Consider the following 41412-nt stretch of genomic DNA (forward strand, 5'->3'; position numbering starts at 1 on the left):
GCCTGGCCGGTGGCGAGCGCCTGGCTCTGGGCCGCGGCGTCGGTCTGCAGGGCCTGGAGGGAGCCGAGCTGGTCGGAGAGCATCGAGCCGAAGCCGCCGCCGGAGGCGCCGTCCGCGCCCGCGACGCCGTCGACCGGCGTCGTGCCGTCGGTCTGCAGCGAGGGGCCGACGACGTCGGTGCCGGGCTGCGCGATGGACCAGTCGGGGCCGCCGATGCCGGCGGCGGAGATCGCTTCGATCGGCATCAGCGGAGGATGTCGAGGGTCTTGGAGAACATGGACTTCGCCGTCTGGATGGCGGTGACGTTCGCCTCGTAGCCGCGCGAGGCGGAGATGAGGTCGACCATCTCGGTCACCGAGTTGACGTTCGGCATCTCGACGTAGCCCTCGGCGTTGGCGTCCGGGTGGCTGGGGTCGTAGACGAGCTTGTTGGGCGCGTCGTCCTGGACGACGCCGGCGACGGAGACGCCCTTGGCCTGCGAGGTGCGGCCGCCCATCGCGGAGGTGAGCATGTTGCCGAAGGTCTGGCCGTTCTCCTGGAGGACGACCTCCTTGCGGCGGTACGGGTTGCCGTCGGCGCCGCGCGTGGTCTGGGCGTTCGCCAGGTTCTCGGCGGTGACGTCCATGCGCAGGCGCTCGGCCGTGAGGCCCGAGCCGGAAGCGTTGATCGCGTCGAACAGTCCCATGGCTAACGGCCGCCGATCGCGGTGCGGAGGATGGACGAGCGGCTCTTGGTGACCGTCGCGAGCGCCTCGTACGTGAGCGAGTTCTCGGCGAGGCTCGTGGCCTCCCGGTCGACGTCGACCGTGCCGCCGTCGGCGCGGACGCTGCCCTCGCCGGTGGTCTGGATCGAGAAGGTCGTGCGCTCGAGGGCGGGCTTGCCGCCGGCCATGGCGCGCTGGAGCGCGCCCTGGAAGTCGACGTCCTTGCGCTGGTAGCCGGGGACGTTCGCGTTGGCGAGGTTGTCGCTCAGCGCGCGCTGGCGCATCGCCGCGCCCGAGAGGGCGCGTTCGAGGGCGACGGACGTGATGTCGAACAGGGGCAAGGGAAGGATGTGTGGTTGAGGGGCGGACGTCCGTGTCCGGTCCTTCGCCACCCTTCCGTGGGCGACGATCCGGTCATCGGTCGGACCGGTCGCGACTTGAGGAAGTCGCGCTACGCGACGCGGGCGTAGGCCCGCATCGCGTCGCCACGCTGCGGCGTGGCGTTCATCTTGCGGCGCGTGACGACCATCGCCGCCTGCAGGGCGGCCGTGGTCGCCATCTGGAGGCTCGCCGCGCGCTCGAGGTGCGGACGGGCCGACGCCGGCGGGGTCGCCGGCAGGGAGGCGACGAGCTCGCGACGCTCGGCGGCGAGGGCCGCCAGCTCGTCGTAGCGCTCGTCCGCGACCATCGCCTGCTCGCGCTCGGCGAACGTCACCAGCGCGGCGTAGGGATCGCCGCCGGGCGTCATGCCGCCTCGCGGCCCGCGATCTGGGCCCAGGAGTCGCGCAGCTCGCTCATCATCTCGACGACGGTGTCGATCTTGTCCGCGTCCTTCTCGATGCGGGCCTCGCGCAGATGCGTCTGGAAGAAGAGGTAGAGGTCGCGCAGGGAGGTCGCGATCTCGCCGCCCTTGTCGTAGTCGAGCGTCGCCAGGAGCTGCGCGATGATCGCCTCGCCGCGCTGCATGGCGGTGTTGGTGCGGGAGATGTCGCCCGCGCGCATCGCGGCGCTGGCCTGACGGAAGAACCGGCCGGCGCCGTCGTACAGGAGGACGACGAGACGGCCCGGGGAGGCGGTCAGGATGTCGTTCGAGGCGTAGGACTGCTGGGGAGCGGCGTAGGCGGCCACGGTTACTCCGTCGTCGGGGGACTGGGGTGACGTTCAGGTGATCGGCCCAGACCGGCTCGGATTGAGCCGGTCTGGACACCTGATCGGCGCGGTTGCGCCGGGAGGAGGAGCCCTAGCTCCAGGAGGGCAGCGAGTTGACCTGGCCCGAGAGCCAGGACTGCTGCGACTGCGAGTTGCTCAGCGCCATCTCCATGGCGGTGAACTGCGCGCGGTAGCGCTCCTCGATCTTCTCGAGGCGGCGGTCGAAGTCCTCGATCCGCGTGGTGATGCGCTTGATCTCGCTGTCCGACCCGTCCTTCGAGCGGGCGATGTAGCCCGTCGCGGACTTGTTGACCGGGTCGACGACCTTGTCGATGGCCTGCGAGAGGCCGTCGATGCCGCTGCCGCCGAGCGCGTTGCGGACGGCGTTCGGGTCCGCGGTCAGCGCCGCGGTGAGCTTGGTCGCGTCGAGCGAGATCTTGCCGAGCTTGCCGTCCGCGGTCGTCGTGCCGGACTCGGTCGCCTTGGCGACGCCGATGCCCAGCTCGGTGAACGAGTCGAGCGTGCCCGGCGTGCTGTCGAGCTTGGTGACGGTCGAGCGGAGGTTCGACAGGAGCGACTGCAGCTGCGAGTCGCCGCGGAGGATGCCCTTCGCCATGTCCGTCTGCGACTTGGCGTCCTTGACCTTCTCCTCGGTCAGCTTGGTGTTGATCGTGTCGATCGCCGCGTTGTACGCGGTGACGAACGCCTCCACCTTGCCCTTGACCTTGTCGGCGTCCGCGCCCGGGGGCGTGATCGACAGGGTCGAGGAGCCGACCGCCTTGAGCGTCAGCTGCACGCCCGGGAGGCCGCCGGCCTCGACGACCGACTTGTTCGTGTCGGTCTGCCGGACGCCGTTGACCTCGTACTGGGTCATCTGGCCGGTGACGAGCTTGCTCGTGTCCTCGGTCAGGCCGGAGGCCGAGATCGTGTTGCCGAGCTCGCGGCTCGTCATGACGATCTGGCCGTTGACGAGGCCGGCGTAGACGCCCACGCCCTCGGTCTCGTTGATCTTCTTGACGGCCTCGGCCGCGTCGGCGGTGCCGGTCAGGTCGACCGCCTTGCCGTTGATCGTCACGTTGCTCGCGCTGTACGCGAACGTGCGCTGCTCGGCCCGGGCCAGCTGGAGGACGTTCACCGTCACGTTGCCGGCGGGGGCGCCGGTGCCGGTGACCGAGGCGGCGACCTTCGTCTCGTCGGACGAGCTGACCTTCTGCACGTTGCCCCACGTGAGGGTGGAGCGCAGGTCCGTGACCGCCGTCGACAGCGCGCGGAGCTGCCGCGCGACGTCCTCGAAGGCGCTCTTGCGCGCCTCCTCCTTCGTCTGCTGCTTCTGCAGCAGCGTCTTCGGCTGGGCCTCGAGCGCCATGAGCTGCGTGATCATGGTCTCGGTGTCCAGCCCGGAGGCCAGACCGCCCAGGCTTATGCCAGCCATGGTTGCTCCCTTCCAGCGGCGAGCGCCAGGGCTTCGGTCGGCGGGATCTGCCGGAGCAGCTTCCCATCGCCGTCGAAGACCTCGATGCGCATGCCGGTCTCGGTCATTTCGAAATGCAGGACACGGTCGGCGGCCCGCAGCTCCTCGTACGCCCGCGCGGCGGCCTGGACGGCCTCCAGCGCGGCCTCACCCGGCGTCTTGGGCTCCTCGATCTCGGTGATCGCGGGCGCCTGCGGGCCGGTGAGGCCCGGGTACGCGGTGACCTCGGCCGCGGGCACGGGGCCCGTGGTCTCGGGCACGGTCAAGGTGGTGGGTGCGGGAAGCCTGGGGATCGACATGTCCGGTGCCTCTGACATCGGCTGAGCCGCTCCGTTCTGAATCCGACGTTCGTCCGCCGCGTCCGCTAAGCGGCAGACGGCAGAAGCGCCAGGATGTGGGACGCCTGGGCCTGGTTCGGCTCCAGCTCCAGGGCCGCCTCGGCGAACTCGCGAGCGTCGGCGGCGTTGCCGCCGTGCGCGGCGACCTGGGCCAGGCCGGCCAGCGCGGCGGCGTCCGGACCGGCGATCCGGCACGCGGCGGCCCACTCCTCGGCGGCGGAGTCCAGGAAGCCCCGGCGCAGGTACATCTGCGCCAGGTGCTCGTGGCGGTCGCGCGCCGGGAGGCCGACGATCCGCTCGGCGAGCGGCGCGAGCGCGCCGAAGGCGTCGAACTGCTCGACGCGCAGCAGCGCCTCGAGCGAGGTGAGCAGGAGCGGGAACGCGCCGGCCGTGATGGCGGGCGCGGCCGCGTCGGTCAGGCCGGCGTTGCGCGCCCACGCGGTGAGCAGCGCCAGGTCGGGCGCGTCGACGCCCGCGGCGGAGGCGCGGTCGAGCGCGGCGGCGGCCTGCGCGGCGTCGCCCTCGACGATCGCGGCGAAGGCCTGCGACGTGACGGCGGCGGGCGCCCACGGCGAGCCGGTCGCGACGGCGGCGGCGGTCGCGGCGGCCTCGGCGAACTGCGACTGCGCCAGCAGCGCGTCGGCCAGGCCCACGCGGGCGGCGTCGTTGGCGGCGTCGACGGCGAGCAGGTCGCGCAGCTCGGCCTCGGCCGCGGCCGGGTGGCCGGCGGCCTGGAAGGCGGACGCGAGCGCGAAGCGGACGTCGGTGCTCGGCGCCGGCAGCACCGCGGTGACGGCGGCGGCGACGGCGTCCGGCGTCTGGCCGTTCGCCAGCATGACGGTCGCGAGCGGGTCGACGGTGGCGAGCACCTCGGGGTGGTCGGCCAGCGTCTGCTGCAGCAGCGACTCGGCGGTGGCCAGGTCGCCCTGCGCGGCGAGCACGCCGGCGAGGTCGATCGCGGCCAGGAACGTGCCCGAGCCGACCTGGCGGACGTAGCTCGTCGGCGCGTCGCCGAGCTCCAGGCACTGGATCAGCAGCGCCTTGGCACCGTCGAGGTCGCCCTCGGCGCGCGCGGCGGCGGCCTGCACGTAGACGAGGTCGGTGAAGCCGGGGAACATCTGCAGGCCGCGCTGGGCGATCGCGACCGCCTCGGCCGGCCGGCCGGCCTGGTTGAGCGCGTCGGCGTACCGGGCGGCGAGCGACGGCGCGAACGGCTGCTCCTCCGGGATCGGGTCGGCGAGCAGCAGCGCCCACGCGCGCTCGAACTGCTCGACCGCGTCCGCGGTGCGGCCGAGGCCGGCGTACTCCGAGCCGAGGTTGTAGTGGACGAAGTGCGTCGGCTCCTCGCGGACCTGCTGCTCGAGCAGCTCGAGGTTGCGCGCCTGCTTGGCCTTCTCGGCCTGCGTGGTGGCGAGGTAGCCGTCGTGCTCGATGCGCACGGCGCCGCCGGCCTCCAGGCGATCGCCCGGGACGGCGTGGAAGACGTTCTCGTGCACGCGCCCGCGGAAGCGGTGCTGCGGGCGGTTGCGGAACAGGCGGAGCGCCTCGTGGACGACGACGTGCGCCTGCTTCTCGCTGCCGACGCGGTTGTGGATCGGCAGGCGGTAGCCCTCGCGCCACGGCTTGCGCGTCAGCTCCGTGAGCTGCGCGGCGGCGTCCGGCTCGAACCACTCGTCGGCGTCGAGGAAGAGGATCCAGTCGGAGGTCGCCGCGTCGAGCCCGACGTTGCGCGCGGCGGCGAAGTCGTCGGTCCAGACGTGGTCGAGGACCGTGGCGCCGTGCGCGCGGGCGATCTCGACGGTGCGGTCGGTGGAGCCGGTGTCGACGACGATCAGCTCGTCGACGACGCCCGCGACGGAGCTGAGGCAGCGGTCGAGGACCTTCTCCTCGTCCTTGACGATCATGCAGAGCGCGATCGTCTGCGGCGCGGTCGGCCGCGCGCGCGGCGCGAGCTGCTCGGCGCGCTTGGAGAGCTCTGGCACGTCGCGCGCGAGCTGCGGCGCGAGCGCGATCTTCACGCCGGCCTTGCGGGCGCGCTTGAGCGCGCGGAGGTTCGTGTCGACGTGCGGCAGCGCCGGGTCGAGGTCGCGCGCGGCGCGGAACAGCGCCTCGGCGCCGCGGTAGCCGCCGAGCTCGTACAGGGCGACGGCGGTGAGGTTGAGGACCACGGGCTCGGCGGGCGTCTGCGCGAGCACCTCGAGGCCGAGCGTCGCGGCGGCGAGCATCGCGGTCGCGGCGGCCTGGCCGGTGCGCTCCATGCCGGCGTGCAGCGCCTCCTCGACCAGCGCCTTGCGCGCGCCGTGGCGGCGATGGGCGTCGGCGATCTCGGCGGTGCGCGCGACGAGGGCGCGGAGCGTCTCGGCGTCGCCCGCGGCGATCGCGGGGCCGGCCTGCGCGACGAGGTCCGGGCCGGTGACGGCGGTGAGGGCGGGAGCGGGGGCGGGGGCCGGCGCCGGGGCGGCGGCGGTGCCCGTGGGGGACGTGTCGAGCAGTCGGAGAGCCACGTCCCGGTGGTCGGACGAACCGCCCGCCGCTTGAGGACGGATGTTCTACGCGGCGAGGGCCGCCAGCACGCGCTGCGCGGCGGCGTCGGACGCGTCGAGCTCGACGGCGGCCTCGGCGAAGTCGCGGGCGTCGGCGGCGTTGCCGGCGGCGGCCGCGACGCGGGCCAGGCCGGTGAGGGCGCGGGCGTCGGGTCCGCTCTCCTGGCAGGCGGTCGACCACTCGTCGGCGGCCGACTCCAGCGCGCCGCGGCGCAGGTACATCTGGGCCAGCTGCTCGCGCAGCTCGCGCACGTCGATGCCCGACAGCGTGCCGGCGAGCGGCAGCAGCGCGGCGAACGCGTCGAACTGCTCGACGCGCAGCAGCGCCTCGAGGTACGTGAGGAGCGGCGGGAGCGAGGCGGCGGTCAGCGGCGGCTGCCCCGCGCCGGCCCACGCGACGAGGAGGTCGCGCTCGTGGCGCGCGACGGAGGTGGTGTCGAGGCGCGCGACGGCGGCCGCGATCGCGGGCTCGTCGCCGGCGACGATCGCGGCGAAGGCCTGCGTCGTCGCGGCGAACGGCGCGAGGAGGTCCCCGTCGGCGATCGCGGCGGCGGCCTCGGCGGCCTCGGCGAAGCGCGACTGCGCGAGCAGCGCCTCGGCCAGGCCCAGGCGCGCCGGGGTGGCGGCCGGGTCGGCGGCGACGATGGCACGGAGGTGCGCCTCGGCGGCGTCGGCGACGCCGCGCTCCTGGAACGCGGCGGCGAGCGCGAAGCGCACGTCGGTCGTCAGCTCGCCCACGCGCTCGGTCACGACGCGCACGACGTCGTCGGCGGACGCGCCGGTCGCGAGCAGCGCGGCGGTGAGCGGGCCCACGGCCTCCAGGTGGAACGGTGCGTCGGCGAGCGTGTCCTGCAGCAGCGTCGCGGCGGCCTCGGCGTCGCCGAGCGCGACGAGCACCTCGCCCAGCTCGGTGGCGGCCAGGAACGAGCCGGCGCCCACCACGCGCAGGTACTGCGCGGGCGCGTCGCCGAGCTCCAGGCAGCGGCCGAGCAGCGTCGCGGCGTCGGCGAGCCGGCCGTCGCCGCGGGCGACGAGCGCCTGCTGGCGGACGAGGTCGGTGAAGCCCGGGTACAGCTTCAGACCCTGCTCGGCGATCGCGGCCGCGTCGGCGTAGCGCTCGGCGTGGCGGAGCGTGTCCGCGTAGCGGACGGCGAGCGACGGGCCGAACGGCTGCTGCTGCGAGCGGCTGTCGCCCAGCAGCAGCTCCCACCCGCGGGCGAAGTGCCCGATCGCGGTGTCGAACCGGCCGGCGACGGCGTACTCGGAGCCGAGGTTGTAGAGCAGGAAGGCGGTCGGCGTCTCCTCGCGCAGCTGGCGCTCGAGCAGCTCCAGGTTGCGGCGCGACTTGTCCTTCTCGTCGCGCGTCTTGGCGAGGTAGCCGTCGTGGTCGATCCGCAGGTGCGACGCCTCCAGGCGCTCGGGCGCGTCGGCGGGCATCGAGCGGCCGACGTTCTCGTGCACGCGCCCGGCGAACCGGTGCGTGGGGCGGTTGCGGAAGAAGCGGAGCGCCTCGTTGACCACGACGCGCGTGTCGCCCGGCGTGCCGACGAGGTTGTGGATCTCGAGCGTGAAGCCCTCGCGCCAGCCGCGGCGCGTCAGCTCCTGCAGCCGCTCGCGGTCGTCCGCGGCGAGCTCCTCGTCGGCGTCGAGGAAGAGGATCCAGTCGGAGGTCGCGGCCTCCAGGCCGACGTTGCGGGCGGCGGCGAAGTCGTCGTTCCACACGTGCGTGAGGACCGTCGCGTCGTGCGCGCGGGCGATCTCCACGGTGCGGTCGGTCGAGCCGGTGTCGACCACGATCAGCTCGTCGACGACGCCGTCGACGGACGCCAGGCAGCGCTCCAGCACCGTCTCCTCGTCCTTGACGATCATGCACAGCGCGATCGTCTGGCGCTCGCCCGGCTTGGCGCGGCGCGCGAGGTCCAGCGCGCGGCGCTCGACGTCGCCCAGGCGGGCGGCGACGGCGGACGGGACGTCGACCTTCAGCTTGCGCTTGCGGCGGCGCTCCAGCTCGGCGAGGTTCGCGGCGACGTGGTCGAGCGTGGGATCGAGCGCGACGGCGGCCTCCAGCAGCGCCTCCGCGCCGCGGACGGCGCCGATCTGCGCCAGCGCGAAGCCGGCCATGCCGAGGAGCGTGGGCTCGGTCGGCGCGGCGGTGAGCACGTCGAGCGCGACCTGCACGGCGGCGAGCATCGCGGTGGCGGCGCCGGCCGGGGTCGTCTCGCGGCCTGAGGCCTCGACGCCCAGCTCGATCAGCGTGCGGCGCGCGACGTAGCGGCGGTGCGCGTCCTCGATCTCCGCGGCCTGCTGGACGCACGCGCGGTACGTGTCCACGTCGCGGTCGGCGAGCGCGCGGGCCGCGCGGGCGACGACCTCGCGATCGTCGAAGTTCGGGGTGGCGGCGGCGGGCGCCGGCGCGGGGGAGGCGGAGTCGAGCAGGCGGAGGGCCACGTCCGGATGGTCGGTCGAGCGCGCGGGCGCTTGAGTCGACGGATGTCGGACGGTGTCAGCTCCCTACCTCAAGACGCGGCGGGTTCGTGCCGATGCGCACCGCGTCGTATGGCGTCCGCGTCCCCGTACCCCACCCTCCCCGCCGCCTCGCCGGCCGTCCTGTGGCGCGAGTACCGCCGCACGGGCGACGTGCGCCTGCGCGACCGGCTGGTCTTCACGCTCGCGCCGCTCGTCCGCCACGCCGGCCCTCCTGCGCCCGCGCCGGACGCCGCGGAGCGGGGCCTGGTCGCGCTGCTGCAGGCGGTCGACGCGTACCGCCCCGAGGCGCACGGCACGCTCGAGCACTTCGCCTGGACCCGCGTCGAAGCCGCGCTGGCGCCCGCGGCCTAACGGCCGGGCAGCGAGCCGCGCGCGCGCCGGTCGAGCGCGTACGCCCACGCGAGCGTCTCGGCGACGGCGACCCACAACTCCTCCGGCACCTGGTGCCCGAGCTCCAGCCCGCCGAGCGCCTCGGCCAGCGCCGCGTCCTCGCGCACCGGCACGCCGGCCGACCGCGCCTCGGCGATGATCCGCTCGGCCACCAGCCCGCGCCCGGTCGCGGTGACCGTCGGCGCGCTCGCCTTCGTCGCGTCGAAGCGCAGCGCGGTCGCACGCTGCCCGGGGTTGCGCGGCCGCTCAGACACGGACGTCCACCCGATCCCGCCGCGTGGCGACGTGCACCTCGACGGGCACGCCCATCGCCCGCGAGAGCGCGGCGCGCAGCTCCTCCGCGTGGGTCTCGGCCAGCTCCACGGAGGTACCGGGCGGCGCCTGCACGCCGGCCACCAGGCCCTTGCCGGTGAGCACGAGCCGCAGGTCGAGCCGGCCCAGCACGGGCGAGTCGTACTGCAGCGTCACGGCCTTCGCGCCCGCCGGCTTGCCGTCCGGGCCGGTCGGTTCGTCCCCCTCCACGCGCACGCGCGCGTCGAGCTGCCCGGGCAGCGGCACCGGCACCAGCGGCGTCGTCAGCGGCGGGCCGACGGCCGGGTGCCCGGGCGGGCCCGGCTGCGGCTGCGGCCCGGACGGCGCGCCGGCCTGCGCCTGCGCCTGCGAAGACTGGATCTGCGTGTGCGCGTGGACGCCCGCGGCGTCGGTCGGCGGCTCGACGACGCGCATGACGACCGCCTGCGCGTTGACCTCCGACACGGCCAGCCGCAGCCGCTGGCCGGCCGCGACCTCGTTCGGGAGCTGCGCGACGAGGATCGCCCCGCCGAGGTTGAGCAGGCCGTGCGCGCCGTGGCGCTCGACGACGCGGCCCATCATCGTCGTCCCCGGCGTCAGCCGCAGGTCGGGGAGCATCCCGCGCAGGAGCGTGGCGCTGACCTGGATCGGCTGCATGGCCAGAAGGATGCCGATCCGGCGCCCGAAGCCTCAAGCACCCGGACGAGAAGCCGACCATCGGTGGGACATGGACCGTGGCCTCTACATCGCTGCCTCGGGGATGATCGCCGAGCAGGTCCGCCAGGATCTGCTCGCCCAGGATCTCGCCAACGCCTCCACGCCCGGCTACAAGGGCGACCGCGCAACGCAGAGGACGTTCGACGAGGTCCTGCTCAGCAACACGCGGACCGGCCAGCAGGTCGGCTCGCTGGGGCAGGGCGTCGCGATCGATCGCCAGGCGACCGACTTCACGCCGATGACGACCAAGCAGACCGACGAGCCGCTCGACTTCGCCATCCGCGGCGACGGCTTCTTCGCGGTGCAGGGTCAGGACGGCGTCCGCTACACCCGCAACGGACGCTTCACCGCCGACGCGAACGGCGTGCTGCGCACCCAGACCGGCGAGGCCGTGCTCGGCCGCAACGGCGGCCAGGTGAACGTGGCCGCCGACGGCCGCGTCAACCCCGCGCAGCTGCGCGTCGTCACCGTCGACGACCCGACGAAGGCGGGCGAGGGCCTGTACGCCGGCCAGGAGGGCGCTGCGGTCAACCCGCAGATCGTCGTCAGCGGCCAGCTCGAGCAGTCCGGCGCCGACCCGGCCAAGTCGATGGTCGACATGATGGCCTCGATGCGCGCCTTCGAGGCGAACCAGCGTGTGATCCGCACGATCGACGAGACGCTGGACAAGGCCGTCAACCAGGTCGGTACCACGCGCTAGCGACCCCATCCGTCCATCGGGCGTCCAGCCGGTATCAAGACCGGCGCCCGGCGTCCGATGGTCCTGGACGAGACGAGGAACCCGAACGGCTGGACCGCACTGCGGAAGCCGGGTTCCGACCCCAAAACCCGATCCCCCACTCCCGGAACGTGCTTCAAGGCCTCTACTCCGCTGCCGCCGGCATGGCGACGCAGCAGCAGCGCATCGACGCGGTGTCCAACGACGTCGCGAACGTCTCGACCGCCGGCTACAAGGGCACGAAGCTCGCGTTCCGCGACCTCGCGTACCGCGAGGCGGACACGGGCAACGGCGTCCGCGCCGGCGCCGGCTCGGCGGCCATCGACATGGGCCGCACCTCCGCGGCCGGAGCCATCGAGATCACCGAGCGCCCGCTCGACGTCGCCATCCAGGGCAACGGCTACCTGCCGGTGCAGCGCCCGGACGGCACGCAGGCGCTGACGCGCAACGGCGCGCTGCAGATCAACGCGCAGCGCCAGCTCGTCACCAACACCGGCGACCGCATCGTCCCGAACATCACCGTCCCGACCGACGTCGACGAGAGCAAGCTCTCGATCGGCAAGGACGGCACGGTCGTCGCCGGCGACCGGACGCTCGGCCGCATCCAGCTCCGCACGGTGCCCGCGCCGAGCAACCTGCAGTCGGTCGGCAACTCGCTCTACGTCGCGACGCCCGCCAGCGGCGCGGTGCAGAACGCGCCCGCCGACGCGACGCTCCAGCAGGGCGCGCTCGAGGGCTCGAACGTCGACATGGCCGGCGCCATGGTCGACCTGATGGAGGCCCAGCGCGCCTACTCGATGGCGTCCAAGGCCGTCCAGACCCAGGACCAGCTGATGGAGATCGCGAACGGGGTCCGCCGATGACCACGCCGATCTCCGCCGCCGGCGCCGTCCAGGCGCCGCTCACCGCGACCACCGACGCGGCTGCCACGCAGCAGGGCGAGGGCGCGGCGAAGAAGACCGAGACGTCGAAGCATGGCGAGGCGTTCGAGCGGATGCTCGTCGGCCAGCTCACCAAGACGCTCATCGACAGCGCGCTGCCGGAGGACTCGACGTCCGCCGCGACCGCTGCCTACAAGGACATGCTGCCCGACGCGCTCACCGAGGCGCTCATGTCGGGCGGCGGCATCGGCCTGGCCAAGACGCTCGAGGAGGGGATGAAGTGAACGCCGTGATGGGCCGCGCCGTGCTGGCGCACCTCGACGCGCAGATCCAGTCCGCACGTCACCTGCTCGACCTGATCCTGCAGCAGGGCCGCGCGATCAAGGCGCGCGACGTCGAGAGCGTGCTGACGCTCCTCGCCGGCATCCAGGCCGAGGTCGAGCGCCGCACGCACCTCGAGGCCGCCCGCACCGACCTGCTGACCAAGGCCGGCCAGGCGCTGGGCATCCCCGCCTCCAACGTGACGATGTCGCAGCTCGTGACGCTGATGCCGCCCGCCGAGGCGCAGGCCGCCCAGGCCCGCTCGACCGAGCTCACCGGCCTCCTCAACGAGGTCGCCCGCGAGCACGGCGTCAACCGCGCGCTGATGCGGCAGGAGCTGACGTTCCTCTCGCACCTGACCCGCCTCGTCGGCGCGGGCGAGCCCGAGACCGGCTACCGCCCGCCGGCCCAGCCGAGCGCGATCTCCACGACCGTCCCGCGCGCCGCCGGCGCGACCCGCCTCCTCGACCTCAAGGCCTAGGGCTCAATGAACGTCTCCACCTTCTTCGGGCTCCAGACGTCGCTGCGCGGCCTGCTCGCGCACCAGCGGTCGCTGGACGTCACCGGCCACAACGTCGCGAACTCGTCGACGGTCGGCTACTCCCGCCAGGAGGCGGTGCTCAGCACGACCGACGCGCTCCACCTGACCGCCGGCCAGCTGCCGGACGGCTCGGGCGCGTTCCTCGGCTCGGGCGTGCAGGTCGAGCAGTACCGCCGCATCCGCGACGGCTTCCTCGACGTCCAGTACCGCGCGCAGAGCACGGTGCTCGGCGACGCCGAGACGAAGGCGCGCGCCATGGAGGGCGTCGAGCTCGCCATCGCCGAGCCGGGCGACAACTCCGTCTCCAAGGCGCTCAGCGAGATGTGGTCCGCCTGGACCACGGTGAGCAACGACGCGCCGAACGACCCGGCGCGCCAGGTGCTGATCGACAAGGCCAAGGGCGTCGCGCTGGCGTTCCAGGAGGTCGACACCCAGCTCAAGTCGCTGCAGTCGCAGGCGCAGGCCGAGTTCGACGCGCTCACGAAGTTCAACCCGGCCACCGGCGAGTACGGCGAGGTCGGCCAGATCGCGAACGAGCTCGCCGCCATCGGCGAGACGATCCGCAAGGCGTACCAGATGGGCGAGACGCCCAACGACCTGCTGGATCAGCGCGACCTGCTGCTCGACAAGCTCTCGGCCCTCGGCCAGGTCCAGACCGCGGAGCTGCCCGACGGCGGCATGCGCGTCATGTTCGGCGGCGCGGGCACCCCGCTCGTCGACGACAGCCTGATCGACAACCCGGCCACGCCGGGCGACGACCGCGTCTCGTTCGACCCGACGGCGCTGCTGTCGCCGGGCGGCAAGCTCGGCGCGCTGAAGTCGCTGGCCGAGCCGGGCGGCGCGATCGACAGCTACCGCACGGAGCTGGCGGCCGCGGCCAAGTCGCTCGCCGACACGGTCAACGCGATCCACTCGCAGGGCCCGTCGGGCGAGGACTTCTTCGGCTTCGACCCGGCGCAGGGCGCCTCCGGCCTGACGGTCCTCCAGACGAAGGCCACCGTCCAGGTCAACCGCGACGGCACCGCGAGCGGCGCCGACATCGCCCGCGAGATCGCGGCGTTGCGCGGCGGCGCGTCCGACAAGGCGTACCAGGTGTTCGTGTCCCGCGTGGGCTCGGAGTCCAAGCAGGCCCAGCGCACGCAGGCGAACGCCGAGACCCTCCTCACCGCCGTCGACGACCGCCGCCTCTCCGTGAGCGGCGTGTCGCTCGACGAGGAGATGACCAACCTCATCCGCTTCCAGCGCGGCTACCAGGCCTCGGCCCGGACGATGTCGACGCTGGACGAGATGCTCGAGACCCTCATCAACCGCACGGGCCGCGTCGGCCTCTAGCTCCGAACCGCCATGGCTACTCGCGTCAACTCGCTCATCACCTCCCGCCGCGTCCTCAACGACGTGCAGCTGGCGTCCATGAAGCTGACCAAGACCCAGCAGCAGCTGTCGTCGGGCAAGCTCCTCACGCGCGTCTCGGACAACCCGTACGCGACCGGCCGCGCCATCCAGCTGCGCGACACGATGGAGCACACGCAGCAGCTGCAGCGCAACGTCGTGGACGGCCAGGGCTGGGCGGACACCACCGACGACGCGCTCGAGTCGATCAACGCGGCCGTGCAGCGCGCGCGCGAGCTCGTCATCCAGGGCGCGACGGACACCGCCGGCGGCAGCCCGCGCGAGCGCATCGCGACCGAGATCACCGGCCTGATCGACTCGATCAAGACCGCCGCGAACGTCAAGTACGCGGGCCGCTACATCTTCTCCGGCACCGACACCGACACCGAGCCGTTCACGGTCGGCGGCGCGGACACGTTCAACGCGGCCAACACCGATCCGATCCTGCGCGAGATCGGCCCCGGCGTCAACGTGCAGATCAACGTCAGCGGCGAGGACGTCCTCGGCGACGGCACCACCGGCCTGCTGGCCACGCTGCGCGGCATCGTCGCCGACCTGAACGCGGACAACGGCCCGGCGCTCCGCGCGCGCGTGGCCGAGCTCGACGACGGCCTGGACAACCTGAACGCCGTGCGTGCGCAGGTCGGCTCGACGACGAACCGCCTGGAGAGCGCCGAGACGCGCCTGCAGGAGTTCGAGGGCACGACGCTCGGGATCCTGACCGAGACCGAGGACGTCGACTACGGCAAGGCCATGATCGACTTCTCGATCCAGCAGTCCGCGCTCCAGGCGGGTCTGCAGGCCGGCTCGAAGATCGTGCAGAACTCCCTGCTCGACTTCCTCCGCTAGGCCGCTCCTCTATCGTGAGGGCGGCCCATGGCCGCCTTCACCTTCACCTCCAGCCGCTTCGGCACGGTCGAGGTCGAGCCGGACGCCGTCATCACGTTCCCGCGCGGCCTCATCGGCCTCGGCGGGTCGCGCTTCGCCGTCATCGGCGGCGAGGCCGACGCGATCGTGTGGCTGCACTCCGTCGACGATCCCGACCTCGCGGTCCCTGTCGCCAGCCCGTGGTCCTTCTTCCCCGACTACGCGGTCGACCTGTCCGACGACGAGGCCGAGCGCCTGGGGATCTCCTCCCCGGACGACGCGCGCGTGCTCGTCGTGGTGCGCGTCGGCGAGACGGCGCAGGAGTGCTTCGCGAACCTGAAGGCGCCGATCCTCGTCGCCGGCGGCCAGGGGCACCAGGTCCTCAACGAGGCGGACGCGCCGCTGCGCGCGCCGCTGATCCCGGAGGGGTAGCGCCCGTGCTCCAGCTGACCAGGAAGCCGGGCGAGACGATCGTCATCGGCGAGAACATCCGCGTCTCGGTCATCCAGATCGCCGGCGGCGCCGTGCGCATCGGCATCGACGCGCCGCGCGACGTCTCGATCTACCGCGAGGAGATCTGGGACGCGGTGAAGGACGAGAATGCCGCCGCCGCGTCGGCCGCGCCTGCCAAGCTCCCCGAGGGGCTCAGCGGCGCGCAGCCCGGGCCAGCCGCCGGTTGACCGGGCCGGTGGCGTGCGCGCCACCGGCGATGCCCGGCGCCGTGCCGTTGCGCTGCACCTGCGCGATCGCGCTGACCGCCGCCGGCGCGATCGGCGCCCACGGGGTCGCGGGACGGCCGAGCAGGAAGCCCTGGCCGAGCTTGACGCCCAGGGCCGCGAGCGTGCTCAGCTCTCCCGCCGTCTCGATGCCCTCGCAGCAGACGTCGGCGTTGATGCGGCGCGCGAAGACGACGAAGAACTCGATCAGCGCGGCCTTCGCGCTGTCGCTGTCCACCGACGACACGAGCGAGCGGTCGAGCTTGATGATGTCGGGCTGCACGCGCATGATCTGCTGGAGCCCGGCGTAGCCGGCGCCCGCGTCGTCGATCGCGATCCGCGCGCCGCGCGCGCGCAGCTCGGCCAGGCCGGCCTCGAGCGCGCCGTCCTCCGGCGCCAGCTCGTGCTCGGTGATCTCGACGACGACGTCGGAGAGGTCCTGCGGCAGCGAGGCGCGGACGACCGACGACGAGATCGCGGTCGGCGTGCAGTTGAGCGACAGGTACGTGTTCGGTGGGCGGTTGGGCGCGCGCAGGGCCGCGGCGATCGCGACGGCCTCGAGCTGCGGGCCCAGGCCGCAGCGGGCCGCCTGGTTGAAGAACGCGTCGGGCGTGCGCGGCGCGGATGCCGTGTCCTGCGGGAAGCGCGCGAGCGCCTCGTAGCCCATCAGCCGGCCGCTGCGGATCTCGACGATCGGCTGGAAGACCGGGACGACGGGCTCGGTGGACTGCAGCAGCGACTCGATCTCCATCCGCTCGGCGCGGGCGGTCGGCAGCGCGGAGGCCTGCTCGGGGTCGTACTTCTGCGTCCGCGCGCCGCCGCTCTTCTTCGCGACGCGGAGCGCGACCTTGGCCAGCTCGACGAGGTCGGACTCCGGGCCGGCCTGGGACGGGAAGCAGACGTAGCCGGCGCTGCAGGTGAGCTGCAGCTCGCGCGGGACGGCGCGGCCGATCGCGTCGCGGGCGCGGTCGCACAGGTGGCGGACGTGCGCGCCGTCCACGTCGCGCAGCAGCATCAGGAACTCGTCGCCGCCGGTGCGCGCGACCAGGTCGACGTCGCGGACGGCGCCCTTGAGCGCAGTGCCGACGGCCTTGAGGATCTCGTCGCCGCGCGAGCGCCCGCGCTCCTCGTTGATCTGCTTGAAGCCGTCGACGTCGAACGCGACGACCCCGAGGCTGCCGCCCTTGGTGGCCACGCGCTCCATGTCCGAGCGCAGCTGCTCGTGGAGCGAGCGGTCGTTGGCCAGGCCGGTCAGCGGGTCGGTCGCGGCGAGCTCCTTCAGGCGCTCGCGCTGGTGGCCGAGGAAGGCGACCGAGCGGTTGAACGAGTGGGCGAGGTCGCGGAACTCCCGCGCGCCCTCCGGTGTGACGCGCGTGTCGAAGTCGCCCTCCTCCAGGCCGCGCAGCGCGGTGCGGAGGCGGTCGATCGGCGACAGCGCGGTGTCGCGCAGGATCCAGGCGACCCAGAACCCCAGGCCGGCGGTGAGCAGGACCGCGATCGGGACGCCGAGGTACTGCAGCGGACCCGAGGCCCGGTCGACCGTCGCGAGGACGAGGCCGAGGGCGGCGACCAGGACGAGGAGGCCGAGGGCGACGGGGATCGCGACCTCGACGAGGAGGGGGCGACCGCGGTCGCCGGCTGATGTGGAGCTAGGACGGGGCATACGCGCTCGATGTCACGATCGGGCGCGCAGCCGCTGGCCTGAACTTGGGGATGGCGCGCCCGGACGTCTGTCTGACCGGCCCTTCCGGTGCCTGACGCGACGGGACGACGCCTACCGGCCTGGCGGCCTACCCGGCGATGTCCCGCCGCGCCAGGCATCCGGAATGGCTCGGTCAGTAGGTGGCTGGGGTGAGAACGACGACGGGCCGCCGCCCCCGCGAGGGGACGACGGCCCGGTGCCGGACGCTGCGGTGCGGCCGCGCGCCTACGCGATGGTGAAGCGGCCGACGAGCTCCTCGAGCTCGGCGGCGGTGGTGGCGAGCTGCTGCGCCGAGGAGGCGATCTCCTGGGCGCTGGCGCTCGTCTCCTGCGTGGAGGCCGAGACCTGCTCGGACGAGGCGCTGGACTCCTCGGCCACCGCGGCGACCTCGGTCATGTCGCTCTGGACCTTCGCCGCGGACGCGGCGATCTGCTGGACGGCGGCGGCGATCGCGTCGACGCGGCCGGTCATGTCGTCGACGGAGGCGCCGATGCGGCCGAAGGCCTCACGGGCCTGCTCGACGGTCGCGGCGCCCTCCTCGGTGCGGGCGTTGGTCTCCTCGACGACGGCGACGGCCTGCGTCGTCTCGCCCTGGATCTCCTCGACCAGCGTCGCGATCGTCGCGGCGGCCTCCTGCGACTCCTCGGCGAGCTTGCGGACCTCCTCGGCCACGACCGCGAAGCCGCGCCCCTGCTCGCCGGCGCGGGCGGCCTCGATGGCCGCGTTCAGCGCCAGGAGGTTGGTCTGGCCGGCGATGCCCGTGATCGTCTCGACGATGCCGCCGATCTGCTCGCTCTTCGCGGACAGCTGCTGCATCGCGGACGTCACGGCTCCCGACGACTCGCGCACCTGGCGCATCGCCTGGGTGGCCTGCGAGACGGCCTGCTCGCCCTCCTCGGCGACGCGGCGCGCCTCGGCGGCCGCGGCGGCGGTCTCCTGCGCGGAGGCGGCGGACGCCTCGGTCGCGTGCGAGACCTCCTCGGTGGCCAGCTTGGCCTCCTCGACGGAGCGGACCTGACGCTCGGCGCCCTGGGCGACGTCGCCCACGGCCTGCGCGATCTCGCTGACGGCGCGGCCGGCCTCGTCGGACGTGGCGGCCATCTGCTGCGAGGCCGACGAGAGGGTCGCGGCGGAGGCCGAGACGCCGGTGATGATGCCGCGGATGCCCTCCCGCGAGCCGTTGTAGGCCTGGACGGAGTGCACGACCTTGTCGCGGATCGCGTCGACGGCCTGCGAGACGCGGCCGAGCTCGTCGCTCGCGGTGTCGTCGATGCGCGCGGTCGTCGGCGTCACCTCGGCGGTGAGGTCGCCGGCGGCCATCGCGTCGAGGCCGTTCGCGAGGTCCGTGACGCAGTTGTCGCGCAGGTGGCCCAGCCGCTCGAGGACGACCTTGACCGGGCGCGTGACGGTGCGGGTGATGACGATCGCGAGCGCGATGCCGGCGACGATGGCCAGCAGCGTCACGATCAGCAGGAGCCGGTTGGCGCCCTTGGCGCTGTCGTGGGCCTCCTTGGCGGTCTGCGCCATGAAGGCGTCGACGCCCGCGTTGAGCTTGACGAGCGTGCCGTCGAGCTTCTCCTTGGCCGGCAGCACGGTGTCGCGGTAGAAGTCGCGCGAGCTGTCGCGCTCCTCGACGTTGTCGACCGTCTCCTGGCGCGAGCGCTCGATCGCGTCGGCGACCGCGGCGGTGTACTCCGCGCGCGCGGCCTTGGCCGCGTCGAGCTCCGGGCTGCCGCCCAGGCCGGCGTAGACCTTCTCGAGGCCGGCCATCGCGCTGTCGGACGCCTTGGCCGTGGTCGCGAAGTCGGCGACGAGGGCGTCCTGGGCCTTCAGGTCGCCGTCGAAGACGTAGAGGTGCTGGGTGACCATCGCGATGCGGTCGGCGGTGGCCGACTTGACGACGGCGACCTGCTTCTGCACCGCCGAGGCGCCGCTGAGGCTGTCGGTGTCGGCGTCGAGGCTGTTGAGCCCGGACCGGCCGGCGAGGGCGATCGCGATGCAGGCCACGCAGAGGAGGCCGAACGCGACGGCGAGCCGCGTTCCGATCGAGAGGTGTCTTATCCGTGACATGGGTGCTCCGGGTGGGTGGTAGGGGCGGGGCAGCGTCTGGCACGGGTGAGTCGGCGGGCTTGGACGATCGTTTATGTGCGAACGCGCCACGACGGCCGAAAAGGGCCATCGTGGCGCGAGTTCACACCGTTCTCCTACCGGGAACGCCCGTTCCGGGGCAGGGGTGCTCAGGTACTGAGCGTGAAGCGGCCGACGAGGCGTTCGAGCTCCTCGGCGGTCGCGGCGAGCTGCTCGGCGGACGAGGCGATCTCCTGGGCGCTCGCGCTCGTCTCCTGCGTGGACGCTGAGACCTGCTCCGTGGAGGCCGACGACTCCTCCGCGACGGCGGCCACGTCGGCCATGTCGGACTGGACCTTCTGCGCCGACGCGGCGATCTCCTGGACGGCGGCGGCGATCGCGTCGACGCGCCCCGTCATGTCGTCGACCGAGGCGCCGATCCGCGCGAACGCGTCGCGGGCCTGCTCGACGGTGGCGGCGCCCTCCTCGGAGCGGGCGGCGCCCTCTTCCACGACCGTCACCGCGCTGGCGGTCTCGGTCTGGATCTCCCCGACGAGCGTGGCGATCGACGCCGCGGCCGTCTGGGACTCCTCGGCCAGCTTGCGGACCTCCTCGGCGACGACGGCGAAGCCGCGGCCCTGCTCGCCCGCGCGCGCGGCCTCGATGGCGGCGTTGAGCGCGAGGAGGTTGGTCTGCTCGGAGATGGCGGTGATCGTGTCGACGATGCCCCCGATCTGCTCGCTCTTGGCGCCGAGCTGGTGCATGGCGCCGCTGACCTGGGCGGACGAGTCGCGCACGTGGCGCATGGCCTCGGTCGCGCGGGCGACGGCCTGCTCGCCCTCGACGGCGACGCGGCGGGCCTCGGCGGCGGCGGTCGCGGTCTCCTGCGCGGAGGCGGCGGACGCCTCGGTCGCGTGCGAGACCTCCTCGGTGGCCGACTTGGCCTCCTCGACGGCGCGCACCTGGCGCTCGGCGCCCTGGGCGACGTCGCCGACGGCGTGCGCGATCTCGGCGACGGCGCGGCCGGCCTCCTCGGAGGTCGACGCCATCTGCTGCGAGGCGCCCGAGAGCGTGCTCGCGTTCTGCTGCACGGCGCCGACGAGGTCGACGAGCCCGCCCCGCATGTCGCGGATCGCGGTGCCCAGCGTGTCCTTGTCCGAGCGCGGCGCGACCTCGGCGGCGAGGTCGCCGCCGGCGATCCGGTGCGCGTGGCCGGCCATCTCGCGGACGTACGCGGTCAGCTCGCCGAACGCGTCGGCCATCTCGCCGACCTCGTCCTTGCTGGTGACCTGGACGTCCTGCTCGAGGTCGCCGCGGGCGATGCCCTTGGCGGCCACGAGCACCTGGCGGATGCCGCCGGTGATGCGGCGGGCGAGGAGCGTGGCGATCGCGGCGCCGGCGACGGCGCCGAGGACGAGCAGCGCGATGAGGAACGAGCGGCTGCTCTCGTAGCCGCTGTGGGCCTCGGCGGCGGTGTCCTTGCCCAGCTTGCGCAGGGCGGTGAAGAGCTTCGTGTACGCGGCGCCCATGTCCTCGGCCAGCGCGATGCCCTGGGCGGCCATCAGCGCGTTCGCCTCGTCGACGCGGTCGCGGCGCGAGAGCGCGGCGACGGACTTGCGCATGTCCGTGTAGGTGGCGGTCTTCTCGCGCAGCTCGGCGAGCGTGGCCTTGTCGGCGTCGGTGATCAGCGCCGGCTCGACCTTGGCGAGCAGCGCGGCGACCTTCTCGTCGTTGGCGGCCATCCGCTCGTCGAGCTTGGTCTTGACGTCGGTGCCGTTGAGCAGGTGGCTGGCGAGCAGCGTGCGCGTCTCGTTGATCGTCGCGCGCGCGTCGCCCAGGTCCGCGAGCGGCGCGGCAGCCGTCACGTAGAGGTCGTTGGAGTCGTCCGCGACGTCGGCCAGCGACCGCACCCCGATCACGCCGACGGCGATCATCAGGAGCACGACGAGGCCGACCACGGCGAGGAGCTTGGTCTGGATGCGGAGCTTCATGGCCGCCCGGTGATCGGACGTCACCGACGGTCGTGGATCAACCGATCGGTTGGTCCGGTGGTGCCGTCAGCCGTCGGTGCCCGCTTACGCGAGCACGAAGCGGTCCACCATCGCCTCGAGCTCGGACGCGGTGGACGCCAGCTGCTGGGCGCTGGACGCGATCTGCTGCGCCGACGCGGAGGTCTGCTGGGTGGACGCGGAGACCTGCTCGGACGACGCGGAGGACTGCTCGGCGACCGCCGCGACCTCGCCCATGTCGTGCTGGACCTTCTCCGCCGTGGCGGCGATCTGCTGCACGGCGGCGGCGATCGCGTCCACGCGGCCGGTCATGTCCTCGACCGACAGGCCGATGCGGTCGAACGCCTCGCGCGCCTGCTCGACGGTCGCCGCGCCCTGGACGGTGCGCTCGGTCGTGTGGTCCACGACGGCGACCGCGTCGGCGGTCTCGGCCTGGATCTCCTGCACGAGCGTCGCGATGGTGCCCGCGGCGGCCTGCGACTCCTCGGCCAGCTTGCGGACCTCCTCGGCGACCACGGCGAAGCCGCGGCCCTGCTCGCCGGCGCGCGCGGCCTCGATGGCGGCGTTGAGCGCGAGCAGGTTCGTCTGCTCGGAGATGCCGGTGATCGTCGCGACGATGCCGCCGATCCGCTCGGACTTCTCGCTCAGCTGGCGCATCGCGGTGGTGACGCGCGCGGAGGACTCCTGCACCTCGCCCATCGCCGCGGTCGCCTGCGTGACCGCCGACGCGCCCTCGTCGGCGATGCGGCGCGCGTCGGCGGCGGCCTGCGCGGTGCGGACGGCGGACTCGGCAGACGCCCGCGTCGCCTCGCCCACCTCCTGCGTGGCCTGCTGCGCGGCCTCGACGGAGCGGACCTGCCGCTCGGCGCCGAGCGCGACCTCGGAGACCGCCTGCGCGATCTCGGCAACGGCACGGCCGGCCTCGTCGGAGGTCGCGGCCATCTGCTGCGACGCGGAGGTCAGGACGTGCGCGGTGTCGGACAGGCGCCCGACGAGCTCGCGCAGGCTGCCGGTCATCGCCGCGAAGCTCGTGCCGAGGACGTCGTCGGCCGACTTCGGCTCGACGGGCGAGGAGAGGTCGCCGCGCGCGACGCGGTCGGCGGCGGTCGCCATCTCCTCGACGTACGTGGTCAGGCCGCGCAGGGCGTCGGCCAGCTCGCCCACCTCGTCCTGCTGGTCGACGCTCACCCGCGTGCGGATGTCGCCCACGGCGAACGCGCGGGCGGTGCGGATCAGCGAGCCGATCGTCGCGGTGACGTTGCGCGACACCAGCCAGCCGACGAAGCCGCAGACGAGCACGGCGATCACGAGCAGCGCGATCGTCTCGCGCAGCGCCCCGGCGTAGGCGTCCTCGACGGCGTCGCCGTCGGCGCGCGCCTCGCGGACGTTCAGCGCGGAGAGGTCCTTCATCGCCGTGTCGGTGGCGAGGTAGAGGTCGTCGGCTCCGGCGAAGTACGCGCGCGTGGCGGCCCGGACGTCACCCGCGAGCGCCGCGTCGAGGACCTTGGCGTACTGCCGCCGGTAGACGGGCCAGTCGCGCTCGAACCGCGCGAGCGCCCGCTTCTCCGCCGCGCCGTCGACGTCGCGCCGCTCGGCGGCGAGCAGCTCGTCGATGCCCTGCGCGTCGTCCGCGACGATGCCCGCGTAGTCGGTGCGGCCGTTGTTCCACCTGTCGGTGATGGCCCGCTGGATCTGGCTGTCGATGTCGCCGAGCAGCCCGCGGACCTGGCCGATGCGGTCGAGCGGCACCACCGCGCCCGTGTACGTCTCGGCGCCCCGGTCGCGCACGTCGCCCAGCCGGCCGATGGCCAGCACGGACACGGCGATCATGAAGACCAGCACGAGGGCGCAGCTTCCCAGGAGCTTGGTCCGTAGACGGAGGTCGCGCAGACGGGGCATGCCCCCTCCGTCGACTGCGGACGTGCCAACTTGAGGCAACGGCCTCAAGCTTGCGGCCGCCGTGCCATGTCAGCGGCTCGTGACGGCTTACACTTGCGCGGCATGGGACAGGGGAACCCGCTGCTCTCCGCCGTGCTCGAGCCGCGCCGGCGCACGATCCTGCAGATGCTCGCCGAGGACGGCGACCAGGTCGCCGTGGGGGAGCTCGCGAAGCGCTTCTCGGTCACACGGCCGGCGATCTCCCAGCACCTGGCCGTCCTGAAGGACGCCGGGCTGGTCGAGCCCGACACGACGCCGGGCAAGCGGGGCTACCGCCTCCGGCCAGAGGGCGTGGCGGCCGCGCGGGCGGCGCTGGAGGAGCTGGGCGACGAGCTGCCCGTCAGCGGCGTCGCGGGGACGCGGGCGCCGGTGGCGCTGGAGCTCGACGCCGAGGCGCCGCGCCAGGAGCTGTTCGCGCTGCTGACGACGCGGGTGGGGATCGAGCGGTGGCTCGGCCCGCGCGCGGAGATCGACGCGACCCCGGGCGGGATCTTCCGGGTCGACCTCGGCGTCGGCGACGTCGTGGCAGGGGCGTACCTGCACGTCGACGAGCCGGCGCACGTGGTGTTCACGTGGGGGGTGGAAGGCGGCGAAGGGCCGCTCGCCCCCGGAGGGACGCGGGTGGACGTGACGCTGACCGAGGGGCCGGGCGGCACGTGCCGCGTGCGGCTGGAGCACCGCGGGCTGCCCGCGGAGTTCCAGGGACCTCACCTCGCGGCGTGGGCTCGCCACCTCGCACAGCTGGCGGAGGTGGCGAGCGGCCGTGCGTGAGGCCGGTGGCGAGCCTTAGCCGAGCGCCTTCGCGGCGGCGTCGAGGATCCGCTCCGGCTGGAACGGCTTGACCACGAAGTCCTTGGCGCCGGACTTGACGGCCTCGAGGACCTTGGACTCCTGCCCGAGGGCGGAGCACATGATGACCTTGGCGTTCGGGTCCAGGGCGACGATCTCGCGGAGCGCCTCCAAGCCGTCCTTCTCGGGCATCGTGATGTCGAGCGTGGTGAGGTCCGGGCTCAGCTCCTGGTAGCGCTGAACGGCCTCGGCGCCGTTGGCGCCCTCGCCGACCACCTCGTGGCCGCCCTTGGTGAGCGCATCGCTCACCATCTTGCGCATGAACGCAGCGTCGTCCACGACGAGCACTCGTGCCATGTGAATCAGCTCCTCTCGATCGAGGTTGACGTTGTCATCGGAAGATCGGTCGCGTCACCGAGGACCTCCTCGATGCGGACAGCCCACTCGTCCTCCACGAGGACGAGCCGGCCGGTGGCGAAGCGCCGCCCGTTGACCATCAGGTCGACGGGCTCGTCCGCTCCCCGATCGAGCTCGATGACCGCCCCGGCAGGGCGGCTCACCGCATCGCTCATCGGCATCGTGGCGCGGCCGATCTCCGCGCACACACGCAGCTGGACGCTGCGAAGGATCTCATCCGGGCTGCCCTCGCCGGTGAAGACGGGGGTCCCGTCGCCGCCGTGCCCGAGCTCGACGGCGTTCATGTCGTCGAGCGCCCGCGTCATCTTCAGGACGAAGGCCTTGGGGACGAGCTGGACCAGGCGGCACGGCTCGCCGGCGAGCGAGAACGTCACGCCGGTGGCGTGCGGCGCGCCCTCGCCGAGCAGCAGCGCGTCCTCGACGGTGACGACGTCGCGGACCTCCGGGGTGGAGATCTCCACCTCGTCGCCGAGCACCTTGCTCGTCGCGCCGGCCGCGGCGGCCATCATCTGGTTCATCGCCTCGGCGACGGCGGACAGCTCGAGCTCGTCGAGCGGGTGGCTGCCCGGGTCGGGCTCCATGCCCATCATCGCCGCGGCGAGCTTGCGCACGCCGGCGATCGTCGTGACGAAGAGGTTGCCGCCGCTGGCGCCGTCGGTGTAGGACACCTCGGCGGCCACCGCGGGCACCGCGACGCCGTCGAGCGGCGGCGTGCCCTGCGGGACGATCGAGGCCTCGCCGACCTCGACGCCGTCGGGGAGGAACATGCGCAGGACGCCCGCGACCGCCTCGGCCGTCGAGTTCGCCAGCTCCATCAGGGCGGTCTCGGTGCTGCTCACGAGAAGGCCTCCGGCTCGAGGCGCTCGACGACCTGGACGGCACGGCGGTTGCCGTGGCGGCCGGGCTTGGCGCGGTAGACAGGGGTCTCGTCGGCGAACACGGTCACGCCCTGGTCGGCGTTCTGGCCGAAGCGGAGCACGTCGCCGGGCTTGAGGCCGAGCACGTCCTGGGCGGAGATCGGCATGTGGGCGACCTCGGCGCGCAGCTGGACGTCGACGTTGCCCATGACCTGGTTCATCCGGTCGGCGACGTCGGGGTCGTCCTGGTTGTCCTCGTACGCGTCGACGCCGAGGCGGTCGGCGACCGGCTCGATCGCGCGGTACGGGAGCAGGACGGTCATCGTCGACGAGTCGCGGTCCATCCGCGCCTCCATCGACAGGCAGAGGGTCGGCTCGGAGAGCGGCGCGAGCTGCACCGACTCCGGCTGCATCTCCAGGTCGACGAGCTTCAGGCGCGACTCGGCGAGGTCGCCCCAGGTCACCGACAGCTGGTCGAGCAGCTGCTCGAAGACGTGGCCGGCGAGCGCGCGGTCGATGTCCGACAGCTTGCGCGACGGGATGCGGCGGCCGACGGGGCCGCCGAGCACGCGCTCGATGAAGGCGAGGACGAGCGGCATCTCCAGCGTCATGAGGAACCGCGTGCGGTGCGGCTCCAGCTCGACGATCGCGGAGATCGACGGGTCCGGCACCTCGGCCAGCGCGTTGGACCAGGTGAGCTGGCCGACGTCGATGACCTCGAGGCGCATCGGCACGCGCAGCTCCGCGGAGAGGCGCGACGACGCGGTCTGGCAGAACGTCTCGTGCGCGAGCTCGAGCCGTCGCTGCTGGTCCTTGGTGAACTTCGTCGGACGGGTGAAGTCGACGGTTCGGACACGGCGAGAACGCCGCTGCCGCTGCTCGGAGCGCTCGGGGAGCGTTCCCTCTTGGGCCGCGGCGACGAGCGCGGCGACCTGATCGTTGGAAAGGACTTCGCCGGACATGGGGATGAGCGGGGGACCTAGCCCCCGTACAGGGTTGTCGGCTTCCCGCCCGCAGCCTTGACCGTCACGATGCCCTCCGTCGGATGAACGCGGATCGTGCGGCCCGTCGAACCGCTCGTCTCCGCGGCCACGATGGGGATCCGGGCGGTCTTGAGCGCCTCCCGGGCGGCGGCCTCGTTGCGGGCCCCGATGTCCATCGAGGAGCCGATCGAGAACATCCGCGCGCCCCCGACCAGCACGGCCTCCAGGCCGGTCCGGCGGGAGCCCTTGCGGGCCATCATGTCCAGCAGCGCGGGGACGGCGTGGTCCCCGAACTTGCCCGGCGTGCCGCCCGGCCCCTCCGCGGGAGCGGTGGGCAGCATCACGTGCGCGAGTCCGAAGACGCCGCGCGACCGGTCGAGCAGCGCCAGCCCGATGCATGAACCGAGTCCGATCGAGACGAGCGCCGCACCTCCCTTCGCGGAGATCGCGTGCTCGCCCATGCGGACCATGATCTCCGCGGACTGCACTAGGAGATCCCGAGCCGTCCGAGGAGGTCGTTGACGCTCTTCGTGCTCGGCACGAGGATGAACGAGACCTGCGCGTCGGTGCCCTCGATGATGAGGTTCGAGTCGAGGAGGAGGGCGATGTCGGCCGTCTCCGCGGAGGCGGCGAGGATCGACGAGACGAGCGCGCCGAGCATGTCGGACGCCGCCTGCGGCGGGCCCGGCTCGATGTTGACGCCGGTCGTGGAGCCGAGCGCGCCGAGGTACGACGCGCCGACGATGTTGCCGATCTCGCTCAGGGCCGAGAAGCCCATCTCGGTGCCGGCCTCGACGCCGAGGATCGAGCACAGCGTGTCGGCGCTCGTGTCGGCGAAGAGCATCAGGACGATGCCCTCGAGGTCGCCGATCACCGGCAGGGCGACGGCCGTCACCGGCGTCTCGGCCGGGCCGGCGGCGTCGACCGCGTCGGCGAGCGGGAGCGCCATCGCGTTCGGCACGCTGACGTCGACGGGCTGGCCGATCATGCCCGACAGCGCCGTTGCGGCGGTGCCGGAGCCGATGTTGGCCAGCTCGCCGAGGGCGTCCAGCTGCATCGCGGTGTACTTGCTGCTCACGGTTCTGACTCCTCAGGGATCAGGCGGCAGCGCGCGCGGGGCCTCGCGCGGGGCCGAAGATGGCATCGCAGTCGACGATGAGGGCGATGTTGCCGTCCGACAGCACGGCGCCGCCCGACACCGCCGCGCGCTCGCCGACGTCCGGCGGGAGCGGGCGGGTGACGAGCTCGCGCTGGCCGACGAGCTTCTCGACGGCCAGGGCGACGCGGCCCTGCGTGCCGTGGACGATCACGGCGTAGTCGTGGTGCTCGACCGGCTCGTAGCCGAGCGCGCTCGCGGCGTCCAGCAGCGGGATCGCGCTGTCGCGGAGCACCAGCATGCGGCGGCCGGCGACGGAGCGGATCGAGCTGTCCTGGAGCTGCAGCGTGCGCTCGACGCGGTCGAGCGGGATCGCGAACGGGAGCCCGCGCGTCTCCACCTGCAGCGCGGCCATGATGGCCAGCGTCAGCGGGAGGCGGATCTGCGTGTTCGAGCCCTGGCCGGGCTCGGAGGTCATCTCGACCTCGCCGCCCAGCTCGCGGATGATGGTGCGGACCGCGTCCATGCCGACGCCACGGCCGGAGATGTCCGACATGACCTCGGCCGTGGAGAAGCCCGGGGTGAAGAGCAGCTCGACGGCGGCGGCCGCGTCGACCGTGTGCTCCATGCCCGCGGGCAGGAGCCCGCGCTCGACGGCCTTCTTGGCGATGGCGCCCGGGTTGATCCCGCGGCCGTCGTCCTTGACCGTGATGACCACGTTGCCGCCGGCGTGGCGGGCCGAGATCTCGAGCGTGCCGGTGGCCGGCTTGCCGGCGGCGACGCGCTGCTCGGGGCTCTCGAGGCCGTGGTCGAGCGAGTTGCGGACGAGGTGGACGATCGGGTCGCCGAGCGCCTCGATGACCGTGCGGTCGAGCTCGGTCTCCTTGCCGTTCAGCACCAGCTCGACCTGCTTGCCGAGCTTCGCCGAGAGGTCGCGGACCAGGCGCGGGAAGCGCATGAAGACGCTCTCGACCGGGATCATCCGGACCTGCATGACCATCGCCTGCAGCGCCTGCGACGTGCGGGTGAGGTCCTGCATCGCCTGCGCGAGACCCGGCACGTCGGCCTGGACCGCGAGCGACTCGAGGTGCGTGCGGTGCACGACGAGCTCGCCCATGAAGTGCATGAGCTGGTCGAGCCGGTCGGCGTCGATGCGGACCGTCTGGCCCGTCTTCTTCGCAGCCTTCGGCGGATCCTGGGTGCCACCCGTGGACGCGTTGCCGGCGACGGCGGCGGCCGGGACGGGAGCGGGCTCGGTGACCTTCTCCTCGGCGGTCGCGTCGGCGACGTCGGTGACGTTCTTGGCGGCGGCGATCAGCGTCTCGAGCTCGGCGTCGGTGGCGACGAACGCCTCGATCACGCGGCCCTCGAACTGGTCGCAGCCGTCGAGCGTCGGGGTGGAGCCGACCAGCTCGCCGTGGCCCTCGAGGGCCTTGAGCACCATGAAGGCGCGCACGCCGGCCATGCCGCACTCGTCGTCGAGGCGGGCGGTGACCTGCACGGTCCGGCGGCCGGCGGCGTTCGCCAGCGCGACCTCCTCCTCGACCGCGCCGCCCTGGCGCTCGACGTGCTGCTCGACCGTGCGCTCGCCTACGAGGCCCTTCAGCTGCTCGACGAGCGGCTCGTGGTCGAGCTTCTCCTCGCCGTCGGTCTCGATCGCGTCGACGTTCGCCTCGATCGCGTCCAGGCACTGGAGCAGGACCGTGGTGACGTCCTGGCCCAGCCCGCCCTTGCGCTGCCGCAGCAGCTCGAAGACGTCCTCCATCTGGTGCGTGAGGGCCGCCATCGCGGCGAAGCCCATGGTCGCGCTCATGCCCTTCATGGAGTGGGCGATGCGGAAGATCTCGTCGACGGTCTCCTGGTCGTCAGGCGTCTCCTCGATCTTCACGACGGCGATGTTCAGCTCCTGGAGGTGCTCGCGCGCCTCGGCCAGGAACATCGGGAGGTACTCGGAGACGTCCATCAGCTCTTCCGGTAGACGAAGGGGTGGGTCGGGGTGAGGCCGAGCTCGCGGGGCTTGGAGACCCGCTCCGTGGAGCCGATCATCAGCACCCCACCCGGCCGGAGGGACTGCACGAGGCGCTCGTGGAGCGCGTCGCGGACTTCCTCGTTGAAGTAGATGACGGTGTTGCGGCAGAGCACGAGGTCGTACGCCTCCTGCGGGATGCGACTCACCAGAAGATCCCCGGTCTCGAAGGAGACCAGTCGCTTGAGCTCCGGCTTGGCGTGGTACCCGCCCGTGTCCTGCGTGAAGAACTTGGCGACGTCGGCCTTCGGCGCCGAGCGCGCGTCCTCGGTGGTGAAGACGCCGCGACGGGCCCGCTCGACCATGCGCTTGTCGATGTCCGTGCCCTTGATCGTCACGCGGGCCTTGGGGATGCTCGCGAGCGAGACGGCGGCCAGCGTGTAGGCCTCGGCGCCGTAGGAGCAGCCGGCGCTCCACGCGCGGACCTGGTTCTTCTCCTGGGCCAGCTCGGGCAGGACGGTCTTGCCGAGCAGCGTCCACTGCTCCGGGTTGCGCCACAGCTGCGACACGTTGATCGTGACGCGGTCGAGGAACTCGTCGACCTTGGCCTTGTCGCCCTGGAGCACCTTGAGGTAGCTCTTGAGGTCCGAGTGGCCCTGCTTGGTGGCGAAGGTGCGGATGCGCCGCTCCATCTGGCCACGCTTGTACTGGTGCAGGTCGATCCCCGTCAGGCGCTTGACGCCGTCGCAGAGCGCGACGTAGTCGTCGCCTGCGGCAGACGGGGTCTTGGTGGTGGGAGCGCCCGGGCGGGTGGTGCTGGCGGGGCGCGGCGCGAAGGTGCTCATGCACCGACCTCCTGGGCGATCGCGGCGGCAAGTTCGTCGAGTGGGGCGACGACGTCGGCCAGCCCCGCCTCGGCCACGGCACGGGGCATGCCGTAGACGGTGCAGGTGGACTCGGCCTCGCAGAGGATGCGGCCGCCGTGCTTGCGCACGGCCTTCGCGCCCTCGAGGCCGTCGCGGCCCATCCCGGTCAGGACGACCAGGACGACGCGCGAGCCGTACTTCTTGGCGACGTCGACGATGGTGAGGTCGGCCCGCGGGCGGAGCGCGCCGATGGGCGCGTCGTCGCTGAGGCGGGCCTTGTCGCTGTCCAGGCGCAGGTGGGATCCACCCGGCGCCATGAGCAGCGTGTTCGGCTTGAGGGGCTCGCCGCCCTGCGCCTCCACGACGGTCAGTCGCGAGTCGCGGTCGAGCCGGCTGGCGAGGGACGCCGTGAAGCCGGGCGGCATGTGCTGGACGATGAACCCGCCCGCGCCCACGGAGGTGATCTGGGGCACGAGCGCCGCGAGGGCCTTGGGGCCGCCCGTGGAGCAGGCGATGGCGACGATCTTCGAGCTGCTGCCGGTCGTCGCGGCCGGGCGGGCCGGACGCTTCGGCGCAGCGGGCGCCGCCGCCGGGCGCGCGCCAGTGAGCGGGCGGCGGGCGCTGGGGCCCGCGGGAGCGGGACGCGTCGGGGCACGCCAGGGCGCGGGGGCGCGGCGGACACGCGACTTCGCGGCGAGGCGGACCTTGCTGTCGAGGTCGTCGATGAACTCGCCGAGCGGCTCGCCCGTGGCGGGCTTCGGCGCGAGCTCGAACGCGCCCTCGGCGAGGGCGTCGACGGCCCGTGCGCCCTGGGCCGCGGAGAACGCGGACACCACGACGACCGGGATGTCCATCCCCTTGGCCTTGAGGGCCTTGAGGACGCCGATCCCGTCGAGGCCGGGCATGGCCAGGTCGAGCGTGAGGACGTCGGGCTTCAGCTTCGCGCAGAGCTCGAGCGCCTCGTCGCCGTCCTTGGCTTCGCCGATGATCTGATGGCCCTTCTTCTGCAGGCCGGAGGCGAGGATCCGGCGCATGAAGCCCGAGTCGTCGGTGACGACGACCCGGACGGAGGCAGCCGGACGTGTGCGCGGAGCGCTCTGCATCAACGTGGGGAACGGACGCGGGTGGAACGGTGGGGCTACGCGTAGGCCTCGGCGCCCGCGAGGAGGGCGTCCGGGGTCAGGAGCACGACGAGGCGGTCCTCGATCTTCGCGATCGCGTCGATGGCGTCGGAGCCCGCGCCGGGGACCTCGTCGAGCTGGCCGGCCTCGACCGTCAGGACCTCCTCGACCTCGTCGACGATGACGCCGGCGGTGCCGCTCTCGGTCTCGATGATGACGATCTTCTGGTCGTCGGTCGGCTCGGCGTGGACGCCGATCCGGATGCCGAGGTCGAAGACGGGGATGATCTTCCCGCGCAGGGAGATGACGCCCCGGACCCACGGCTCGGCGGACGACACGGCACGCGGCTCGGAGTACCGGATGATCTCCTGCACCTGCTGGATCGGCAGGGCGTACTCCTCGTTGCCGAGGGCGAAGACGACGAGCTGCTGGGTGCTCTGCTGAGTGGAGGTGGACATGCGAGTCGGTGCGCTTCCTTGCGTCAGGTCGGGTTGCTCTCGTGGTGATCGGTCGTGCGAAACGCTTCTTTATGGCTCCTGGACGCCAGCTATGCGACCAGGCGGAAGAGCGTCTCGTCGTCGGCCAGCGCGCTGCGGAGCGTGCGCTTCGTCTGGCTGTGGATCTGGCACACGCGGCTCTCGGAGACGCCGAGGATCTCGCCGATCTCGGCCAGCGTGAGGTTCTTGACGTAGAGCAGGACCGCGACCTCGCGCTCGCGCTGCGGGAGCTGCGCGAAGGCGCTGCGGAACTTCTCCTTGGCCTCCGTGTGGGCGGCCTGGTGCTCCGGGTCGTTGCGGATGTCGCCGTCGGCGAGCGTGTCGACGCGCTCGATGGTCGTCTCGTCGTCGGCGAGGACCAGCGCGTTGAGCGAGGTGAGGTCGGACTGCGAGATCTCGTCCTGGCGGCGGCGCAGCTCCTTGACGGCGATGCCGAGCGAGTCGGCGAGCTCCTCGCGCGTCGGGCGGCGGCGGTGCAGGACGACGAACTCCTCGACGGCCTTGTGCATGTCGCGCTCCCAGCGGCGCACCGAGCGCGGAGCCCAGTCCTGGCGGCGGAGCTCGTCGAGCACGGCGCCGTGGACGCGGGTCCAGATGTACTGCTCGAGCGTCGCGCCCTTGGCCGGGTCGTACCGGTCGACGGACTGGATCAGCGCCTCGAGGCCGCAGGACATGAAGTCCTCGACGTCGCAGCGCGCCGGCATCTCGCGCACCTTCTTGTAGACGATGTACTTGACCAGCGGGGCGAAGGTCAGCACGAGGCGGTCGCGCAGCGCCTTGTCGTTGGTGCGCTGGTAGTCCTGCCAGAGCGCGAGGGCGTCCTCAGCGGACACGCGGCCGCGCGGGGTGGTGTGCGTCAGCACGGGGAGACTCCTTGATGTGGGGGACTGGGGACGGACGGACGGGTGTCAGCCGGCGTGTCTGGGGAACCGCCGGTACTGCGTGGGGGAACTTCCGTCCGGTGCGTGGGGTAACGCCGCCGGACTGCGAGGGGTATCGGCAGGCCGGCGGGGGTCCAACATCCCCGCAATCGGGATGTCGCGGACATCGATCGTCCAGAGCGTCCATCCCCAGAAGTGGGGATGCCTCGTGTGTGCGCGGGCGCGCGCGCTCACGGCGTCGGCCGATCGACCGAGGGCGGGGCGCCTATCGGCCGATGTGGGCCGACGTGCCACCCGACTACGACACTCGGCTTCTCGGTCCGCTCAGACCGTCAAGCGGTGGGCCGGGCCACCGATGACCCACTCGTGTCCGCCGCCGACAACGTCATCGATCTCACCGAGTGGCGCGCCCTGCGCCACCCGGAGAGCGTCCCCGACGAGGTCCTCGACGAGATGGATCTCGCCGGCCGCGTCTACGACGCGCTGCTTGCCCAGGGCCACGAGCTTCGGTTCGACCTCCCCCGCGACGGCGGCCGTGTGCGCGCCGAGCTCCGCTCGCTCGAGGGCGACGTCGTGCGCTCCGTGGGCCTCGCCGAGATCCTCGGGTTCGACCCTCCTGCCGCCTAGCGGGCGGCCCCGAGGATCCGCACGAGGCTGCTGGCGCTCTCGGCGCCGTGGCCGGCCGCGACACCGCGCGCGAACACCTCACGGAGCGCGGTGGGGATCGTCGCGTCCACGCCGGCGTCGCGCGTCGTCCCGACGACGTGGTCGATGCTCGCCAGACCGGTCGCCAGCCGGTCGAGGTCGCCCGGGTGGTCGTCGGCGTCGATGCGCGGGCCGACGAACGCGATCAGCTCCTGGGCGGCGGACAGCGTCCGGGTCGCGAACGGCTCGAGCTCCTGCGCGGACACGCCGTGCGCGCCGGCGAGCGCGGCGGCGTGGAGATAGCCGAGCATCGTCGTCCACAGCAGCGCCTCCTCGAGCTGGTAGTGGAGGAGCGCCAGCCCGGGGTCGGCGCCGCGGTAGTCCGTGCCGGTCAGAGCTTCGAGCGTCGGCGCGTGGGCGTCGAAGACCTCGCGCGGGCCGCTGTAGAACGTCACCGCGTCCGGGGTGCCGATGCCCGCGGGCGCCGTGCGCACGCCGCCGGCCAGGTACCGGGCGCCGTGGCTCGCCGCCCACTCCGCGGCGCGGCGCGCCTGCGCCGGGGTGCCCGAGCTGAGGTTGACCACGACCCGGCCGCGCAGCGCGCCAGCCGCCGGCTTCAGGACGGAGTGCAGCGCGTCGTGGTCGCTCAGGCTCGCCAGCACGAGCTCGGACGCCGCCAGCGCGTCCTCCACGGTCCGTGCAGGGATCGCACCCTGCGCTGCGGCCCCGTCGATCCGGCTCGCCGTGCGGTTCCACACGGTCGTCGGGTGGTCGCGATCGAGGAGCGCGGCGGTGATCGCGCGACCCATCGCCCCGAGCCCGATGCGCGACGTCCCGGCTGCTGCAGCGACAGGGCTACGAGGCGACCGGGATCAAGCAGGTCGCGCGCGACGCCGAGGCGGCGCTCGGGTCCGTGTACCACTTCTTCCCGGGCGGCAAGCAGGAGCTCGCGGCCGAGGCGATCCGCCTCAGCGCGCAGCAGTTCGCCGACGCGCTGCGCTCCGCGCTGGACGCCGAGGAGGACCCCGGCGAGGCGCTCGCGACGTGCACCCGGATGCTCGCCGCCGAGCTGCGGGAGAGCGACTGGGCGGACGCCTGCTCGTTCACCGCGACCGCGCTCGAGACCGCAGGCCGCGCGCCCGCGGTCGAGCAGGCGATCGCGGAGGCGCTCGACGCGTGGCAGGCGATCCTGTCCGCCCGGCTGCACCGAGCGGGCATCGGCGACGCCGACGCGCGCGACCTGGCCTGCACCGCGATCGGCACGCTGGAGGGCGCCGCGCTCGCGTCACGGATCGCCCGGTCCGAGGAGCCGCTCCGCGTCGCGGGCGTGCACCTCGGACGGCTGGTCGCGTCCTACCGCTGAGCGCGGACCGTGCCGATGCGGCGCGTTCCCGGGTGGTGCGCCGCGAGGAGCTCCGCCGCGGCGTCGGCGTGGTCGGCCGGGACGACGCAGACGAAGCCGCAGCCCATGTTGAAGACGCGCTTCATCTCGGTGTCCGAGACGTTGCCGAGCTTCTGCACCAGGCCGAAGACCGGCGGGACCGGCAGCGGATCCGTCACGTCGTAGACCACGTCGTCGCGGAGGCGCAGGAGGTTGTCGGTGCCGCCGCCGGTGATGTGCGCGAGCCCGTGCACGGGCACGTCGGAGCGCAGCAGCTCCATGATCGCGCGGACGTAGATGACGGTCGGCTCGAGCAGCACGTCGGCGACGGTCTGGCCGCCCAGCTCCGGCGGGGTGTCGTCGTACGCCAGCGACGAGAGCGCGGCGCGCGCGAGGGTGTAGCCGTTGGAGTGCAGGCCCGACGAGGGCAGGCCGATCAGCGCGTCGCCGGGCGCGACCTCGCGGCCGGTGACGATCCCGTCGAGCGGCACCGTGCCGATGCACGACGCGCAGAGGTCGAAGCCGTGCGGCGACGGGTGGCCCTTGATCAGCTCGGGCAGCACCGCGACCTCGCCGCCGGGGATCTCGCAGTTCGCCAGCTCCGCGCCGCGCGCCAGCCCGCGCGCGATCGCGGCCAGTCGCTCCGGGTCCGGCTGCTCGACCGCGACGTAGTCCACCAGCGCGATCGGCTCCGCGCCCACGCAGATGATGTCGTTGACGTTCATCGCGACGCAGTCGATGCCGACCGTCTCGACGCGCCCGGTCTCCTCCGCGACGACGAGCTTGGAGCCGACGCCGTCGGTGCCGAACGCGATGCCGAGTGTGTCGCTCACCCGCAGCACCGACGCGTAGTGCCCCGGCAGGTCGACCGTGCGCTTGGTGACCGACAGCCCCTTCAGCACGCCGACGAGCGCGTCGACCGCCTCGTCGGACTTGTCGATGTCGACTCCGGCAGCGGCGTAGGCGTCAGACACCGGCGCGCATCCTCTCCTCGATCTCGGACCGACGCTGCTCGTCGACCTCCGTGTACATCCGGTCCGCCTCCAGCAGCCGCAGCAGCCGCTGCTGGAACCGCGACCCGAACGGCGCGGTCAGGCGGTGCAGCACGTCGTTCACCTTCGGCACCCAGATCTCGGCGGAGCCGCGAGCGATGCCGTCTGCGATCGCGCGCGCGGCGTCCTCGGGCTCGATGACCTGGAGCTTCTTCGTGCGGCGGGTGCCGGCGATCATGTCCGTCTCGACCGGGCCGGGCAGCACGACCGACGTCTCCACGCCGCTCCCGCGCAGCTCCAGCCGGAGCGTCTCGGTCAGCCCGAGCACGCCGTGCTTGGCGGCGGAGTACGTGACGAGCCCGGACGTCCCGAACCGCGCGGCGGCGGAGGCGACGTTGACGATCCGCCCGCGCCCGCGCGGGCGCATGCGCGCGATGGCGAGCTTGGAGCCGAGCGCGACCCCGAACAGGTCGACGTCGAGGATCTTGCGCGTGATCGCGTCGTCCTCGTCGGCGAACGCCCCGAGCGGCGCGATGCCGGCGTTGTTGATCAGGACGTCGAGCGGGCCGAGCTCGGCCTCCACCCCGTCGAGGAACGCGGTGAACGACGCGCGGTCGGTGACGTCGCAGGCGAAGGCCGGGACGCCGAGCGCGGCGCCCGCCTCCTCGTGCCCGACGACGTCGCCGATGGCGACGCGCGCACCGCGCCGCTGCAGCTCCTGCGCGGTGGCGAACCCGATGCCGCGGGCGGCTCCGGTGATGGCGATGACCTGGCCGGAAAGCGAAGGGGCGGCGGGCATGGTGCGCGAGACGCTAGCGGCCAGCGCGGCGCGGTAGAGCGCGAGGGGCCAGAGCGGGAGCCGCTCCCACCGCCCGTCGAGCGCGCGGCGTGTCGCGTACGTGGACACCGCGGAGCCCGCCGCGGCGGCGGCCAGCGGCGCGAGGTCGCCCGCGCGCGCGAGCGCGCGGCCGCCCTTGAGCACCGTCGCGCCGAGCAGCACCGGCTTGGACGCCTCGCGCGAGATGCGGTGCGCGTCCTCGCGCCCGAACCCGAGCGCGCGCAGCGCGGTGAGGGCCGCGCCGTGGCGCGAGACGCCGGGGAAGAGCGCGGCGGCCTGCGCGACGCCGACGGCCAACGCGGCGCGGTCGGTGAGCGCGGCGCGGCGGCGCGCCGACCGGTCGGCCAGCGCCATCGCGACGCCGCCGGCGACGAGCCCGACGGCGATGGTGCGGGGCGTCCCGAGGCGCCGTTCGATCGGCCGCTCGAAGAGGAGCCCGGCCGCGGCCGCGGGGAGCGTGGAGAGCGCGAGGTGGCGGGAGGGGCGCGGCAGCCCGAGCGCGGCGAGCGTCCCGGCGTGGAGGGCGACCTCCAGCTCCTTCCGCCGCTCCGGATCCACGCCCTGGAGGGCGAGCGCGGCGTGCGCCGACGAGGAGACCGGCAGCAGCTCCGCCGGCCCGTGGAGCAGCCCGAGGAGCGCGGCGCTAGCCGGCCGCATCGACGGCGGGCTCGCCCTGAGCCTTGTTCCGCCGGTACTTGACGAAGAGGTAGATCGCGCCCACGACGATCGCCGCCGCGACCGTGTAGTCGAAGTAGTGCAGCGAGTCCTTCCAGTCCTCCCACCGCTCGCCGACCTGCTGGCCGATGAACGTGAGGACGAAGACCCACGGCAGGCAGCCGATGAAGGTCAGCACCGAGAAGCGCAGGAACGGCATCCGCGCGACGCCCGCGGGCAGCGAGATGAACGTCCGCACGATCGGCAGCATGCGCGTGACGAGCACGGTCACGTCGCCGTGCTTCTCGAACCACCGGTCGGCCATCTGCAGGTGCGACGGCTTGATGTGGAGCTTCTTGCCGTGCTTCTCGAGGATGTCGACGCGGCCGTAGTAGCCGACCGCGTAGGCGACCCACGAGCCGACCAGGTTGGCGAACGAGCCCACCAGCGTCACTGCGATCAGCGAGTACTCGCCCTCGGACACGTTGAAGCCGGCGAAGAGCATCGTCGCCTCGCTCGGCACCGGGATGCAGGCGCTCTCGACGAGCATCAGCAGGAAGACGCCGGGCAGCCCGAGGTCGCCCACGACGTTGGTGGCGAACTCGACGAGCGGGTCGGTGATCGATGCGAGGGTCACGAGCACGGCGACGCAGACTAGAAGGTCACCCTGGGGGTTCGCTGAGCGCGGGCGATAGCTTCCCCCGTCGTGATCGGGCTCTTCGACACGTCCTCGCCGCTCGCGCCGCTGCGCGACGAGCTGCACGCCGCGGTCGCGCGCGTGATCGACGGCGGCGCGTACATCCTCGGGCCGGAGGTCGCGGCCTTCGAGAGCGACCTCGCCGCGTACACCGGCGCCGCCGAGGCGGTCGGCGTCGCGAACGGCACCGATGCGATCACCGTCGCCCTCCGCGCGCTGGGGGTCGGCCCGGGCGACGACGTGGTCGTCCCGAGCTTCACGTTCTACGCGAGCGCGGAGGCGATCCCGCCGACCGGCGCGCGTCCCGTCTTCTGCGACGTCGATCCGGAGACGTTCCTCGTCACGCCGGAGACGGTCGAGGCGGCGCTGACGCCGGAGACGAAGGCGATCGTCGTCGTCCACCTGTTCGGCAACGTCGTCGACGTCGACGCGATCCGCGCGGTGGCGGGCGACGTGCCGATCCTCGAGGACGCCGCGCAGGCCGCCGGGTCGATCGCCGCCGACGGCCGCCGCCCCGGCGCGCTGGGCGACATCGCGACGTTCTCCTTCTACCCGTCGAAGAACCTCGGGGCGTTCGGGGACGGCGGCGCGATCACGACCAGCGACCCGGGCCTGGCCGAGCGCGCGCGGGTCTTCCGCTTCCACGGCTCGCACGACAAGGTCAGCTACGAGGAGGTCGGCTACAACAGCCGCCTCGACGAGGTGCAGGCCGCGTGGCTGCGCGTGCTGCTGCCGCACCTCGACGCGTGGTGCGCGCAGCGGCGGCAGGTCGCGCGGTGGTACGTCGAGGAGGGCCTGGGCGGGCTGGTCGGGCTGCCGGTCGCGGCGCCGGGGAGCGACCCCGCGTGGCACCTCTACGTGATCCGTCACCCGGACGCGGCGCGGATCGAGGCCAAGCTCCCCGACCTCGGCGTGCAGGCCCGCGGCTACTACCGCGTGCCGGTCCACCTGCAGGAGGCCATGCGCCCGTGGCCGCCGTCGGTGCTGCTCCCGGGGACCGAGCAGGCCGCCCGCGAGCACCTCGCGATCCCGTTCGGCCCCGCGCTCACGCGCGGGCAGGTGCACGACGTGGTCGAGGCCATCCGCACCGCCGTGTAGACGGGCGGGTCCGCGGGCCCGGGTACCATCTGGGCGATGCGCCGTCGGCTCCGCTCCGCGGCCGTTCCCCTGCACCGCCATTCGCTTCCGCAGCTCGCGGCCGACGGGGTGCTGGTCGCCCTCGCCTACTTCCTGGCCTACCGGCTGCGCTTCGACGACCTCCTGCCGCTGCGCTACGAGGAGCTGTACGAGGCCACGGCGATCCCGGCGGTGGTCATCCCGCTGGCGATCTTCACGCTCTTCCGGCTCTACCAGAAGTGGTGGCGCTACTCGTCGCTGCGCGACCTGGAGACCAACGTCGTCGCGTGCCTGATCGCGACCGCCGCGGTCGCCACCTACGTCGCCGTCGTGTCACCGGTCCAGCGCGGCACCGGCGAGGGCATCGTCGGCGTGGCGATCCCGAACGGCGTGCTCGCGCTCTACCTACTGATGATGCTCGCGTTCACGCTGGGCGCGCGGCTCGTCGCCCGCGCGGTGCACGAGCGGCGCCACGGCTTCCGCATGCGCCACGACGCGCGCGCGGTGCTCATCGTGGGCGCCGGCGACGGCGGCCGCCTGGTCCTGCGCGAGATGCTCCGCAACCCGCAGCTGCGGCTGTCCCCCGTCGGCTTCGTCGACGACGACCCGCGCCTGCGCGGCATGCGGATCGAGGGCGTGAAGGTGCTCGGCGACACCGACGGCGACCTGGAGCGCATCCTGGACGACGCCGAGCCCGACGAGGTGATGATCGCGATCCCGTCGGCGCCCGGCACGCTGCGCGCCCGCGTCGCGCGGGCCTGCCGCGAGCGCGGCATCGTGGTCCGCACGCTGCCGACGGTGTTCGAGCTCCTGCAGACCGGCGGCGAGCTCGTCCGCCAGGTGCGCGAGGTGCAGATCGAGGACCTCCTGGGCCGCGAGCCCGTCGTGATGGAGGTCGACCGCGTCGGCGCGTACCTCTCGGGCGAGATCGTCCTCGTCAGCGGCGCGGGCGGCTCGATCGGCTCCGAGCTGTGCCGCCAGATCTCGCGCGTCGCGCCGCGGCGGCTGATCCTCGTCGACCACGCCGAGGACAACCTCTTCCGGATCGAGCGCGAGCTGCTCGAGGACCGCCACGTGCACCCCGGCGTCGTCGTCTCGACGCTCGGCGACTGCAAGGAGGAGGAGCGGATGCGCGAGATCTTCGCCGAGCACCGCCCCACCGTCGTCTTCCACGCGGCCGCCTACAAGCACGTCGGGCTGATGGAGGCCAACCCGGTCGAGGCCGTGCGCAACAACGCGCTCGCCACGCGCGTCATGGCACGCATCGCGGGCCAGACGCAGGTCAAGCACTTCGTCCTCGTCTCCACCGACAAGGCCGTCACGCCGGCGACCGTGATGGGCGCCTCGAAGGCGCTCGCGGAGTTCGCGGTGGAGGCCGAGTCGCAGCGCTTCCCGGGCACGCGCTACGCGGCCGTCCGGTTCGGCAACGTGCTCGGCTCGTCCGGCTCGGTCGTCCCGATCTTCCGCCGCCAGATCGCCAAGGGCGGCCCGGTGACGATCACCGACGAGCGCATGACCCGCTACTTCATGACGATCCCGGAGGCCGTGCAGCTGATCATCCGCTCCGGCTCGCTGGGGCAGGGCGGCGAGGTCTACGTGCTCGACATGGGCGAGCCGGTCTCGATCGTGCAGCTGGCCCGCGACATGATCGAGCTGTCGGGGCTCAAGCCGGACGTCGACATCGCGATCGACATCGTCGGCCGCCGCCCGGGCGAGAAGTTGCACGAGGAGCTGTTCAACCCGTACGAGCGCCCGCAGCCGACGCCTGCGGAGAAGATCCTCCGCGCCGAGCGCGACCCGCTCCAGCCGGGCGAGGTGGACGGCATGTTCGACGAGATCGGTCTGCTCGTGCTGGAGGGCGACGCGGCCGGTCTGGCGCGTAAGGTCTCGGAGCTGTCGAGCTTCCGCCAGCCGCCTGCCATCGGGGCAGGCACGTAGCTGGTCCCTAGACTGCCCGACTTCTGCCGTGAACGAGCTGTTCGACCTCATCAAGGACTACGGGGGCTACGCGGGCGCCGCATCGGTGCTCGGCCTCGCCGTCCTGTCGCTCCTCTACTTCGCCCAGGCCCGCGAGGTCAAGCGCCTACGCGAGTGGGCCGGCCGCGCGCCGGAGCGGGCGGCGGAGCTCGAGCAGCGCGCCGTCGAGGCCGCGCGCCGTCCGGTCGCGCGCCAGCCGATCCGGCCCGGCCAGCCGCAGACCGCCGCCGCGCAGCAGCGCGCCGCCGCGCCGGACGTCGCGTTCATCGCCGTGCACGGCCACGACGGCGAGGACGGGACCGTGCAGGAGGTGCTCGAGGTGCTCGGCATCCCGTACACCGGCTCGGGCGTCTCGGCGTGCATCAAGTGCGCGGACAAGATCCTCGCCAAGTACGCGTTCG

43 protein-coding genes and 1 pseudogene (1 of these 44 cut by a window edge) are annotated in these 41412 nt (G+C 73.1%); 15 read left to right on the top strand and 29 right to left on the bottom strand.

Annotated elements, in window-relative coordinates; genetic code table 11:
- From fliE to AC1UE5_RS21980, 9 genes are all read right to left on the bottom strand, one after another.
- Nucleotides 1–245, bottom strand: partial view of a flagellar hook-basal body complex protein FliE gene (gene fliE, locus AC1UE5_RS21940; protein WP_482927574.1) — the 5' portion only. The gene continues 121 nt to the left of window position 1, outside the view; only the first 245 of its 366 coding nucleotides appear in the window; its start codon is at nucleotides 243–245; its stop codon lies beyond the left edge, outside the window.
- Nucleotides 245–685, bottom strand: coding sequence for a flagellar basal body rod protein FlgC (gene flgC, locus AC1UE5_RS21945; protein WP_482927576.1), 441 nt, complete (start codon nucleotides 683–685; stop codon nucleotides 245–247). Before flgC ends, fliE begins: the two co-directional genes overlap by 1 nt.
- 2 nt (nucleotides 686–687) lie before the next feature.
- Entirely contained in the window at nucleotides 688–1044 is a 357-nt protein-coding gene (gene flgB, locus AC1UE5_RS21950) for a flagellar basal body rod protein FlgB (protein ID WP_482927578.1), read from the bottom strand.
- Between the two features lie 110 nt (nucleotides 1045–1154).
- Nucleotides 1155–1451: a flagellar protein FliT gene (fliT, locus tag AC1UE5_RS21955; protein WP_482927580.1), complete on the bottom strand. Its 297-nt coding sequence runs from the start codon at nucleotides 1449–1451 to the stop codon at nucleotides 1155–1157.
- Complete coding sequence (fliS, locus tag AC1UE5_RS21960) at nucleotides 1448–1831, bottom strand: flagellar export chaperone FliS (RefSeq protein WP_482927582.1); 384 nt, start codon at nucleotides 1829–1831, stop codon at nucleotides 1448–1450. The genes fliT and fliS overlap by 4 nt, the downstream gene beginning before the upstream one ends.
- A 112-nt stretch (nucleotides 1832–1943) precedes the next feature.
- On the bottom strand, nucleotides 1944–3284 hold the full coding sequence (fliD, locus tag AC1UE5_RS21965; RefSeq protein ID WP_482927584.1) for a flagellar filament capping protein FliD: 1341 nt from the start codon (nucleotides 3282–3284) through the stop codon (nucleotides 1944–1946).
- The gene (locus AC1UE5_RS21970; protein ID WP_482927586.1) at nucleotides 3272–3583 is read right to left on the bottom strand and encodes a hypothetical protein; all 312 of its coding nucleotides are present in this window, start codon (nucleotides 3581–3583) and stop codon (nucleotides 3272–3274) included. The genes fliD and AC1UE5_RS21970 overlap by 13 nt, the downstream gene beginning before the upstream one ends.
- A 104-nt stretch (nucleotides 3584–3687) precedes the next feature.
- Nucleotides 3688–6165, bottom strand: coding sequence for a glycosyltransferase (locus AC1UE5_RS21975; protein ID WP_482927588.1), 2478 nt, complete (start codon nucleotides 6163–6165; stop codon nucleotides 3688–3690).
- A gap of 45 nt (nucleotides 6166–6210) precedes the next feature.
- Nucleotides 6211–8652 (bottom strand): tetratricopeptide repeat-containing glycosyltransferase family 2 protein, encoded by a 2442-nt coding sequence (locus tag AC1UE5_RS21980; protein WP_482927590.1) that lies wholly within the window; start codon nucleotides 8650–8652, stop codon nucleotides 6211–6213.
- A gap of 108 nt (nucleotides 8653–8760) precedes the next feature.
- Between AC1UE5_RS21980 and AC1UE5_RS21985 the strand changes: the two genes are divergently transcribed.
- Nucleotides 8761–9042: a hypothetical protein gene (locus tag AC1UE5_RS21985; RefSeq protein ID WP_482927592.1), complete on the top strand. Its 282-nt coding sequence runs from the start codon at nucleotides 8761–8763 to the stop codon at nucleotides 9040–9042.
- Here AC1UE5_RS21985 and AC1UE5_RS21990 read toward each other — a convergent pair.
- On the bottom strand, nucleotides 9039–9335 hold the full coding sequence (locus AC1UE5_RS21990; RefSeq protein ID WP_482927594.1) for an EscU/YscU/HrcU family type III secretion system export apparatus switch protein: 297 nt from the start codon (nucleotides 9333–9335) through the stop codon (nucleotides 9039–9041). The genes AC1UE5_RS21985 and AC1UE5_RS21990 overlap by 4 nt on opposite strands.
- Complete coding sequence (locus AC1UE5_RS21995) at nucleotides 9328–10029, bottom strand: hypothetical protein (protein WP_482927596.1); 702 nt, start codon at nucleotides 10027–10029, stop codon at nucleotides 9328–9330. The genes AC1UE5_RS21990 and AC1UE5_RS21995 overlap by 8 nt, the downstream gene beginning before the upstream one ends.
- Before the next feature lie 70 nt (nucleotides 10030–10099).
- On the opposite strand from AC1UE5_RS21995, the gene AC1UE5_RS22000 reads away from it, so the two are divergent.
- From AC1UE5_RS22000 to csrA, 8 genes are all read left to right on the top strand, one after another.
- A complete protein-coding gene (locus tag AC1UE5_RS22000; RefSeq protein WP_482927598.1) occupies nucleotides 10100–10789 on the top strand; it encodes a flagellar hook-basal body protein in 690 nt (229 codons plus the stop codon).
- A 149-nt stretch (nucleotides 10790–10938) separates the two neighbouring features.
- Nucleotides 10939–11670, top strand: a complete 732-nt coding sequence (locus tag AC1UE5_RS22005; RefSeq protein ID WP_482927600.1) for a flagellar hook-basal body protein — start codon at nucleotides 10939–10941, stop codon at nucleotides 11668–11670.
- Entirely contained in the window at nucleotides 11667–11972 is a 306-nt protein-coding gene (locus AC1UE5_RS22010) for a hypothetical protein (RefSeq protein WP_482927601.1), read from the top strand. Before AC1UE5_RS22005 ends, AC1UE5_RS22010 begins: the two co-directional genes overlap by 4 nt.
- Complete coding sequence (gene flgN, locus AC1UE5_RS22015) at nucleotides 11969–12490, top strand: flagellar export chaperone FlgN (RefSeq protein WP_482927603.1); 522 nt, start codon at nucleotides 11969–11971, stop codon at nucleotides 12488–12490. Before AC1UE5_RS22010 ends, flgN begins: the two co-directional genes overlap by 4 nt.
- A 6-nt stretch (nucleotides 12491–12496) precedes the next feature.
- A complete protein-coding gene (flgK, locus tag AC1UE5_RS22020; protein ID WP_482927605.1) occupies nucleotides 12497–13882 on the top strand; it encodes a flagellar hook-associated protein FlgK in 1386 nt (461 codons plus the stop codon).
- Between the two features lie 12 nt (nucleotides 13883–13894).
- Nucleotides 13895–14788: a flagellar hook-associated protein FlgL gene (flgL, locus tag AC1UE5_RS22025; RefSeq protein ID WP_482927607.1), complete on the top strand. Its 894-nt coding sequence runs from the start codon at nucleotides 13895–13897 to the stop codon at nucleotides 14786–14788.
- Nucleotides 14789–14815: 27 nt separating this feature from the next.
- Nucleotides 14816–15238, top strand: coding sequence for a flagellar assembly protein FliW (gene fliW / locus AC1UE5_RS22030; protein ID WP_482927609.1), 423 nt, complete (start codon nucleotides 14816–14818; stop codon nucleotides 15236–15238).
- A 5-nt stretch (nucleotides 15239–15243) separates the two neighbouring features.
- Nucleotides 15244–15486, top strand: coding sequence for a carbon storage regulator CsrA (csrA, locus tag AC1UE5_RS22035; protein WP_482927611.1), 243 nt, complete (start codon nucleotides 15244–15246; stop codon nucleotides 15484–15486).
- On the opposite strand, the gene AC1UE5_RS22040 is transcribed toward csrA, so the two are convergent.
- The 4 genes from AC1UE5_RS22040 to AC1UE5_RS22055 form a co-directional block, all read right to left on the bottom strand.
- Entirely contained in the window at nucleotides 15452–17185 is a 1734-nt protein-coding gene (locus tag AC1UE5_RS22040) for an EAL domain-containing protein (protein ID WP_482927613.1), read from the bottom strand. The two genes, csrA and AC1UE5_RS22040, sit on opposite strands and share 35 nt — an antisense overlap.
- 264 nt (nucleotides 17186–17449) lie before the next feature.
- Nucleotides 17450–19294 carry a methyl-accepting chemotaxis protein gene (locus AC1UE5_RS22045; RefSeq protein WP_482927615.1) on the bottom strand — a complete coding sequence of 615 codons (1845 nt, stop codon included), beginning with the start codon at nucleotides 19292–19294 and terminating at the stop codon, nucleotides 17450–17452.
- A 167-nt stretch (nucleotides 19295–19461) separates the two neighbouring features.
- Nucleotides 19462–21282: a methyl-accepting chemotaxis protein gene (locus tag AC1UE5_RS22050; protein ID WP_482927617.1), complete on the bottom strand. Its 1821-nt coding sequence runs from the start codon at nucleotides 21280–21282 to the stop codon at nucleotides 19462–19464.
- An 84-nt stretch (nucleotides 21283–21366) separates the two neighbouring features.
- On the bottom strand, nucleotides 21367–23199 hold the full coding sequence (locus AC1UE5_RS22055; RefSeq protein WP_482927619.1) for a methyl-accepting chemotaxis protein: 1833 nt from the start codon (nucleotides 23197–23199) through the stop codon (nucleotides 21367–21369).
- A gap of 102 nt (nucleotides 23200–23301) precedes the next feature.
- Here AC1UE5_RS22055 and AC1UE5_RS22060 point away from each other — a divergent pair, with 102 nt between their 5' ends.
- Nucleotides 23302–24009, top strand: coding sequence for a metalloregulator ArsR/SmtB family transcription factor (locus AC1UE5_RS22060; RefSeq protein ID WP_482927621.1), 708 nt, complete (start codon nucleotides 23302–23304; stop codon nucleotides 24007–24009).
- Nucleotides 24010–24024: 15 nt separating this feature from the next.
- Here the strand turns inward: AC1UE5_RS22060 and AC1UE5_RS22065 are convergent, their stop codons facing one another.
- The 10 genes from AC1UE5_RS22065 to AC1UE5_RS22110 all read right to left on the bottom strand — a co-directional run bounded on the left by AC1UE5_RS22065 (nucleotide 24025) and on the right by AC1UE5_RS22110 (nucleotide 32693).
- Nucleotides 24025–24384 (bottom strand): response regulator, encoded by a 360-nt coding sequence (locus tag AC1UE5_RS22065; RefSeq protein ID WP_482927623.1) that lies wholly within the window; start codon nucleotides 24382–24384, stop codon nucleotides 24025–24027.
- A 5-nt stretch (nucleotides 24385–24389) separates the two neighbouring features.
- Nucleotides 24390–25283, bottom strand: a complete 894-nt coding sequence (locus AC1UE5_RS22070; RefSeq protein ID WP_482927625.1) for a FliM/FliN family flagellar motor switch protein — start codon at nucleotides 25281–25283, stop codon at nucleotides 24390–24392.
- Nucleotides 25280–26263 carry a flagellar motor switch protein FliM gene (locus AC1UE5_RS22075; protein WP_482927627.1) on the bottom strand — a complete coding sequence of 328 codons (984 nt, stop codon included), beginning with the start codon at nucleotides 26261–26263 and terminating at the stop codon, nucleotides 25280–25282. Before AC1UE5_RS22075 ends, AC1UE5_RS22070 begins: the two co-directional genes overlap by 4 nt.
- A gap of 17 nt (nucleotides 26264–26280) precedes the next feature.
- Nucleotides 26281–26772, bottom strand: a complete 492-nt coding sequence (locus AC1UE5_RS22080) for a chemotaxis protein CheD (RefSeq protein ID WP_482927629.1) — start codon at nucleotides 26770–26772, stop codon at nucleotides 26281–26283.
- Nucleotides 26772–27362 carry a chemotaxis protein CheC gene (locus tag AC1UE5_RS22085; protein WP_482927631.1) on the bottom strand — a complete coding sequence of 197 codons (591 nt, stop codon included), beginning with the start codon at nucleotides 27360–27362 and terminating at the stop codon, nucleotides 26772–26774. The genes AC1UE5_RS22080 and AC1UE5_RS22085 overlap by 1 nt, the downstream gene beginning before the upstream one ends.
- Before the next feature lie 19 nt (nucleotides 27363–27381).
- Entirely contained in the window at nucleotides 27382–29343 is a 1962-nt protein-coding gene (locus AC1UE5_RS22090; protein WP_482927633.1) for a chemotaxis protein CheW, read from the bottom strand.
- A complete protein-coding gene (locus tag AC1UE5_RS22095; RefSeq protein WP_482927635.1) occupies nucleotides 29343–30191 on the bottom strand; it encodes a CheR family methyltransferase in 849 nt (282 codons plus the stop codon). The genes AC1UE5_RS22090 and AC1UE5_RS22095 overlap by 1 nt, the downstream gene beginning before the upstream one ends.
- The gene (cheB, locus tag AC1UE5_RS22100) at nucleotides 30188–31315 is read right to left on the bottom strand and encodes a chemotaxis-specific protein-glutamate methyltransferase CheB (protein WP_482927637.1); all 1128 of its coding nucleotides are present in this window, start codon (nucleotides 31313–31315) and stop codon (nucleotides 30188–30190) included. Before cheB ends, AC1UE5_RS22095 begins: the two co-directional genes overlap by 4 nt.
- A gap of 35 nt (nucleotides 31316–31350) precedes the next feature.
- Nucleotides 31351–31791, bottom strand: a complete 441-nt coding sequence (locus AC1UE5_RS22105) for a chemotaxis protein CheW (protein ID WP_482927639.1) — start codon at nucleotides 31789–31791, stop codon at nucleotides 31351–31353.
- A gap of 89 nt (nucleotides 31792–31880) precedes the next feature.
- Entirely contained in the window at nucleotides 31881–32693 is an 813-nt protein-coding gene (locus AC1UE5_RS22110) for a sigma-70 family RNA polymerase sigma factor (protein ID WP_482927642.1), read from the bottom strand.
- 384 nt (nucleotides 32694–33077) lie between these two features.
- Between AC1UE5_RS22110 and AC1UE5_RS22115 the strand changes: the two genes are divergently transcribed.
- Complete coding sequence (locus AC1UE5_RS22115; protein ID WP_482927644.1) at nucleotides 33078–33338, top strand: hypothetical protein; 261 nt, start codon at nucleotides 33078–33080, stop codon at nucleotides 33336–33338.
- On the opposite strand, the gene AC1UE5_RS22120 is transcribed toward AC1UE5_RS22115, so the two are convergent.
- Nucleotides 33335–34165, bottom strand: a complete 831-nt coding sequence (locus AC1UE5_RS22120) for an NAD(P)-dependent oxidoreductase (protein WP_482927646.1) — start codon at nucleotides 34163–34165, stop codon at nucleotides 33335–33337. The genes AC1UE5_RS22115 and AC1UE5_RS22120 overlap by 4 nt on opposite strands.
- A gap of 32 nt (nucleotides 34166–34197) precedes the next feature.
- Here AC1UE5_RS22120 and AC1UE5_RS22125 point away from each other — a divergent pair, with 32 nt between their 5' ends.
- On the top strand, nucleotides 34198–34719 hold the full coding sequence (locus AC1UE5_RS22125) for a TetR/AcrR family transcriptional regulator (RefSeq protein ID WP_482927664.1): 522 nt from the start codon (nucleotides 34198–34200) through the stop codon (nucleotides 34717–34719).
- On the opposite strand, the gene purM is transcribed toward AC1UE5_RS22125, so the two are convergent.
- The 3 genes from purM to AC1UE5_RS22140 are packed head-to-tail and all read right to left on the bottom strand — an operon-like array spanning nucleotide 34710 to nucleotide 37864.
- A complete protein-coding gene (gene purM, locus AC1UE5_RS22130) occupies nucleotides 34710–35711 on the bottom strand; it encodes a phosphoribosylformylglycinamidine cyclo-ligase (protein WP_482927648.1) in 1002 nt (333 codons plus the stop codon). The genes AC1UE5_RS22125 and purM overlap by 10 nt on opposite strands.
- Nucleotides 35704–37224, bottom strand: a complete 1521-nt coding sequence (locus tag AC1UE5_RS22135) for an SDR family NAD(P)-dependent oxidoreductase (protein WP_482927650.1) — start codon at nucleotides 37222–37224, stop codon at nucleotides 35704–35706. The genes purM and AC1UE5_RS22135 overlap by 8 nt, the downstream gene beginning before the upstream one ends.
- Nucleotides 37211–37864, bottom strand: coding sequence for a DedA family protein (locus AC1UE5_RS22140; protein WP_482927652.1), 654 nt, complete (start codon nucleotides 37862–37864; stop codon nucleotides 37211–37213). The genes AC1UE5_RS22135 and AC1UE5_RS22140 overlap by 14 nt, the downstream gene beginning before the upstream one ends.
- A gap of 63 nt (nucleotides 37865–37927) precedes the next feature.
- Between AC1UE5_RS22140 and AC1UE5_RS22145 the strand changes: the two genes are divergently transcribed.
- The 3 genes and pseudogenes from AC1UE5_RS22145 to AC1UE5_RS22155 form a co-directional block, all read left to right on the top strand.
- Complete coding sequence (locus tag AC1UE5_RS22145) at nucleotides 37928–39016, top strand: DegT/DnrJ/EryC1/StrS family aminotransferase (protein WP_482927654.1); 1089 nt, start codon at nucleotides 37928–37930, stop codon at nucleotides 39014–39016.
- Nucleotides 39017–39052: 36 nt separating this feature from the next.
- Nucleotides 39053–40972 (top strand): polysaccharide biosynthesis protein, encoded by a 1920-nt coding sequence (locus tag AC1UE5_RS22150; RefSeq protein ID WP_482927656.1) that lies wholly within the window; start codon nucleotides 39053–39055, stop codon nucleotides 40970–40972.
- Between the two features lie 28 nt (nucleotides 40973–41000).
- Nucleotides 41001–41412: pseudogene (locus AC1UE5_RS22155) on the top strand (hypothetical protein); the annotation flags it as partial.

Source organism: Parviterribacter multiflagellatus, assembly GCF_056863265.1.

Coding starts and splice junctions, on each gene's coding strand:
- flgC (WP_482927576.1), bottom strand. CDS start 685: ATGGGACTGTTCGACGCGATCAACGCTTCCGGCTCGGGCCTCACGGCC.
- fliT (WP_482927580.1), bottom strand. CDS start 1,451: ATGACGCCCGGCGGCGATCCCTACGCCGCGCTGGTGACGTTCGCCGAG.
- fliD (WP_482927584.1), bottom strand. CDS start 3,284: ATGGCTGGCATAAGCCTGGGCGGTCTGGCCTCCGGGCTGGACACCGAG.
- AC1UE5_RS21985 (WP_482927592.1), top strand. CDS start 8,761: ATGGCGTCCGCGTCCCCGTACCCCACCCTCCCCGCCGCCTCGCCGGCC.
- AC1UE5_RS21995 (WP_482927596.1), bottom strand. CDS start 10,029: ATGCAGCCGATCCAGGTCAGCGCCACGCTCCTGCGCGGGATGCTCCCC.
- AC1UE5_RS22000 (WP_482927598.1), top strand. CDS start 10,100: ATGGACCGTGGCCTCTACATCGCTGCCTCGGGGATGATCGCCGAGCAG.
- AC1UE5_RS22010 (WP_482927601.1), top strand. CDS start 11,667: ATGACCACGCCGATCTCCGCCGCCGGCGCCGTCCAGGCGCCGCTCACC.
- flgK (WP_482927605.1), top strand. CDS start 12,497: ATGAACGTCTCCACCTTCTTCGGGCTCCAGACGTCGCTGCGCGGCCTG.
- flgL (WP_482927607.1), top strand. CDS start 13,895: ATGGCTACTCGCGTCAACTCGCTCATCACCTCCCGCCGCGTCCTCAAC.
- fliW (WP_482927609.1), top strand. CDS start 14,816: ATGGCCGCCTTCACCTTCACCTCCAGCCGCTTCGGCACGGTCGAGGTC.
- AC1UE5_RS22040 (WP_482927613.1), bottom strand. CDS start 17,185: ATGCCCCGTCCTAGCTCCACATCAGCCGGCGACCGCGGTCGCCCCCTC.
- AC1UE5_RS22045 (WP_482927615.1), bottom strand. CDS start 19,294: ATGTCACGGATAAGACACCTCTCGATCGGAACGCGGCTCGCCGTCGCG.
- AC1UE5_RS22050 (WP_482927617.1), bottom strand. CDS start 21,282: ATGAAGCTCCGCATCCAGACCAAGCTCCTCGCCGTGGTCGGCCTCGTC.
- AC1UE5_RS22055 (WP_482927619.1), bottom strand. CDS start 23,199: ATGCCCCGTCTGCGCGACCTCCGTCTACGGACCAAGCTCCTGGGAAGC.
- AC1UE5_RS22060 (WP_482927621.1), top strand. CDS start 23,302: ATGGGACAGGGGAACCCGCTGCTCTCCGCCGTGCTCGAGCCGCGCCGG.
- AC1UE5_RS22065 (WP_482927623.1), bottom strand. CDS start 24,384: ATGGCACGAGTGCTCGTCGTGGACGACGCTGCGTTCATGCGCAAGATG.
- AC1UE5_RS22075 (WP_482927627.1), bottom strand. CDS start 26,263: ATGTCCGGCGAAGTCCTTTCCAACGATCAGGTCGCCGCGCTCGTCGCC.
- AC1UE5_RS22090 (WP_482927633.1), bottom strand. CDS start 29,343: ATGGACGTCTCCGAGTACCTCCCGATGTTCCTGGCCGAGGCGCGCGAG.
- AC1UE5_RS22095 (WP_482927635.1), bottom strand. CDS start 30,191: ATGAGCACCTTCGCGCCGCGCCCCGCCAGCACCACCCGCCCGGGCGCT.
- cheB (WP_482927637.1), bottom strand. CDS start 31,315: ATGCAGAGCGCTCCGCGCACACGTCCGGCTGCCTCCGTCCGGGTCGTC.
- AC1UE5_RS22105 (WP_482927639.1), bottom strand. CDS start 31,791: ATGTCCACCTCCACTCAGCAGAGCACCCAGCAGCTCGTCGTCTTCGCC.
- AC1UE5_RS22120 (WP_482927646.1), bottom strand. CDS start 34,165: ATGGGTCGCGCGATCACCGCCGCGCTCCTCGATCGCGACCACCCGACG.
- AC1UE5_RS22135 (WP_482927650.1), bottom strand. CDS start 37,224: ATGCGGCCGGCTAGCGCCGCGCTCCTCGGGCTGCTCCACGGGCCGGCG.
- AC1UE5_RS22150 (WP_482927656.1), top strand. CDS start 39,053: ATGCGCCGTCGGCTCCGCTCCGCGGCCGTTCCCCTGCACCGCCATTCG.